The following is a 57,671-nucleotide window of genomic DNA, read 5'->3' on the forward strand; positions in this document are numbered from 1 at the left end:
TGTACACGGTAAGTACGCCACCCTGCGTGATGCAGTGCTGGCCCAAAACTGGCCGGCCATAAAAGCGGCGAGAGGAAAATTTATTTTCCTGCTGCTGCCATCCACAGCGGGTATGAACATGGTATCTGACTATGCAAAGAATAGACCTAACCTGGAAGGCAGAGTGATGTTTATGCAGTCGCTCCCGCAAGACAGCTATGCCGCTTTTTTCCTGTTAGACAATGCCATTATGCGCCGGCAGGAGATACAGCAGGCCGTGCAACAGGGCTTTCTGGTAAGAACACGGTCCGATATCGAAACCTATGAAGCGAAAGTAAATGATCACACCCGTGCGGATGCTGCCTTTAAAAGCGGCGCCCAGATCATCTCTACGGACTTCTTCCGGCCGGGCAACGGTTACGGCACGCCCTACTTTGTTACGCTGCCAGGTGGTGGAGAAGCGAGGCCCAATCCTGTGAATGCGGCTAAATAATCTGTGTATATGTCTAAGCGGCGGCATGACTTCGGGAGAAGCTATGCCGCCGCTTTCATGAGATAACCGGAAAACCTGCCGGAGAAATCTGAAGCAATCCATCCGGATAAAAAATATCCTCTGGCCATTCCTGCTGATGATAATAAAATTTTCCTGAAGCAGGTTGTTTCAGCAGCAGCCTGATCCCGCTGCCGATCGCTGTTACACCTCTTTCTCTCCCCTCCTGCCAGTCATCAGCAGTCGTGCAGCACGCGGTCATGTACAATTACAAACGTCATCCATAGCACCACCAGTATTAATAACAAATTGACAACCGTAAGTATTGCATAATAATTTCGCTGAAACCCCGCGGATCTGCCGACAATCTTTTTAGCATAATATTTCGAAGCAGTGGGAATCAGTATCACTGCCAGTAACACAAAAATCGCCGGATATAAACCTGTAATGCCAATACCCAAAATACTGAGTACTGCTATCGTAAGGGTAAATACCATTGATACAGAGGTAACTACACTAAACGTTTTCATGTTGATAATAATTCAGGGTGAACAATTATTCGTCTGATCAAAAATACGAATTTACTTTGAAATACAAAGTACTTTGATTAATTATTTTCTCTATCACCGAATATATACAGCCCTGAATAAACATTAAAAGCGGGGCTGTTTCTATTGCAGAAACAGCCCCGCACACTGGAAACCCTGCTTTTACCGCTGTAAAGAGAACGTACTTCTCCGCAAACGCAGCCATAGTAACGCCCCCATCATAAAAAATACACTTTCAATAATCAGCCATTGCGTCCCAAAAGCGCCCAGCGGCCCTTCTGCTACCCAGGTAATAATCCTGGACAGCGCGTAGAGCCCCCAGAGCCAGCATAAAAAAACAACACCCTGCGGTATGTCCTTTATCATCCAACGTATCAACATAATGGTTATCGTCAGCCCTACACCGCCATACACGCCTCTGACAGAACTAAACGCATCGGTATTGGGTAACTTCACCTGTACAAGATCCATCACTGCCTGCGGACTAAAAAAACCCATCAGACTTACCATACAAAAACTCACCGCTGATAGCAACAGATACCCACGGGATAACATTTTGATTGTTCGGGATTGATTCATATTTGCATTTTTATAACGCAAATTTGGTAGTACCGCACTAATAAAATCTTTGTGTGTATTAAGATTTTTGTGAGAATAACTATTCTCACCAATGCATGACAAAGCAGTCTGAATTTCAGACATAAAAAAAACTCCCCCCGGTGACAGATCCGGAGGGAGTTTGTTCCCGGTAGTATTACAAGGTCACATGGTGAAACGCTATCTTACGGCTGGCATCCCGGTGTGGCAGAGCAGTCCAGTGTGCAGCACATGGTACAGGCCTGATACTGTGTGGCGCAAGGATCCGGCAGCGGTACGTTGGTAGCACCGGTAGGGCCCGAAGGACCACTCGGGCCAGAGGTAAATGCTCCGCCTAATACTGCCCTTGCTCCGTCTGCGCTTAATCTGGCGACAGTAATTGTCTTCAGGCTCAATTTTTTTACTGATTTCTTCTTCATGTTAAACAATTAAACTGGTGAATGGTTAAACTACGGTAACGGCTATACGAATGCATGGTTGTACTTCCCATGGCACCACACCGATACCTGGAAACAAAAAACTGTTCGCAATAAAAAATTAGTTACATGGATAACCTGCACCTCCGCATGAGATGGTTGTATTACCACCGCAGCCGTCGCATATCCAGATGGAAGAAGTCAGCACTCCTCCTCCTTTAATAGCTTCAGGATTGGTTAATTGCAGTTTGGCCAGTGTTAATTTTTTAAGTGCCAGTTTTTTGGATACTTTCTTTTTCATAAAATGATTATTATTTGAGTAAAAGGAAAAACATGATGTGTCAGGATCAGGCAAAGCTGCACTGATGGCATAGCATGGAACCATATGTCGTTACCCATCCTGCGGGTACTACGTTACGTCTTGACTGGTGAGGAAATTTTACACGAAACAAGTCGGCATAAGCAAATAATTCTTTCTTACTTCATTAATAAAACTTTTCTGGATTTCCGGGTCTGAAATTTAAATATGTATTAAACAGGGCTTTTACAGGACAGTATATGATCCGTTATTATCAACATTATTTTAAGGTCACTTCAGCAGGTTTCATATCTGTTATTACAAAGATGATGATTTTAGCACGCACTTATTTGATATAAATTATCAGATTGTTTACAGATTTTAACTTGTTGTTTGAAAACAATTACGAATTACGAATTGCGAATTACGAATGAAGCACGAAGACCGAAGCGGATACTTTACAGTATGATTGCTTCGGTCTTCGTGTTTCATTCGTAATTCGTAATTCGCAATTCGTAATTCATTTATCACAATTACTTCCCATGCGCCAGTATCATCCTGCAATTCTCTGTTGCGCGCTGCCGCAGCTCTTTCAACGGCTGGTATGCAGGATCATTGTAGCATTGCAGGGCTGCCTCTTCCGATGGAAAACGGATGATGGCATGCATGTGGCATCGTGTGCCTTCCACAGCGATAGCGTTGAGATCGGAGGCTAATACTTCCGCTCCGTACTGCTGCAGCAGCTGAATAACCTGTGGACCGTAAACGGCATAAGCTGCAGGATCGGTGATGTCGTAAGAATTGATGTAGTAAACAGACATAATATAGTGAATAAATCAGTAAACATATTCCGGTGGCACAATTCCCTGGCGACGAAGATATATAGTCGCCTGACCGCGATGATGCGTGACATGGTCAATGGTGGCATAAAATCCGGCAATGACTTCCTCTGTCAGCTGCACACTTTCCAGGGTGGCTTTCAGCATGTCGAATGACAGCCCAAGATAGGCTATGACAGCGGCTTTGCCAACGGGGGCTGCCGGCGGGTTCCAGTCGGCCTGCTGCTGCAGGATATAATTCTCCTCCGACCAGCTGATACCATATCCAATATGGTGCAGGAGTTCTGCAAATGTCCGGATATCTGTTTCCGGGCTGACATGAAAATGCTTTTCAGGCATGGCTTCTGCTACCTGTAACGTATACTGTCTTGCGTTACTCAGGGTACTTAATAGTGATGCTTTCATTGTATAATGTTTGATAGCACAAAATTAACCGGTGGCATAAGCGTTCATTTAAGGAAAATTGCTGTTTTTCACAGACGTATGGAAGATGGAGATTTCCCGAACTGTTTTTTATAGGCGGCTGAAAAATGTTCCAGGCTGTTAAAACCGGCGGCAAAAGCAATACCTGTAACAGGCTGGCGGGTATGCTGCAATTGCAGCTGCGCCTCCTTCAGTCTTACCTGTAACAGATAATTATAGGGTGTGGCAGCAGTCACCTGCTTAAACAGGCGGTTAAAATGAAAGGGACTTAAATTACCAATAGACGCCAGTTGGGGCAGGGAGATATCATCTGTATAATTTTCGTGTATAAATAATTTGATCTCTTCTATTACCGGCAGGTAGTTCCGTTTCTGCCGGTCGCTTAATTCCGGCAGTTTCCGTTCCCTGCTGCCGGCTGATAATACCTGCAGAAAAAGTTCCGTCATCAGTTGCTCTGCCCATAACCGCGGATAATGTGGTTTCTGTATGACGCTGAAAATATGATGATGCAGGAGTTCCATCTCCGGTGTGGCTTTCACCAGTATCGCATCCTTATCCGGGTTATCGAAGAACCAGGTGTAGGCAGGAGCTGTAGCTGCCAGGCGTTGCGCGCTTTCAACGGGAAAGGAAAATATGGTACACTGATCAGGAATATCATGCACATGCGCTACCCGGTGTTCATAACCGGGCTTACACAGCAGAAAGAGGCCGCTGCAGGCATCCAGCTCATTCCTGAAAACCCGGAACCTGAAGTTACCCCGACGGATATACGCTATGGATAAATTCTGCTGATACTCTTTTTCAGAGACACCGCATTCCGTACACCGGCACAGGAAATTATGTACGGAACATACCTGTGAATCATAAATAGTGGAAATATCTGCCTGCATAAAGGATCAGCATTACTGCTATAAAATTACAGATTTCCCTGCAGAGAATCATCATGCAGGTCAGCGGCAATATGCCGGAAAATGTTCTCTCCCATTGCAGCGTGGCGGGCGTGGTTAATCAGTCCGCTGTCCAGCAGCATGGCGGCAAACAATATAGCCCATCCCCTGGCGCGCCGCCATGTCCGGGATGTAATGCCGGTATAGGCAGTCATGGCAAGGCGGCGTGCCTCCTGCTGCGGAAATAGTATCCAGATGGAAGCCAGATCTGTAGCGATATCGCCGGCAGCCATATCTCCCCAGTCGATGACACCTGCTATGCGGCCTTTCACCGTCAGTACATTGGCAGCGTGCAGGTCGCCGTGAATCCAGCACCGCGGGGTATCTATCATGGTGTTCACAGCCGCGGACCATGCATAATATATATCGCCGGTAATCAGGGCGGTTTTGTTCTTCAGCCGCAGCAACCTCTCTTCTACTACGGCAGCACGTTGCTGTAAAGGTACGCCACGTACGGGGCTGACCGGCGCTTCCGGCGGAGCGGGCTGGTGCAGCGCCTGCAGAAAGGCAATAAAGCCATGCACGGCAGCAGCATCGGGGGGATAAATATCTGCAGGCTCACCTGGCAGCCAGGGAATAATACTCCAGCTCCAGGGATAGTAGCAGGTAGCATGCCCGGTTCTCAGCGGCGCCGGTATCGGCAGCGTAAGTACTGACTGCAGGCGGGGCAGCCAGGTCTGTTCCTTTTCTACGAGTGCGGCGGCAGCTGCACGCCGGGGCAGGCGCACTGCCAGCGTTTCACCAAGGCGGAATACTACATTATCCCAGCCTTCATAAGGACTGTGCAGCGGCAGCAATGCTAAATCAGGATGCTGATCTGTCAATAAGCCTTGTACCAGATCAGTATCTATTATAACGTCCGCTGCCGGCATTCCTGCTGATGGTATGTCTTTCTTCCGCCGCATGTCTGCAAAATTAATGAATACCTGACATCAGTGCTGCCTGATACCGCTTACAACATAACAGCCGGTATTACGCTCCGAAAAAAAGCGTGACAACCTATGAATTTTACAGGCATGCGATGCTGCATTCCGTCAGACATCCATACTTTATCACTGCCATAAATCCGCACTGGCATTATTTCACAGGGAGAAGTTTTTTGGTTATTAAAAAAAATGTTCCTAATTTGAAGCACTGAAGATAGACGCACACACGATCACTAACGCTATCGATTAAACGAAGACCCATACTATCTTCTGGAGGATCTATCAACCGAAACAACAATAACCGTCGAGTAATCTGAACCTGTAACTGAACCCGAAGAGCGTCGAGTATTTTCCTTACTGAGCACCGCATGTCCGGCAGCACAATAACCCAGCAGCAAATTAATTGTCTGTAGCAATTGTGTGTATTCATAACCCTCAACTCAAAATCACAATTATGAAACTTGTAAAACCCGTAATCCTCATTGGCGTATTAGCATTATCTGTAATCATCTCCTGTAAGAAAGACGCTGTTCAGGATGCACCACAACAAAATTCTATCTCTGAAGAAGTACTGAGCAAAATCAGACAAAGTGGCTTCAGCTCCGACAACGTACAGAAAATCGGAGATGGCTATCTCGTAGAAAACGATATCCTGCTGCATGAGCACGATCTGGTAGGCAGCAAAAACAGAATCAATGTAGGTAAAGAAGAACAATACCGTACTACTGCTATTGTTACCGGTTTACCTAAAACAATCACTGTAAGTGTGAGCGGCTTCAGCAGCCCTATGTTTGCACAGGCAGCACAGCAGGCCGTTGCAGCGTATAACGCACTGGGTCTGAGACTCAGATTCCAGTATGTTACCGGTTCTGCCAGCATCAACATTACTGCACAGTGCTTAAGCGGTGGCGTGCTGGGTTATGGTGGCTTCCCTTCCGGCGGCAACCCTTATCCTTCCATCGTGCTGAACTCCTGCAGCTCCTATTTCAACACTGTTTGCAAAATCAAAAAAGTGATGGAGCATGAAATCGGTCACTGCATTGGCTTCCGTCATACTGACTGGATGAACCGCGCTTATAGCTGCGGTGGTACTCCTACCAACGAAGGAACTGCCGGTGTAGGTGCTGTTCAGATTCCTGGCACTCCGTCTTCTCCTGATGCAGGTTCCTGGATGTTAGCTTGCGCAAGCTCTGCCTGCACCAGCTTCAACTCCAATGACATCACTGCATTGCGTTATCTGTATCAATAATTTATTTACCAGCCGGACAGCTATTATCCGCAAAGCGAAGCATATGGGTATATGCTTCGCTTTGCCATACCCGTAAGTATGACATCATTGAAATCTATTGCAGTGATCTTGATTACAGTAATGCTCCGGCGTCTGTCAGCGTATAGCCATAACTGTTATCCGCTGTAGCCAGGTGGCAGGAATATCCTTCAAAGGCGGGAATACTTCTCAACAGCCAGGAACGCCCGTTGAGCAGCATACGGTTTTCTTCATCGAGCGCCAGCAGTTGCAGGTCTTCAATCAGTCCGCAGCCATCAGCTTTCAGCACCGCTTCCTTGGCGGTCCAATAGTCATAGAACAGGCTTCCGGGCATTGCAGCGGCATGTATCCGCACCCACTCTGCCGGCCCGAAGCACCGGTCAAAATCAGCAAAATTAATATCGGCATGTAACTCTATATCTATCCCCACTTCCGGCTCAGGGCTTATCACACATACCACCAGGTTTCCTGAATGGGAAATATTAAAAGCGGGCATACCCGGCAGCGAAGGACGGCCGTTATCACTGTAACGGATATACGACAGGTCCGGCGATGCCCCTGCCTGACGCAGCCCATACAGCAAAAGATGGCGACCCAGTACATACGCATGCGCATCCTGCCAGCGCATATATCTCCCCGCCTTCTCCTGCATCACCGCCGGCAACACCCGTAACAGCGCCTGATAGCGGTCCGGCGGCAGAGGCGTGGTATACCGGGCGAAATATATATGGTGCTCTTTCATTAATGCGGATTTTTGTTAAAATTACGAATTGCGAATTACGAATTACGAATGTAGCGCGAAGATTTGAGCGGAGGGTTATTTGAGATTTTTTTATTTGAGATTTTGTATCCAATCTTTGTTCCCTTTGTACCTATAGATACAAAAGAATCTCATGAGTGGATACAAAATCTCAAATAAAAAAATCTCAAATAACCCTCCGCTCAAATCTTCGCGCCACATTCGTAATTCATAATTCGCAATTCGTAATTATTAAAAACACTATCTTCTCCTCCCTTACTTAACGTCCCACCACACCCTCCCGGTCAGATCATCTTTGCCGTTAAAGCCGGGTTGTGCGCTCACGGCTGCGTCTACGTTGCGGGTGTTGATATTGTGTTCTGACAACGGATAGCCCTGACGGCGCGGAATAGGTACATTACCGTTATTGGGGGCAGGTGTGAGTTCCGGAAAGCCCGTACGTCTCCACTCTGCCCAGGACTCATATCCGTTCATATAGAGGTGTACCCATCGCTGGTAGCCGATCTGGCGCAATGCTTTGGCGGGATTGTAGGCTACTTCCGGTTGAGCGATGTAGGTGGCAGCGCCGGTATTGCTGCCAGTCCACTGCTGGATGGAGGCCTCTATGGCTTTGTTGTAATCTGCGGCGGCTGTTCCGTCGCCGCCGGGCAACCAACCCAGCTTTTCCGCTTCTGCCTTTGCCAGCAATGCCTGTGCATAGGTAATGATATAGGAGGTAGCATCGCGCTTGCGGATCTCTGTTCCCTGAAAGGATACATTACCGGCAGGGATGTTCTGTGCTTCATTGCCGACCAGCCCGTAGGGCATACCTACATAATCGCCGCCGGAAGTTTTGGCGGCATATATTTTCAGGCGAGGATCCACCAGTGGCTTCATAAATTTAACCAGCGGCTCACTCACACAATACCACCTGCGCCCCTGAACGGTGTACACATAGTACCAGTAGTTTTCATACGCTGTTTCTGACTTGTGCTGGAAGATGACATTATCATCATTACTGCTGAAGATGCCAATACTTATGGCAGCATTGAACTCCCGCTGTCCCCAGGCAGCGTCTGCCTTTGATAAACGCAGCGCCATCAGGGCGTGCAGCGTACCGGCAAAACGCTTCCACTTTTTCACATCGCCATAGTAGAGCATATCCCCTGCAGCAGCGCTGTCGCTATCATCTTTCAGCTGCGCAGCCGCTTCTTTCAGCTCTTTAAACAGATCGGTGTAAATATCTTTCTGTTTATCATAGGCAGGATCAATTTTTGCCTTGCCCTGTAATGCCTCCTTGTAGGGCACATCGCCCCAGCGATCGGTAATAAACCAGAAATAATACGCCCGCAGAATTCTGGCTACTGCCTGCTGATTCGCGGCAGCGCCTTCATCTGTATTAAAATACCGGGTGTTGATAATCAGGTTCAGATTCATCAGCACAGCATAATAATCTGCAAAATCAAATGAGATATTGATATAACGCGAGGCATCTGTATACACCTTTTCAGATAGCAGCTGCGTATACAGCAGCCCGTAAGGATTTGCCAGCCCCATATCCAGCTTCTGGATAGCATAGGTCAGCAGTTTGGGATTGGAGAAGGTATCAGGCAGATTCGGATTTCTGTTGATACTGTCGGAAAATTTTCTGCAGCCTGCAAAACACATCATCATACCGGCCGATAACAGAAAGAGATATAGTAACTTTTTCATGATAATCACTTTTACAGGGAAATGTTGAGGTTAAAACCAAAAGAGCGCGTAGATGCCAGCTGTCCCGTTTCCAGCCAGCTGATGGAAGCGCTGCCGGTAGATAATTCAGAAGGATCAAGTCCTTTCGGCGCCTTCTGGTAAATCATAAACGGGTTACGGGTGATGAAGGCCACATTGATGCTGTTAAACGGCAACCTGCCCAGCTGTTGCTTACTAAACGTATAGCCCAAACGAATTTCCCGCATCTTGACATACGACGCGTCATACAGCCACTCTTCATATACGGAGTTACCCAGCACGGTACGGAAATAGGATTTGGCGTCGACGTAAGCCGTTACCTCCTGCCCTGTTTTGGCGTTGATACCATTTACTTTCACGCCGCCGCCTTCACTCAGCGGATCGCGCACATTCTTCCCCTTATCATTGAGGGCAGCGGTTTCTACTGCCTGACCTGATTTCACGCTCAGCATACGTGTCCAGCTGAAAAATTGTCCGCCTGACTGAAAATCTATCATGGCAGAGAGATCAAAGTTTTTCCAGCGGAAGCTGTTCTGCCACCCGCCGGTGAACTTTGGCAACACACTGCCGAAATTATGGTTCTGCTCAAACAACGGCAGGTTGGCATCATCCAGCAGTATCTTGCCTGTGGCGGCATCACGCTGATAAGCATTACCCACCAGCGTACCGAAGGCTGCATTCACATCTGCATTCAAAAATACGCTTACACGTGAATAGGTATTCTGATCCAGCACCAGCGTATTGATACCGGGATACAATGATTTAATCAGGCTTGTATTCCTGCTGATGTTGAACGTGGAGTTCCATTCGAAACGTTTGGTCTGCAGCGGTACTCCGTTCAGCGTTACTTCCACTCCTTTGTTCTGGATATTACCGGCATTGATAACGGTATTGGTATATCCGATAGCGCCGGAGGTATTTACAGTCAGCACCTGGTCCTTGTTCTGCTGATTGTAGTAGGTAACGCCAAAGCCTAAACGACTATTCAGCATTTTCACATCCAGCCCTGCTTCAAAGGATGTTCCCAGTGAGGGCCTGATATCCGGGTTGTTCAGCGTAGAGGGCAGGGAGATAGGCAGATAGGTGGCTGCATCACGTCCCTGGTAAGGCACTCCCAGGCTGAAGTAATCTCCTGTCTGATAGGGCGCCAGGTCAGAACCGGCTTTTGCCAGCCCTATCCGCACTTTACCGTAATTCAGGAAATCCCATTTCAGCAGTTCGCTGAACACCATACTGAGGGATACAGACGGGTACCAGTAAGAGTTGTTTTGCGAAGGTAATGAGGAGGAAATATCATTACGGATGGTGGCATCCAGGTAGTAAATATTATCATAGCCCAGGCTCACGGCACTGAAGGCGCTGCGCACTTCCTTGCGGCGCAGGTAGTTGGAAAGCAGCGGCCGGTCTACCGTTGCGGAGAGATTAAAGAAATTCACTACGGACAGTCCGCCCTGCGTTCTGCCTGTAATATAGGAATAGCGCTGTGTCAGCAGGTTACCACCAGCTGTGGCATTCAGGTTAAATTTGCCGAAGGTTTTATTGTATTGCGCCAGCAGCTCATAGTTCATCTCTTTATTCTCAAATTTCCCTTCGTAATATTCGTTGATATCTCTGCCGCCATAACCTTTACGCTGATCGATGGACTGTGTGAAGATGTCTGCCCGCACCGCACCGCTGATTTTCAGGCCGGGCAGTACATCATATGCCAGTCCTACATTTCCGAAGAAACGGTCGCGCGCATCATGACTGGGGTTTTCATATACTTCGAAATACGGGTTATTCCAGTCGCTGCCTGGTTTCTTCAGGAACTGCGGGTCATCAATATCTTCATGATTCCAGTGATAAAAAGAGCCATCCGGATATTTGTACTGGCGCAGCCGCTTCATGTCCAGTGAACGCTGGAACCACTGGTAGAAGTTACGGGAGCCCTGGTAATATCCTTGTGCCGGGCGCTGGCCTTTGTTATTGGCGTAGTTGAAATTGGTGGAAACAGTTAGCCTGGAAGTAAGATTTAACGAACCGGTGAAACCTACGTTATTTCTCTTCAGCCAGGTGTTGGGTTCAATCCCGCGGATGTCGGTATGATTGAAAGAGAGGCGGAAAGATGTGTTTTCACCACCGCCGGACATGCTGATGTTGTTATTAAAAGTATGACCGGTTACAAAATAATCCTTCACATTGTCGGGATGCGCTTCAAAAGGCGTCAGCTTACCATAATCAGGATCGGCAGGATAGAAGCTGTACATCTGTCTTACCGGCGTACCGTCCATTTTTGGCCCCCAACTTTCATCCGTACCGGAAGCTACCAGCTGTTCCACGCCATTCCAGGTAATTTTTGAGAACTGCTGGCTGCTACCGCCGCCGTAGATGTTTTGCAGCGGCATGAAGTTGCCTGCTTTCTCCATGGAATAGGCGCTGCTCACATCCACATGCACCTTTTTGTTGCTTTTGCGGCCGCTCTTTGTTGTAATCAGTATCACGCCGTATTGTCCGCGTAAACCGTACAGGGCTGAGGCTGCAGGGCCTTTCAGTACATTGACGGAGGCAATATCCTCTGCGTTCACATCCTGCGCCAGGTTGCCCAGGTCAGGGCCGTTACGGTCTGCAAAGTTCATGTTGGAAATGGGCGTACCGTCTACTACTATCAACGGCTGATCCTGACCATTGAGGGAGTTGATACCACGCAGCTTGATCTTCTGCGTACCGCCCATACTGGCGCCGGAAGAACCTACTACCTGTACGCCGGCAATCTTTCCGGAGAGTGAGCCCAGTACGTTCTGATCTTTGGCTACCGTCAGGTTTTCACCTTTAACTTCCTGTATTGCATAGCCAACGGCGCGCTCCTTGCGCGATATGCCCAGCGCCGTTACCACGACCTGATCCAGGTTGCGCGTATCCGGTGCTAAAACAACATCAACGCTGTTTTTTCCGCCGGTGCCTGTTTCCTGAGTGAGATAACCTACAAAGCGGAATACCAGCACGGCATCTGCAGTGGATACTTCTATCCGGTAGTTACCGGAAGCATCCGTGGAACCGCCTTTGTTGGTGTTTTTAATCTGAATGCTTACGCCGGGTAAGACTTCTCCGTTTTGACCGGTTACTTTGCCGGTGATGGTACGGGATTGCGCTGACAACTGGAAATGAATACAGCACACCATCATGAGTACAGTGAGGAATCGCTTCATCAGAAGGGTGGATTTAGATTCTGGTTAAATCGGGTGTCTGTTATAAAAATAAAATAATAAAAAATGAATGTCAATAGCTATTTATACAGACACCGGTTCCTCACTGTACGGATGATTAATCGGCTTTAAGACTCTTAACCGGATTCGCAAGCGCACTTTTAATAGCCTGGGTGCTGACTGTCAGCAATGCAATCAGCAAAGCCAGCAATCCGGTGGCTACAAATACCCAGATACTGACTGTAATACGGTAATCATAGTTTTCAAGCCAGTGACGTATAAAGAAGAAGGTAAGCGGAGAAGCAATCAGGCAGGCGGTAAGCACCAGCCAGATAAATTCCTTTGATAACAGCAGCCAGAGATGCACTACCGGTGCTCCCAGTACTTTACGGATTCCTATTTCCCGCGTTCTTCGTTCAGCCATATACGTTGCCAGCCCGAAAAGTCCCAGGCAGGAGATAAAAATGGCCAGTCCTGCAAAGATGCCGGCCAGCTTGCCCACCTGTTTTTCGAGTGCAAATTTCTTATCAAACTCCTGATCCGTAAATGCATATTCAAACGGAGCAGACAGGTTGTTCCGGGAAAAAACCGGCTGCACGGCCGCCAGCGCTTTGGTAATATCAGCGTCCTTTTTCAGTCGCAGGAAGATGTTGTTGAAACTACCGGCAAACAAAATCGCCAGCGGATATACCGGTTTATAAGGATCTTTCAGTACTATATCTTCCACAATACCGATAATCGTCAGTTCCTTACCGCCATATCCCTTCATCTTCCTGCCGATAGGGTCTTTATATCCTATCAGCCGTAGCGCTGCCTGATTCAGGATAACTGCGCCTGAATCGGTCGGAAACTCCGCTGAAAACGGGCGTCCCTGCAGGAATTTAAGCCCTACCGTTTTTTCAAAATCGTAATCCGCCATGATGGCGTCAAGCGCCAGGTCTGCCTTGGGATCTTTGCCTTCCCAGGAAAAATCACTCCAGGAATTATAGACTTCCGTCATAGGCTGCGACGCTTTTGATACTGCTTCTACATAGCCCGTGCCCAGCAATTCCTGTTTCAGCGCGTCATAATTCTTCAGCAGGTTCGGCGCTGCCCGCACGGTGAGCAGGTTATCAGGATTATATCCTACAGAACGTTGCTGACCGTAGCGTATCTGCTGATATACGAAAATGGTGCTTACTATCAGCGCAATAGAGATCACAAACTGGGACACTACCAGCACCCGGCGGAAGTTACCGGCTCCTCTGCCGGAGGCAAATTTTCCTTTCAGTACCCGCACCGGTATGAAGGAAGAAAGATACAACGCCGGATAGCTGCCGGCGATCAGCCCGGTGATGATACAAACCGCAAACATAGCCGCCAGCAGGAAAACATTACTGAGACGGAAATGTATGTTTTCAAAACCGATATCCCGGATCAGCGGCAGACTCAAAAAGATGATGCCTAATGCCATAAAGAAAGCCAGGAAAGCAGTTAGCATGGATTCGCTGAGAAACTGTACTACCAGCTGAATACGGCGGGAACCTGCCGCCTTGCGGATACCTACTTCCCTGGCTCTTTTCTCGGAGCGGGCTGTAGCCAGGTTCATAAAGTTGATACACGCCACCAGCAACACAAACAATCCGATGATGGCAAACAATCTGACGTAGGTGATCTTCCCTCCTGTATTCTGCCAGTTTTTAAAATCCTGCTGCAGATGCCATTTTTCGAGGGGATGTAACGTCATATGCTGGTTCTGCAGCTCCTTGTTTTTTTCTTCCGGCAGGTTATAAATTTTCTGTGAGAAGGCCTCCATCGTCACGCCTTCCTTCAGCTGCACCACATTCATCAGGAAGTTATTCCCCCATTCCGTCTGACTCGCTTTCACAAAACTATTATGCTGTAACAGCCAGGCATAGGGAGCCAGGAAATCAAATTCCAGTGAGGAGTTAACCGGTATGTCCTTCAACACGCCACTGACCTGGAAGGTAAACCCTTCATAGAGTTGCACGGTTTTACCGATCGGATCGGCTTTTCCGAACAGGGCCTCAGCAAGGGAGGCAGATATGATGATATTATCAGGATTATTCAATGCCGTCCGGATGTCGCCTTTGATCAGCGGGAAGGAAAATATCTGCAGAAAGGCAGGATCTACATGATAGCCTGATTTGTTATACCTGCTATTACCGGCGATGATGGTAGAATTTACTGTCCATGAAATACGCGTATTCCTTTCTATATCTGCATAGTTATGTTTCAGTTCTTCATACAAGGGTAAGGGAGAAATATGCATGCTGCTTTTTTCACCATTGAAGAGCGTATGGCGAACAACGCGGGCAATGCGGTGGCGGTTGGCATGGAAAGTGTCAAAGCTGCGTTCATATTGTATCCACAGGCAGATCAGCAATGCGAAAGCCATACCGGAGGCCAGTCCGAAGATATTGATAAAACCAAGTATTTTATTGTTGGTAATATTACGCCAGGCTACTTTTAAATAGTTACGGATCATAAAGATGCAGAAAGTTATATTCCGGGTTTCTCCAAAAGAGTACCGGTTTCTTAAACGTTTGTCTGCCAGTAAATTATGCTTTCACTGACTACATACGTTGTCCGTTTTTAAAACGGTATTTGTCCGATTCCGGACAGGCTTATCAGTGCAGCTGTATGGCTGCCGGTCTTCTGGTGAAAGCGTACCCGCCGGCTATGCCGTTACGGGAAAGCACCATCTGCCACAGCTGGCTGCTGCGGGCACGGAAGGTAGCGGCGCAGGACAGCAGGTAATACTTCCACATCCGGAAAAAGGTTTCATCATATTTTGCACTGAGTTTGTCCCAGTTATGGGAGAAGTTATCATACCAGGCCAGCAGTGTCTTATCGTAATGTACACTGAAATTCTCCCAGTGTTCCATCACAAAGAGTCCTTCCACGGCCTGCCCTATCTGCCGGATGGAAGGCAGCATGGATCCGGGAAAGATGTACTTGTTCATCCACTGGTCGGTGAAAGTGGATGAGTTGTTGGAACCGATGGTATGCAGCAGGAAGATACCGTCGTCTTTCAGACAGGCATGCACCACTTTCATATAGGTACGGTAGTTTTTGTAGCCTACATGTTCAAACATACCGATAGAAACGATGGCATCATACTTTTCGTGCAGGGTACGGTAATCCATCAGTTGTATATCAACCGGCAGCCCCTTGCAGCGTTTGCGGGCCAGCTCGGCCTGTTCCGGGGAAATGGTGATACCGGTTACCTTCACGCCGTAGCGCTCTGCGGCGAACCGGGCGAAGCTCCCCCAGCCACAGCCAATGTCCAGCACATGCATACCGGGCTTCAGGTTGAGCTTGCGGCAGGTCAGGTCCAGTTTATTCTCCTGCGCGGCATCAAGCGTCAGCGCATCATCCCAGAAGGCGCAGGTATAGGTCATATGCTTATCCAGCATCTCTTCAAAGAGATCATTGCCGATATCGTAATGTTTTTGTCCGTTACGCCAGGCAGCAGCAGGCCGCTGGTAATTGAAAAGGCGGGACAGTAATATTTCCAGTTTAAATTTAGGCGTCAGCGTTATTCTGGCATCCAGTTTTTCCCGGAGCACGCGGGTAAAAAATTCATCCAGCTCATCGCAGTCCCACCATTGCTGCATATATGCTTCTCCCATGCCGAGCGAGCCGGATTCCAGTACGGCGCTGTAAAATTTATCGTTATGTACCTGAATATCCCATGGATTATTACCATTGATAGTGATACCGGCAGAGGCGAGGAGCCGGTCAAAAATACCTTTCAGACGTTCCGTTCTCATAGCAAAGAAATTATCAGATGAGTGAACATTTATTTGTTGAAAGTGTATAATGATATGGCGGTTAACGGACCCCGAATGAAGTTGCTTTCTTAGTAACAAATGTAAGAAAAAAAACGATCAGCATGTTCATACAATGCTGTATAGCTGCAGGATGCGGTCGGCAGACAGCCTCCTGGAAAAAGTATAGGCAGCGTTTCCGGCTATTCTGCTCCCGGCAGTTTCTTCAGCATTTCCGCAGCGGTTTTCAACGGTAGCCTGGCTGCCAGCACATCAAAATATCTATGCCGGCTCCACAGGTCTTTATTGCCGATGATATACACATATTTTCTGGCGCGCGTCAGCGCTACGTTCAGCATGTTAGGCGACTGTGCTACCCACTCACGGGCACGGGGGCGCGCAGGATCGCTGCCCAGGATGATAAATACAATATCTGCTTCCTTTCCCTGGAAGGTATGTATGGTACCGCACAGCAGCTTTTTATGCACTGCCTGGCAATGGTCGGCCACCGATTTAAACGGAGATATAATAAAGGCGGAACGTTTATCGCCGGCCAGCTTCAACGCATCGGCAAGCCGTCGCAGCACGTCGGTTTCCTCCGGGATGATGTGCCCGTCTGCCCGCTGTGTCTTCACATCTATCCAGCATGCCGGCCCCAGTATAACGGGAACGTATTTGTCGCGGGTTACTTTCACCATCTGGTTATCATAGGCTATCTCATTGGCAATGGTGAACATAGGTTCGTCGCAACGCCTGTGCGCCCGCAGTGGCAGGCCGGTCCATATGCTGCTGCCGTTGCTTCTGACGGCAGTGCCTACACGCGTAATGCGGTCGGCCAGATTTTGCGCGGAATAGTTCACCGGCGACCAGTCATTATTGCTGACGCTGAAATGATCCTGCAGCAGTTTGCCCAGCCCTTCCGGCATGGTGACTACCGGCGGAATCTGTAAGGTATCTCCGATGATGATGCTTCGCCGGGCCCTCCATATGGCCCCGATAGCCGATTGCGGCGTAGCCTGCCCTGCCTCGTCGAGCAGCAGCCAGCCCAGGCCGCCGGCGCCTGTTCGCCGGAACAGCCTTTCCACGGATGCCAGCGTAGTGGATACTACCGGTACACAGAAGAAAAAAGTCTGCCACAGCATGTTGGTTCCTGCATCGCTGAGCAATGGCCCCGCTTTACCGGACAACATACTGAAAAACATATCGAGGTTGGCCCTGAAATATTTGGCATGTACCTGCACTGCACAGGCATGCAGCTCCAGGCTTTTTAAAAATATATTGCTTCTGAGCTGATTGATAACCGGAGAGGCATAGGGAGTAAGACGGTGAATATCCGTCATGGGCAGCATGCTGAAACCTTTATCCGGTAAATTTTCCGGTGATATGCCCCAGGTGTGCGTCAGTTGTTTCCGCAGTTCTTCCATCCGTGCAGGCGCTATCTTTTCTTTAAACAATTCCGGATGTAGCTGCTGCATCACACCTTTATGATAGGCAGCGGCTGTCTTCTTAAAGTCTTCATACGCTGTAAGCAAAGATTTCAATGCAGCAGCAGTATCTTCATACTTCTGCATGACGGCATTGCTGTCACCGCTGATACTGATATTATCCAGTGTGCGGTTCAGGCCGGAACTGTACCAGTACTTATGTGTGAAGGCGCTGCAGTTGGATGCATTGCCCAGCACGGCGCTGAGCATGCCCCATGTTTCCCGGTCCTCCGCTACGGCGGCGGCAACTTCAGGAAAGTAGGCGGCTTCAGGAAAATGGTCTGTATCAATATTCCTCAGCAGTGGCAGCTCTTTGGAAATATTCTCTACTGCATTGTTATTATTACTGGCGATGAGTATACTATCGTTACCGCATATACGAAGATCAATATCATAGTAAGCAGATTTACCTACCGGTATTCTCCTGCGTTGAAAGAGACTTTTAATATCGCCATCGAGCAACCTTTTGGCGCGACGGAAAATAATATCCGCCAGCACCTCCCGCAACAGTGTGGTTTTGCCTGTTCCCGGCGGACCATTCACGCCTCTCAGCCCCCCGCTGTTACGCAGGTCATCCAGGGTAAGATGCACTGCTGCCTGCTGTGCGCTGTACAGTCCGAATGCCGGAGATGACGGCCAGCGGGCGGGCGACTGAAACGTAGGATTGATGCATTGTATCATCGTTACATGCTCCTGCAGATCGAGCCGTTTGTCAATAGCCGGATGCGCTTTCAGGTAGTCTGCCACGCCGGCAGGAATTGTGTTGCCTTCCCCCACCCACGATATCAGCTTATGCAGGTCATTAGCATAGAAGCTGTTCAGAAAAGGGGCTTCTGGTGTTGCAGATATGCCGACCTGTTCGGAAACACAACGGATACAGCTGCCAATGCTGAAAATATTTTCAGTCAGCTGTTTCAGATCATTCACCTCCTGCTGTAGTGCCTGACTGCTCACCGGCGCAATGTCCTGCAATGCTTCTCCTTCTTCTGCCGCATGTTCTTCCTCTTCCTGCTTCCAGCCTCCTTCGGGTGTCATCTGAAAGCGGATATCAAAATCAGTATACGCCTTCCGCAGTTCTTCATTGATCTCATCGAAAGGACGCTGCTGTTTCAACGATTTCATCGCATAAGGAAAAGCCGCGCGCACATACGATTTATCATACGGCGATCCATTCGCATCCAGCACCAGCGCAGATAGCCAGGTATTGCCATACAACGGCTCCGGCGCAACGGCATCCGCTTCCTTCACCAGTATACGGATGCTATCCAGCACCTCCTGTTTGGATATACCGCCAAAATATAAAGTATGCTTCCATTTTTTTCCTTCTTCCGCCACCGCAAAATTTTCCAGTTCCCATGGGAACGGATCTCCGGGCAACAAATCAGCGACCACCTTCCTGTCACTCCGGCGCGGCTCCGGCATATCAGGCAGGTTAAAAGCCTCTGCAGCCCTCCATAATTTCAATATGCTGAGGTAATGCGATATGGGGGTGGGTCTGGACATAACCATGAGGATGTGTGAACTACCTTAAGTTATGGATTTATTTTATTATTTGGTTATTTGAGATTTGTTTTAAGATTTTGGAATTTTGGAATTTTTTGATTTTGGAATTTTTAAATGCATCGGAGATTTTCGCATAGATCTTTGCTGCATTTGTAAATCCGAAAATTCCAAAATCCGAAAATTCCAAAATCTTGAAACAAACCTCAGATCTCAAATAACCAAATAATAAAATAAAACAGTTAAATTGTAGGTAGCAGGAAATATCCTGCGGATAACTTCAAAAGATATGAGCAAGCTAACGTTCTGCCTGGCGCTCGCCATTATGCTGGGGCTGTTCTTTTGCCGCAGCACTGCCCAGACACCCCGCCCCTCCTACAGGGTTATTGCTTTCTTCCGGGCGCAGAGTGATGCTGCTCACATCAGCTTTGTTCATGAAGCTAACCGGTGGTTTTCGGAAATGGCAGATGCCCATAATTTCTGCTATGACTCCACCAACAACTGGGACAACCTCAACCCGGCATTTCTGGCAGCATATCAGGTGGTACTGTTTTTGGACAGCCGCCCGGAAAAAGAAGCACAACGTAAAGCATTTCAGCAGTATATGGAAAATGGCGGTGCATGGATAGGCTTTCATTTCGCGGCCTTTGCGCTGACGCCTTCTGACTTCCCGCAGAACTGGAACTGGTATCATGATACATTCCTGGGATCGGGCGCGTATGCAAGCAATACCTGGCGGCCTACTGCAGCTATTTTGCGGGTAGAGGCCCGTCATCATCCCGTGACGAAGGACCTGCCGCCTACCTTCTCTTCTTCTCCCAATGAATGGTATCGCTGGAGTAATGATCTCCGGTATAATCCTGATATAGAGATCCTGCTGCGCATCGACGATGGCAGCTTTCCGCTGGGTACAGGTCCGAAGCCTCATGAAATATGGCATAGCGGCTATTATCCGGTAGTATGGACTAACAAGAAGTACAGGATGCTCTACGTCAACATGGGCCATAACGATATTGATTATGAACACCATACCAACAGGGAGCTATCCTTTACCTTCAACAATGAAATACAGAATAAAATGATTCTGGATGCTTTACAGTGGCTGAGCAGCAAATAATCAGTATTTGATACGTACAATGCGGTTGCTGGCCCTGAAGTCATACCTTGTAAAACTACCTACCGCTATCATCGCCCTTTCGCCCGGCTGCTGGATAATACGTGCCAGTGCACCTGTTACTGCATTCTCTCCCAGTGATATGCCGCCGCTGGTATTATAGGCCGGATGTACTTTCCCGTCAGGTTGCAGGACAATAAAATTATTCCGCCGTAATCCTTCAAATTCATCGAAGGTGCCGCTGAGAATAATTTCTCCGCCCGGCATTACTGCAGCATTGAAGATGTTACCATTAGCGCCCTTATCTACCCTGAAGGAGGGGTCGTAGCTGCCATCTTCCTGCAGGCGTGCCACACGCGGGCATTTCTGACCATTGTAGCTGTTGAAGGCGCCGGTAATCAGCAGTTTACCATCCGGCTGCCGCGTAAGACTGTAAATACCGTAATCGCCGCCGGAGCCGCTGTTAAAGGTGGCATCCAGCGAGCCATCGGACAGCAGGCGGGCAATGCGGGGCGCAGCCTGACCATTGTAACGCGTGAAATTACCCGCTATCAGCAGCTTGCCGTCGGGCAGCAGCAGGCTGGCGGTGATGAAACCATTAGCGCCTTCCCTGCCACGATGATTGGCCAGGTCATAATTGTAGGAACTGTCCAGAGAACCGTCAGGATGCAGCCGTACCAGGTTATTCACCTGAATGGAATCCAGGTGCATGGAATCCAGCCCGCCGGTAGTTACCAGGTTGAAATCGGGTTGTACATAATAACGGAAATTACCTGTGGCAATCATCTTCCCGTCAGCCTGTACAAACAGTTTTGATACCTGCCCGGAAACCCCGCCATTCAATACGGATACTACCTGCGACTTACCCGATGGCAGCGTGATGTTACGTGTTTCCAGCGCGCCGTTCTTATACAGACGGGCAATACTGTTTACATAAGCGGTGTTTTCATAGTTGCTGAAACCGCCGCCCACCACGTATTTACCATCAGGCAGCATGGCCGCCGTAGTAGCGTAGGAGTTAGTCCCCGTTTTCTTTCCGTAGGTAAATGACCGGTCAAGCGTACCATCATGATTGATACGCGCCACACGGTTCACTCCCCCATCAATATTGGCATTATCATAATTATCAAATGCACCGGTAATCAGGTATTTATTATCTTCTACCGGCACAATATCGAAAATAGCATTATTCGCTCCCCTGTTACCGGGAAATAAAGTATCCATTTCAAATACGCCGGTCACCCGGAAGAAAGGACCGAAGAAATACTGCTGTCCTACCTGCGCCGCCACATTCCCTGTAGCCGCAGCCGCAGGCACCCGCACACGTACAGTCGTATCCGTTACAGTCACTATATCCGCCTTCGCACCATTAAACAACACGGACAACCTGTCTTTATTCACCAGAAAACCCTTCCCCCGTATCGTTACCTCATCGTTCACATTTCCCTTTGCCGGACTGATTCCATCCTTCGCAATCAATATTGCCGGCAACACCGTTTCCTGATAAGGATCATTACCACTTGTATTCACCGACTCCTTTTTACATGCCAGCACCATGAACAACATCATTATAAAAAAAATACATCTTCCCATAAGATTTTCATTTTAATAATCAATAATCATCGCTCAAATCTTCTCACTCATCTTCACTCAACACTTCGCTTACATCTCCGCTCCTCATTCGCAATTCGTAATTCGTAATTCGCAATTCTCCCTACCTGTTCTGTAAATACTGTTCCGCCACCCGCACAAATTCTTCCAGCCGGAACCCCAGCGTATGCCGCATATTCAGCACATGCAGCACGCCGTTGTCCGGTTGTATGTCGGAGGTAGCTACAATGATGGATGGGTTGTTGGTGAAGTTCAGCGGATCGAAGGTGATATCCGTCAGCCGCAGGATCCTTGCGCCTACTGCTTCTACATTGTTATAGTCCTGGTATATCAGTCCTATATTCAGCACGTATCCGCTTTCCATCACATAGTTGATACCGGGGTAGGCATAAATATTTTTAGGATCTACGCGGGCAAACTGCCGCGCTTCATATCTTCCCCGGATGATATAGCGGGATAAAAACCTGCGCCATATCTCCGGTGAAATATCATCCATATGTACGCTGTCTTCCACGTTGATATAGCGGTATTCATTCAGCACATTCATCGCTTCTCCGATGACGTTATCTGTTGGTGAGAAAAAAGTGACCGTATCGCTTTCCAGCATTTTACGGAGTCCTGCCTTTTCCACTACATGGGCGATGGTATCAAACAGGTAGGGATTATTTTTCAGATAGCTGTATATAGATCCATGGTAGCGGGCTTCCGCCAGACCGCCATCTATATAATAATCTTTTTTACAGGAAGATGATAACAGCGATACCAATAGTAACCATGCTGCTGTCTGCAATAATATTTTCATGGGCTGTTTTTTTCCGTTATTGAATCCAGTATTCATTCTGTGTGATCAGCGGATTATTTTTGACGGCGCCGCTGTAGATGGGCCAGGTCCAGGCCCTGCGGGCCAGCTGCTCCGGTGTGAAGTAGTTCTCACACTGATTGCGGTCTGTAATGCGGCCGGTACGTACCAGGTCATACCAGAGGTGGCCTTCTCCCATCATCTCTTTTTCCCGTTCTGTGAAGATGGCATCCTGAAGAGGTTTTCCACCGCTGCCGGCATACAGTCGCGCACCTGCCCTTTCCCTTACCTTGTTCAGCAATGCAATGGCTTCATTGTTCTGCGTGCCCAGGTTGGCCATCGCTTCGGCTGTCAGCAGCAACAGGTCTGCATAGCGGAAGAAAATGAAATTGGCGTCATAATCTCTTGTGCTGGGATTGGTGACTGCAGAGAATTTCAGGAACATGGCCGACTGCGGATTGAGGGTGCAGTAGGGATCATCAAACCACAATTCAAATCGCTTGTCCTGCTCTCCCTGCGGATAAATACGGTCCAGGTGTTTTTTTATCGGTGTAATCTCGCTGCCATAGCCACCGTACAGGTTACCACTGCTATGGATGATAGGTTCGTGCAAGGTCCACTGGCAAATCAATGAGTGGAACTGTACGCCATAGTTGGCATCGAGGGAGAGTTCAAAAATGCCTTCTTCAGAGCGGCCTTTGAAAATGTTTTTGAAGGTTTCTTTGGTATATGGCAGCAGCTGGTATACCCCCAGCGCTATAACGGCCTTACCCAGCGAAGCGGCATCCTGCCAGTATTTGCGCTGATTGGCTTTATCGAAACCTGCCAGCCACATATTCATGTGCGCCATCAGGGTAAGCGCACCGCCTTTGGTGGCGCGCACTGCGCGGAAGGTAGGATCATCATAGGCCAGCGGCAGGTCATCTTTGCAGGCGTCCAGATCTGCGAGTAATGTCAGCAACACATTTTCCATCTTTTCTCTCGGCTTGATCTGCCGGTCATAGGGATCCAGCTGCAACGGCACATCTCCGTATAACCGTACCATATAGAAGTAGATAAAAGCGCGCAGGAAGCGGGCTTCGGCGGCAAGCGCCTTCTTCTGCTGCGAACCGAAGTCGGGATGTTCTATTTTAGGGATTCTGTCTGCACACAAATTAGCAGCAGCAATAGCACGGTAGAACTGAGACCAGTCAACCGTTCTGCCTGATCCGTCGCCACAATCCCAGCAGAGCGCACCGCCATTCAGCAGGTCATTTTTACCGATGGCAGCCAGGTTACGCTTGTTAAACCAGTTCCAGTTCCCTGGTCTGAAGTCACCTTCGTTATACAGCGTGCCATCCAGAAATTTATCCAGCAGCAGGCCGTAGGCGCCATTGATAGCTTTCTCCGCATCGTCTCTGGTGCGCCAGAAGTCTTTACCGGATAGGGTATCCAGCGGCTTAACCTCCAGAAATTTCTTACATGCAGCAGCGGCTGTTATCAGCAACAGCAACCAGCAGATATGTTTCCATCTTTTCATTGCTTTACATTTTTCAGGTGATCAAAACTGTGCGCCTATACCGAAAGTGAAGCTGCTGGCAGCAGGATAGCCGTTGATATCATCTCTGCCCAGCGAGGTAACCGTTTCCGGATTGGGACCGGAGTACGGAGAAAATATCCCCACATTATAGGCAGTCAGATAGGCCCGCAGCAGCCGGAGCTTCAGCTTCTTCATAAAGGCAAAATCACGGAACTGATACGCCAGTGTTACCTGGTTGATTTTGAAGTAGGAACCATCTTCCATGTACAGGCTCTGGTCCAGTCGATTGGGTTGTACCATGGCATCATGATAGAAAGAGCCTATAATGGCCGGATGTTTTGTAATATCTCCGTTACGCCGCCAGTAATCAATCAGGGAAAGGTCGTAGATATTCACAGGGCCGGGCGATGGCGAGCCATCCGGCGCCCGCAGCTTGTCGGCATACTGCAGCCGCACAATCCTGGCGGATAAGGCGTTGTTGATAATACTACGCTTGATGAGATAGGAACAGAAAACACTCAGCGAAAAATTACGGTAGCTGACGGTGTTATTAAATCCTCCGGTTACCAGCGGATCAGGGTTACCCATAATTACGTAGTCGGCCGCACCAAGATTATAATCCCCGTTGAGATCTTTCCAGATAGGATCGCCCCCCTGGAAGTACTGGATGCCACTCCCCAGGAAAGCCTTGTAACGCACGCCCCGCACAGGGTCTACCGGCACATCGTCTGTACTTCTGTACACGCCTTCTGTCAGGTACATAAAATTGCCGAGCGGATTACGTCCTACCTTCAAGGCGATGGATTCGTTGTAGTCGTCCAGCTGCAGGTAGAACTGCGCGCCGCCGGGCAGCTCCGTCAACACTCCCTTGTTCATGGCGCCGTTCACCGATACCGTCCATTGCAGCCCTTTAGGGTTTGTATGCACAATTGGACGTGCAGTTACAGATAACTCATGGCCGTAGTTCACTACTGCGCCGCCATTCACCTGCACCTTTCTGTAGCCGGTGGCATCCGGCAGAAACAGGTCACGCACCAGGTTGTAGTTACGCTTGAAATAGGTATCATAGATCACCTCCACCCTTCCTTTCAGTATACCCAGGTCTACCCCGAAATTAAACTGAGATGACTTCTCCGGCTCCATCGCGGGGTTGGCCATCACATCAAAATTCGGTGCGATGGAAGTGTTGTTGTTATAGTTTTTCCGGATACCGTACGCTCCCAGGGAATTCAGGATAGTAGCGGTAGGACGGCTGTTAACGCCATAGGTTACACGAATGGATCCATAGTCCAGCCACGATAATCGACGCATGACGTTTTCCTTTGAAAAATTCCAGCGGAAACCGGCAGAAGGATTTTTCGTATAGGGGTTATTGATGCCTGCGGCAGAATTTCCATCCAGCCGGTAAGCCAGGTCCACGCTGTATTTCGTGCGGAAGTTGTACGAGAGAAAACCCGCCCAGGAAGCGGCATGGTACACATAGGAAACAGGCGTACCATTTACGTTGACACCGTTTTTATCGTTCCAGGGATTGCCCGGATAAAAGCGGGGGGAATAACCGCGGGGCCCCCAGTAAAAGTCGTTGGGACCGTTGCGCACATCGCGTACATGCTGGTCGTCTGACTTAATATTGATTTCACTGAATACGCTGGCGTAGATGTTATGCCCTTTCTCTACATCCTTTCTGTTACTGCTGAAATTATAGTTCACTCCGTTCCTGGTATTCAGTTCATCATGTCTTCCCACAAAGCCATACAATCCGGTCTGGTTATTATTCGCAAAGGACTGGTTGAAGCGGTCGCGCGTATCTGTGTAATAATCATAGGAGGTGGTGGAGTTAATACGCAGGTTGTTGATGATTTCGTAATCCACATCCAGGAAGCCGCGCACATTGATAGTATTGTTATCGTCCATGTTATTGTTATAACCTTCCAGCTGTGGATTACCTACAAATTTAGACGGACCGGGCAACAGGGAAGAGGTGAAGGCATCGCCGGCGCCGTTACCGGTAAGCCCGCCGCCATTGCCGCGCTGCTTCTGTCCTAATGCGCTGAACAGCTGTGCACCGATGCGCAGCCGCTTTGATGGCTGCATGAACAACTGCAGGTTAAGGCTGTATTTATTGAATCCGGTATTTTTTAATACGCCCTGATTCATCTGGTAGGCGAAGTTCGCCTTGTAATTCATTTTCAGGTTACCTCCGCTGATCTGCAGGTTGTTATTGGTATTGGTGGTAGTCTGGTAAAACAATCCCTGCCAGTCGGTAGAGTTGTTGTAAAAGGCATTCAGGCTGTCCGTCAGGAACTGTGCCCCTTCATCCGACAATTTCATTCTGGCTACATAATCATCGATGCTGTTGGCCAGGATGGAGTTGATGCGGTAACGGCGTTCCAGGTTGCCTCCCCAGGTCGGGCGCAGCTTTGGCGGGAAGTTCACAAATACGCTGCTGTTGAGGTCAATGACAGGCGTAGGGGAATTACCTCTCCGGGTGGTCACTACGATCACCCCGTTAGCGCCGCGGGAGCCATACAACGCGGTAGCCTGGGCATCCTTCATAATTTCGATGGACTGTACATCTTCCGGTGGAATCAGCGCCAGCGGTCCGGTGGCAGCGCCCGGCTGCAGCATGGACTGTGAGATACCGCCATCAAAATCTACCGGCACATTATCTATTACCAGCAGGGGATTGTTGGTAGCCAGATACGCCTGATCCCCGCTGCCGCTTATGTTCAGCTGGGAAATACCACGCACGGAAATAGTGCCGCGGAAGCCGGGCGCACCGGTGTTATTCTGTATATTCAGCCCCGCCACTTTTCCCTGCAGCAGCTCCTGGATATTGGATACCGGCACATCCTGCAGATCTTTCCCGGAGATAACGGCTACAGAACCCGATACCGTTTCTTTGGTACGCTTCTGATAACCCACTACCACCGCTTCTTTCAGTGCTTTATTCTCTGCCGTAAGCGATACCTGCATCAGCGTACCGCTTACCTTTACCGTCTCAAATTTATACCCGATATAGCGGAACTGCAGTGTTCTGTCAGCTTCCGCCTTGATGGTGAAGTTACCCTGCGCATCGGTGACGCCCAGCCCTTTATTGCTTTTTATGTCAATGATGGTGACACCCGGCAAACCCTCCCGGGTAACGGCATCGGTTACACGTCCCCTGACGGTAACCGGCTGCTGGCCATACAGGGTAATGCTCGCCAGCAACAATGCGAATAATATATGTAGGTACCTTTTTTTCATGGCACTGGTTTTATCAGGTTAGTCATTCTTGAACCTCGGATTCACCTTGAATTTGAATATCATCTCCCAGCTGCCCGGTTCAAATATCCCGAATGTGAATGCCAGGCTGGCTTTGGTGCGTGAGCCGAATGCAATCCGCTCATAGGGGAAAGAGATGAAGGCGCGCTCGTCGGTGCTGCCTACATCTGCCAGCACGGGAAAGGGATTGGGAATATCGTAGGTCACCGCGCTGCTGTCTGCCGCCATCCTGCGATTGAATCCAAATCGTATAGGCCCGTCCGTTATTTTGCTGGTATAGGCGAGCGAATCCCATTTTATCAGGTTGAAGCGCGATAATTTCACCGGCAGGGAATCCTTATCGAAAAATTTAATGGTGAGCGTATTGCTCTCAGTACCTGTTTTTCTGAAGTAGACGTTGACATCAGTATTGTTCATGTTATTGTTAAGATCATCTTTCACACCGGATAACGACGGATGCAGGATGCCCCCGTCTTCATCCTTTTTGCGCTCGCCGGTATCATCATTGAATTCGTAGGGTTCGTAGGGGCGTGGCCGTTTCACATATAATTTCCGGCGTTGGAAAAGTTTTTGTCCGCCGTTATTTTTAACGAGAATATCGAAATAGTACAGACCAGGTTTGATACGGGAAGAATCGGTATTCCAAAAGATGACATCACCGGAATTAGGACGTATATCCAGCACGGGGCGCTTTTGCCGGATGCGCTTATCATAGATTTCCGCTATTGTTTTCTCCTGGCCGCTGTAAAACTTTTTCCATTGCCAGGTATCTACCTGTTCCAGCAGCTCCGGTGCAGGAGAGCCATCGCGGTGTACTACCTGTTGAATGATAAAGTCAAGCGGCTGTGTGGAATAGTTGGGGTTGAACTTGGCAATAAACACGTTGGTACGTCCGATGTTCACCATATATTCGTCTCCATTGAAGGCAGCGTCGTTGCTGAAATAATCCTTCTCTTTGGGCAGCAGTTCCTTGTAACATCCTGTCAGTACAAACATGACAGGTAACAGCCAGCGCAGCATATGTTTTTTCATGATTATTACTTTTCAGGTTATAGTCTGGTGAAGATCATCCGGTGGAAGTTGAAGCCGCTGTTGCGGATGGATACTTTCAGGAAATGCTGTCCTGCCGGTAGTTTCACGGTAACGGATACGCCTGTCCAGGTTTGCCAGCCGCCGGTGGAAGGCGTTAGTATTTCACCGCTGACATCCACGTCATCTATCAGCAGGTGAATTTTTCCGCCGCCACCGCCAGCCAGCCGCAGTTCGCATTTATAATCTCCTGCCGCCGCAATATCCACGGTATACCGCAGCCATTCGGAACCATTGGTCCAGCCTACATTATAGCGGCCGCCAGGGCTTCCGCTGGCATTATCTCCTTCTCCGCAGTTCTCTATATCTACATTTTCGTTGCGGTATTGTCCGCCGTTATTACCTACATCATTGTCATGATAGGCAATACCATCGCCGCCTTCATCATAGTCTGCCGCCTCCACGATTCCGGGTATAGGAATAGGATAGCCCAGGAACGGGCCTTGCAGCGGGAGCAGCGATTCCGGGAAAGCCTTGCTGACAAAAGAGGTAAAGCCAAAGACATGGGTACTTTCCAGGACGTGCAGCATACCGTTCTTTGTTTTCACATCGGCATTCTGTGTGGCAGCCACGGACCAGTCTTTGGAAAAGCGGGAGTTATTTTTATCACTGTAAAGCAATCGTTGCGTACCTCCGTTTACAGCGCCGGAAGCGTTGGTGGCGCTGGTTTTCCCGTTCATACCGTGCCCGTACAGGGAAACCAATTCAGCGCCGTCTGCATACCGCAGGGAGTCTGCATCTACAATACCCCGCAGCAGGTAGCGGCGCAGGAGGCTGTCCCACACAATAAGCGGCACGCTGTCCAGCGTCCAGTTACCATTACGTCCCAGGCGTTTACGGCTGAAGTTGAGGTTGTTGATAGCTGTTTGTATACTGATATCCTGGGGCACAAAAAAGGTCACCTGCTGCGATTTCAGGGTATCTGTCAGCTTCACACGGTCTATCAGTAATAAGAGGGTATCGTACAGCGCGCCCTGTTGCTGCAGAAATTCATAGGTACTCACCGTTACGGTAGATTTGGGCGCTGCATGGCGGTAATCATCCATGCCTTTGTTACAGGCAACTGTCATCACGGCGAACAACAGGAATAAATGTTTTCTCATGATGTCGGTTATTATTTCCAGAAATTATTTTGAACGAGTGATTTGTTGTTGATCAGCGCCTGCTGTGAGATGGGCCATAAAGCGGCGCCCCTGGCTACGTCTGCAGCTGTCAGGTTTGTATACGACGGAATCTTTCCGAAGTGTACGAGGTCGTACCAGTGCCAGCCTTCTCCTATCAGCTCGCGTCGTCGTTCCAGGAAAACTTCTTCCATCAGGGCATCTATAGTGAAGAGATCCGGGTTCAGGTTCTTCAGCGAGCGCCTGCTGCGTACACTGTTGAGGTCATCTGTACCGTCTTTCCTGCCCAGCCTCAGCCGGGCTTCGGCGCGAAGCAGGAACAGTTCTTCATACCGGAAGATGATGACACAGGAAGAATATAATTTGAGTACCGGGTTTTTCACTTCGTTATCTATCTGTTTCATCTTATAGAAAACAGGAAACGTTTCTTCCATTTTGGTGAAGAAGTAATCCGGGCGCTGATCGTGGCGGTCGTTGTAGATATTGAGTACGCTGTCTTTCGGCACATAGATTTCCGATTCCCGTTTCGGAATAAAGGGATCACGTAATGTCCAGTCTTCCAGCTGCCCGGTAGTGGATATTTCGGCATGATCGAAGTTCATGTCTACCTGGAAGATGTTGTTGAAGGTACGTCCGCGGAAGCTGCCGCCGGTGCGGGTCAGGTCATTCAGCGTAACGAAGTCGTAGCTGGTTTGTCCCTGACTGTTGATAATCAGGTCTGCATATTTCAGGGAGTTGACGTAATCCTTCTTCCAGTGGTAAATATGTGCTGCCAGCGTATAGGCCATTCCTTTGGTGGCGAAGATGGAGCGGTGATGATCTTCTCCCTGTCCGCGGTATTGTCCCTGCTGTTCGGGGGATTGTCCGTTATATTTCCAGGGCAGTCCTTCCACGGAGCGGAGCGCTTCCGCTGCGGCGAAGTCCAGCACCTGCTGCGAGTTTTCGCGGGGGAATGTTTTCACGGTACCATCGGCAGGAAGTGTTACCAGCGGTACATCTCCCCATATGCGCACGATATAGTAGTACAGGAAGGCGCGTACATATACAGCCTGGGCCAGGTCCAGCCGCATATCGTTGGCTGAATAGCGGTAGTCGCGTTTGGTTACTTCCGGCAGCCGCGCGATGGTCAGGTTGCATTGTGCTATTGCGGCGTAGAATCTGCGCCAGTCGCGCCATTCATCCATGGTGCTGAAACTGGCGTTCAGGTTGCTTTCCACTACTGCCTGCAGGTCGCCGCGGCGGGTTACCTGGAAATCGCCGGCACGCAGCTCTCCATATATCCAGTGTGCATTTTCATTGAGTATGGCGGAACGCATCAGGGCGTAGCAGGCATCCAGCCCGGCGCGTGCATCGTTCTTGTTCTGCCACATGTTTTCTTCTGTCAGCGCCCGCCGGGAAGGTATGTCCAGCATCTTCCGGCAGGATATCGTAGTCAGCAGCAACAGTAATAATATCTTTTTCATCTGCTTCATTTTTACATCAGAACTGAAAATTGAAACCCAGCGTGAAGGCACGCGGAACTGCCCAGTTGTAGTAGCCTTCGTCATATCCCATGAAGCTCACTGCTTCCGGATCGCCGCCTTTATAATTAGTGATGGTAAACAGGTTATTACCGGTGGCGTATATACGCAGCAGGGAAACACCGGCTTTTTCCAGCCTTGCCGAACGGAGTGTATACGCAAGCGTTAGTGCGCGCAGGCGGATATAGGAAGCGTCTTCCAGAAACAGTGTCTGCTCCGGCTGATAGGCGTATACAGCGCTCCAGGGGTTATAACGCGGCACCTTGCTGTAATCGCCTTCTACTTTCGACCACCAGGTGATTTCCTTGATGCTTTTCGGGTCGTCTATACCTTCGCGGTTGGCAAAATCAAAACGGTTGGCCAGCGCTTCGTTGATGACTTTTCTGCCGGCTGCGAAGTTGAATAACAGATTCAGTTCAAAGGGGCCATACTGAAAGGTATTGCTGAAACCGCCCATGGCAGCGGGCGATAGCCGTCCTCTCATCACCCGGTCGTTGTTGTTGATGTCATAGTTACCATCAAGATCCTGCCACCTGGGATCTCCTTTTTTCAGCGGTACGCCCTGGTACGACATACGCTTTCCGGTGGCGGGATTCACGGGTACGGCGGCATCGCTTTCATAGATACCGTCATTAATCAGCAGCCAGTAGCGGTCTGCCGGCTTGCCGACAAGAAAGCGCCTTTTACCAATAACCAGGTCGGTCAGGCCATCGGGTAAAGCCAGCAGCTTGTTCTGATTGGAATAGAGCGTGATGCCGGTGGTCCAGCGGAATTGCGTTCCCTGTATAATGTCTGCATCCAGCGCCAGCTCATAGCCATAGTTGCGGATGCTCATCCCGTTTTTGATCACGCCGGTATATCCTTCTTCTTCCGGTGTCGGTACACGCAGCATCAGGTTACGGTCCGTTTTGGCATATACGTCCAGGGATATACGAAGGCGGTCATGCAGGAAAGCGGCATCCAGACCGGCATTCAGCTGCTCTACATAAGGCCATTGTGTTCCGGGCATCACATAACCGGTTCCGTAGGCCGCGTTGATAACGGGGAAGCCATTGTAGGTTGACATATTGGGGATACCATTCCAGCCAGCATCTACATTATATACAGGCCCTCCTTTATACAGTTCGTCCATCAGCAGGCGGCCCACACGGCCCCAGCTGGCACGCAGCTGCAGGTTGCTGAGCCAGGAAGCGCCCGCCAGAAAATCTTCAGCGGACACTTTCCAGGAAGCCGCTACAGTGGGCGACAACAACCACCTGTTTTCACCGGAGAGATAAGACGTGCCGTCTCTTCTCAGGTACAGGTTAACAAAATATTTCTGTCCGTAATTGTAACCGGCATTGAAATAAAAGGAAGCAAGGTTGGACTGCGTATAGTCTTTAGCGTTAAACATCAGCCGCAGATTCGCAAAACGTCCTTCCTTGCTGTCATTGTTCCCTGGCTGATAAATTTTGATATAATCACTTTTTCCCTTGTAGGCGCGACCGTAATCATAACGCCACTTATCCCAGGTAGAGGATTGTCCGGCTACCAGGTCCAGCGTATGTTTATCGTTGAAGGTCCGGCGATATTGCAGGGAGTTGTCCAGCAACAGACGCTTGTTAAGTCCGTCGTAGTTGGATACATAACTGTTGCCTTCACCGAGGGAAGTAGGTACGAAGAAATCCCGGAAGTTCTGGGTATAATCAATACCGAAGCGGGTGTTCCAGGTAAAATATTTTCCGAAGGAATACTGTGCATTGGCGATAATACGGGCGGTATTATTACGGTTGCGGTTAATGGTGTTATCCAGGTCGGTATAATACTGCTGCAGAAATTGTTTGTTGGGAGACAGGGGAGCATCATAATTGAAGAGATAGTCTTCATCGCCGGCACGATCCCGGATGAACTCATTACGTTTGCGTTTCAGCGCTGCCACGCCGATATAGGCGGTGAATATGAGGTTGCGCACCGGCATGATGTTAATACCGAAATTCACATCATAGCGTTGCAGGCCGGTGCGGTCTGCGACGCCTTGCTGGGCAACCTGTCCTATGCTGAAGCGGAAGTTGGCGAAGGGCGTACCACCGCTGACAGCCGCCTGGATGCCGTCGCAGAAGGCATTTCTGTAGAAGAGGTCATCCCAGTTGGCGGGCCCGAAGTAACGCGGCTGTGAGGAGTCTGCCAGGTAGCGGGGGAAGTTACGCCACTGTGTTTCATTGGCGTATTCCCGGTAAAAGGGCATCCGGAAATCGCTTTCATACTTACCATTCACCACATCAGCCGGTGGGCGCAGCGCCAGCCCGGCATAGGCGTTGACGGCTACCTGCATTTTACCAACACGGGGGCCTCTGGTAGTGATGCTGACAACCCCGTTGGCCGCCAGCGGGCCGTATCTGGCAGTAGCGCCGAAATCTTTCAGTACGGAGATGCTTTCAATATCGTTGATGTCCAGTCCTGCCAGGGTATTGGTTTCTGTGCCCATCCTGTTAAAATCAAACCGTTGTATGTCATAGGCATAAGCGTGTTCCTGAATAAGCGGCATGCCATCTACTACATAAAGCGGTTGTGCATAAAACAGATCGCTGTTTTTCAGGAGCAGGGAGGAAGTACCGCGGATGAACATGCTGCTGCGCTTTCCCGGTTCAGCGGTAGGAATACGTATATCCACTCCCGTTACCCTGCCAATGAGCGCCTGTTCGATGGTGAGATAAGGTAATTTTCTGACTTCGCTGATGTGGAGGTCCGATGCGGCGCCCGCGGTGGCGGTGCGGAGAAAAAGGTCATTATTACGGATAATACCAGTGGAGTCGCTGGCTTTCATGATGCCTTTTACCCAGCTGACAGTGTCGGCGGCGGCCACCGCAGTATCTTTATTTTTATAGAGCACCTGCTGTGCAACACCTTGCCGGCAGAGGCCCAGGGTAGCTATAACGACAATGGCTATACGTTGTAACAGGTAAAAGAGATACTTCATACATGCAATGTTTAGGAATGAGATTCCCTGCGGCATAAGCGGGGCTTATACCGGCAAACGGAAACAGGTGGTATTTCTTCAGTCATCAGCGGGCATAGGTATCCCTGTTCCTTTGCAGGAAAAAGGAAAAAAGTGACCCGTGATGTATGCAGATCAGGACTACAGGCCGGATCAGGAAGATGTAAGGCCGCCGTACAGCGGGTAGTAACGGATACGTACAGGCAGGCGCACGCGCATGTCGTTCAGGAACGGTAAAGGTGTTGCCATGTGAAAGAAATTAATAAACGTGAAATTCTAGTCTTACTTCGGTTTTCCGGGTTTAATGCTATACTGCTTTGCCAACGCGGGTCTGTACTCTGGGGCGCTTCAGTGCTATGCAGTATATATCGTTTTAAATTTTGGTTGTTGTTTTCAGCTACTTATCAAATGTAAACAGCTAAACCGATTTTTCATAGTTTTCAGCAAGAAATTTTTAAAATAATTTTCAGGCAGGATAACTACCGGTGAATCGCTTTCTTTTCGTATATCCCTCTCAGTTATTTTTTACGTTTCAGCATCAGATTGCTCCTGTGCGGGGAAACCGCGGCCTGCCGGCATCCGGACTGAACCGGTATAACCGGAAACAGCCATTCAGAGCTGCTCCGCGCATATAATTCCACATACTGTTGCTCTTTCCGGACGTACAGCCAGCAGCCACATCCCTGTAAACAGCCCCTGCATGGCATTTATAACGGGCATTGCCTTTGATGGTAATCTGGATAAGATCAAACCATTGTTGACATTATATTTCATTTTTATGTACTCCGACGTACAAATTCTTATTGTAGATGATGACCCCGAAGACGTATTTATTATGCAGATGATGTGCAAAGAGTTATCCTTCCTGGAAAACGTACACTTTGTACCCGATGGACTGACGCTATTGCACTACCTGGATGGACTATACGAAAATCAGCTGCCGCTGCTGATTATCCTGGATCAGAACATGCCGCGCTTCAATGGCGTACAGACACTGGAAGCCATCCGCAGCAATACCCGGTATCATCTGTTGAGGGTTATCATCTATACTGACTTACCGGATGCATTGCAGTCAAACCGGCTGAAAGAACTGGGAGTGGAAGCCTTTGTTACCAAACCCAACACCTACGAACAAGGTCTTGAAATCATGCAGCAGTTCCATGACTGCAGTAAAGGTGGCTATACCTTTCCCATGGCTGCTACCGGCTGATCAGGCAACCGCTGCCTGCTTTCTGAATGCAGAAGGATTCATGCCCCGGTATTTTTTAAATAACCGGTTGAGATGACTTTCATCTGTAAAATTCAGCTCTGCCGCTATTTCATTAATACGCATGTCACTGTGCTGCAAACGGGTTTCCACCAGCTTCAGCTTATAATTGGTAATATAGTCCTGCATATTCTCCCCCGTATGCTTCCTGAAATACCTTCCCAGGTAACTCACCGAAATACCGAACTGCTTCGCTACTACCTCTGCACGCAGCTCCTGCGGTGAATAGATATGCTCCTGTATATAACGGATAAGGTTCAACGCCATTACTGCCGTGTTGTCTTTCACCTGCTCCGGCAGCTTCAGCGCTATATTTCGCGCTACTATGGTAATAAGTGTATTCACCAGCTGGGAAATTACCTCGCCGTGATACAGCTGCCGGCCTTCATCCTCTTTCAGCAAACCGTCTACCAGCGCCGGCACCAGCTGCTTGTCGGCCGCCGCATACAACAGACACCCCGGCTGATGACTGGCATTACCCAGGATAAATTCCATGCGCTGCCTCCAGTCCTGCGTATACATCAGGGCCGTCTGCTGCCGGTTCAGGTATACCTGGCTGAAACGTAAAAAGAAAAAACGGGTACGGACATCCAGCTCAAAATGATGCGTATCCTGCGGTGTCAGCAAAAAGAGATGCCCGGTTTCAAAACGGATGGAGTTACCATTTACATACTGGATGCCACTGCCTTCCACTATGTAAATCAACTCAAAAAAAGTGTGCTGATGCGGCACTACAGGACAGGAATCGACCTCCTTATATATTATCTCAAATGGCTGATATATGTTTTCCCTGGTCATATCGTTGTCAGAATCTTACTATAAAAACGAAAAATTGTACAAGTAAAATGCGCTTAAAATTGTACAATTTTACACCATCAAATATACACTATCCATCAGTAAAAATACCATAAACATGAAAGTATTAATAGTATACGCACATCCGGAACCCCTTTCCCTCAATGGTTCACTGAAAAATTCAGCTGTCAGGATATTACAGGAAAACGGCCACGAAGTAGTAGTGTCAGACCTTTACCAGATGCAATGGAAAGCCGCCGCCGATGAAAACGATTTCAGCTCCTATACTCCCGGCAACCGCCTGTTCTACAGCAGGGAAGCCAGGGAAGCACTGGCTAACGGCACCCTGTCTGCCGCCGTCATGACTGAACAGGAAAAAATCCGCTGGGCAGACACCATCCTTTTCGTATTCCCGTTATGGTGGTTCAGCATGCCCGCCATCATGAAAGGCTGGGTAGACCGCGTATTCTCCGCTGGCTTCGCATACGGCATCAAACAACGCTACGGCATAGGTAACCTCAGCGGCAAAAAGGTAATGCTGATGGTCACCACCGGCGGCATGGAAGAAAACTACCTGGAAAAAGGCGGCATCAACGGCAGCATGTCCGACCTCCTGTTTCATATCCACCACGGAATATGCTGGTTCACCGGCGCCGCTTCACTCCCGCCCTTTGTAGTATATAGCGCCGACCGCCTCACAGAAGATAAATATCCTGCGGTGGAAACTGCCCTGGAAGAACGGCTCCTTACTATGGACACCACGCCTGTGCTGCCTTTCCGTTACAGCAACAGCGGCGACTACGACGAAAAAGATGTACTCCTGCCACACCTGGCAGCAGGTAAACAGGGATTTGCACTGCACCTGAGAGAGGAACTACCGCTCCAGGAAATGATCGATACTGATACGGCCGCCGCCATAGACGAGCAACGTAAATAAGAACAGGATATAATAGAGCGGAATCTCAAAGCCATTATCGCCGGCCTCGAAGCCATTGGCAAGGTGTACTGTGATAATGGCTACCACCATACTGATCATCAGCGGAATGGTGATAAAGCGGACAAAAAGTCCCAACGTTAACAAAACAACGCCCAGCAGCTCCGTAACAGCTACCAGGTAAGCATTGAAATAAGGCAGCGGTATCTGCAGCTGCGCAAACCAGTCGCCGATACCATGAATATCTTTCCATTTCATCATCGCCGGGTGCCAGAAGCCATACGCCAGCACCAGCCGGATCAGCAGCAGCGGCCAGTCCCTGAGTACTGACAGCCGGCGGGCAAAGGAAGCATATAAACGCATATGTCAGGATTGAAAGCCCAGCACAAAATGTTGCCGTTGCATCTGTTGCAGAAAAGCCAGTGTATCCCTTTCCAGTGTATCCGTTAACGTTATTCCCAGCTGTGGTGCATATTCCAGTATATCCTTCAACGTTATACCCACCGCCAGCTGCTCCGTAACGAAAGCCAGCCACGGTGAAAGATCCGTAAACTGTACATTGCCCGTTTCAGGGTCCCGGTACAATAATACAAACCAGGCGCCCTTTCCCTGTACCAGCTCCGTTGCATCCCCATGCAGGTGCACCGGGTAACGGAATGCCAGCAACCTGTATTCCGGATTCAGCACCAGCGGCGTTTCCAGCCAGTTGCCACCCTGCTGAAAAGGCGCTGCCGGTATATCTTCCATATTATAGACTTCCGTTTCCGCCCATTCAAACGCCAGCAGGTCATTCAGATAAGGAATACCATACACCTCCTCCCAGTTCTGCTCCACCGCATAGGTGTAAAATTCCAGCGGCAGCTTCCATACCTGGTACGACTGACAGGCATGATGTGTAAAAAAGTCCTTCACCATTTTGTTCCACTTCCGCGCCGGAATATGATGAAAGGCAACCGGGAAGCCATCTTCCATAATATCGTTGATAACATTGAACACCAGGCGGCGGTAATGTTTCAGCCTGCCGGGCGTTACCCCCGGCAGCTTTACAGCATTTCCGCTGCGGCAATACGCGGAAAAACGCTGTTGAATGCGGTAAGTATCAGGCAACAAGTTCATTTTGCGATGTCCATTGTTTTTGACAGATAGTTTTCAGCCTGTTCAGCTCCTGCTGCAGTTCCTGCATTTCAGGAATGTTAAAATCCCTCTCCAGCAGCACCGGTACCGGCTTCAGGTACTGGATCGTCCATTCAAACAGGTCATACACCGGGTCAATAACAGGTTCGCCATGCGTATCAATAATTAAATCCTGCGATACCTGCGTATGCCCCGCCATATGTATATAGGCGACCTTGTCCAGCGGTAGCTGTTGTATAAATTCCCTGGCGTTGTATTGATGATTGAAGGCATTCACATAGATGTTGTTCACATCCAACAGCAGCTGGCAGCCGGACTGCCGCACCACTTCCCCGATAAAATCGGCCTCGCTCATTTCCGCAGCCACCGGCGTATAATAGGATACTATTTCCATCACCAGGGGACGCTGCAGGAAATCCTGTACCTGCCTGATACGCGCGGCAATATGCCTTACCGCATCCATCCGGAACGGAATGGGAAGCAGGTCATACATATGCGCATTATCGCATTTGGAATAGCTCAGGTGCTCTGAATAAATCTGCACCCGGTAATCTTCCAGGAATTGTTTAACATGCCGCAGAAAGTCTCTGTCAAGATCTTCGGGACTACCCACAGACAACGAAAGACCGTGGCATAATACCGGATACTTCTCTACCACCTGGTGCAATATCTTCTTCCAGTTTCCTCCGATATGCATCCAGTTCTCCGGTGCAAATTCAATGAAATCCGGCGTGATATGCTTTCCGCTGATTATATCTGCCGCAAAATCGCGACGAAAACCGACTCCGACCATGGTCTGCAGTTTAGGTGAAAGGAAAAAGGCCGGAAGGCTGTAACTGTTTGCTGTACCGTCTTTCCGGCCTTTGAAATTTTACGCACCTTTGGTGGTATCGGATTTAGGCTTGTGTCCTTTTCCACCCTTTTTCTCTCCCTTCTTTTTGTCAGTGCCACATTTGCCCTCTCCGCATTTTCCTTCTCCGCACTTACCTTCTTTCCCTTTCTTAACACCGGCAGAATCCTTTTTAGCACCGCAGGCCAGCTCCATAGCACTGGCAGCAGCGCCGTTACCGGTTAAGGCACTTCTTACCGCTTCGCCAGTACCCATATGATGGTAGCTGACAGGGTTGGCAGAAGCAGGTTGCGATGCAGCAAAACCAAGAATAGCAGCCGCAACGAGGGAACCGGACAGCAGCATTTTTTTGCTGATAGATTTGTTGTTTTCCATTTTGTTACATTTAAAAAGACTGAGAAATGAATGATATAATAAACTGATACTGATAAGAAGACGTGAATAATTACAGTTGATGATGCATATGCCGGAATAGAACTGCTTCCTGAAATCGCCTGACTTCGCCTGGCCGGGTCGGGTGTAAAATCCTCACCGCAATTACTGCACCATTTTACCAGCTTCGGAAAAGCCCCTTTTTGTAATATTTGCTGTAAGAATCTTACGCAATTTTAGCAGTTTTAGTTTTCCCCTGGTCACAAATAAATGTTATTTCTGTTTTTATCCTATTTTTGGACTGCACGCAAATGTGTGATAAGAAATAAAATCTGCCCATGAAAGATAAGATGCCCCCTGTAACATCCGTCTATTTCACTACATTGATGAAGGCATATTTGCGCGGAACTAAAACAAGAGAGGAAGTACTGCAGGACCTGTATGATGCGGCACACCTGCAACCTGCAGATACGGAGGACAATGAGGAAGATATTACCCGGCTTATACTGAGAACAGCTTCTGCTGTCAATGAGGACTATTACCAGGAAGTGATCGGGTCTATAACCCAGGCTCCTGATGCCATCCCTTCCCGCGCCGGTGTGATTCACCAGCTGGAAGCGCTGCTGCATGGGCGCATTACCCCGGAGCAGTTGCTGCAGTGGGCTACCTGGCACAACGATCCCGGAGAGGATGACGGCGTCAGCTATTTTGACGATATTGCTGTAGACTATTTCTGTACGCAGCTGTTGCCGAATCCGCCGGAACCGTTTACCCCTGCCCACTTCGAGCAGGCGTTAAAAATCTTTACCGGCAACCGCAACAATCCGCTCAAAGATAAAGTGGCGCTGGTATTGCTTTTCGACAAGGAACGGCAGCGTTTTCTCTTTTACGTGGGCGATTATATCCAGGGGCATACCGCTCCGGAACAACTGGATGTTTACCTGATGAACAAATTCGGTATGGATCATTACTCCTTCCCGTATATGGGTACGCTGTCCAACATCATGCACGACCCGGCAAAACTCCCGGCGCTGCTGCATATGGCAGCCTACACAGAATAATTATTCTATCACTGCCGCCACCCTGACCCGGCGGTTTTCATTTTTCACAATATCGGTGGTATAGGTATCTACCCGGTCGCCATTGCTGTATTCAAGGTGCATTTCCAGCGGCATGGCTACCGGAGGGTAACTACCGGCAACGAGCATACGCTCCATCTCGTCCTTGTACTCCTCAGGGATCAAGGCATATCCCGGAAACAGCGTATGGGGCTGCATTGGCGTCCAGACGGAAGCTGTTGCCAGCGCATGACTGGTACCCCCAATGGTACTGTCGCGGCGGATATTATCTGCTTTATATTCTTCACAGGCCACGCCTGCAATTACTTTTTTCTCTCCTGTTTTTATCAGCCGGTTGAGATATCCTGTTTCGCCGGGGTAGACAGGTTCCATGCTATGCAGGTCCAGCTTTTCTCTGGTACCGCTGCCAATGTTATGAATCGCTGTAATGCTCAGCTGCGCGCCCTGCCGGAAGTCCGCATAAAACTGGTACCGGGCGCCCGTACTTTTGCTGACCAGGTGTACGGCCAGCTGCGGCCTGGCGCTGCTGTAGAATACGATGATCTCCTCCCCGCCTTTTACTACCCGCTGATTACCTTGCCAGGCTTCGGTTTCCTGGTATACTGCGATGTCGAATTCAAAAACGGAATCCAGCTGCAGCTGCCCGCTGCCGCTGATAGTCAGGGAAGGCTGCCCGTTCACCGGGCCATTGGCAGGCGTTTCAAAAGGACCTTCTGTCAGGGAGGAATCGGTACGCACGGCAGTCAGGCTGCGTACCCGGTCTTTCATCTTTCTCAGGAATTGCGCCTGTACAGCAGAAATACAACATATACAAGCCAGGAACAGTAATGCCTGCTTTTTCATAGGAATGGTATATATTATGTAAATCTACTATAAATAAATTAACTCACCATCAGGCTGCAGCCCCGGAGTGCGGAATTATCCAGCCGGCCCAGTACTTCAAAACGGCCGTCGGCATGTATTTTACCTATATCTTCTGTGGCAATGAAAGCGCAGGAATAAATATTGGCGAGGTCTATCACATTCATTACACCAGCGCCTTTTCCGGCTGTCAGCTGAAAGGGATCATTTTCATCGCGCAGCAGGATTTTCATCCAGGCGGGTGTCTCAAAAAAGCCATGGCCTTTGGAATAGGCCTGGGACAGGAGTTCTGTCATACCGTATTCGGCATGTACTTCCTTTACGCCCAGCCGCTCTTTCAGAAAAGCGTGTACCTCTTCCCGTGTCCACTCTTCCCTTCTTCCTTTCATACCACCTGTTTCCATAACAATGGTATGTTGCAGCTGCATGGTATATTTTTCGGCAAAATCCAGCAGTCCGAAGGTAACGCCGATCAGCAGCACTTTCTGCTGCCGCGCTTCCAGCGCCTGTAGCTGATGGAATAACTTATCGTGTTCGTACAGGTAAAAACCGCTTTCTTCCCGGCCGCTGCGCACTGCCATTTCCTGCACCATCCGCACCAGGGAAGAATGCTGCCGTTCCAGGTACGAAGGCAGGAGGCCTACCACTACATAGTCTGTTACTGGACCGTAAAACTGCTCAAAGGCCGTCATAAAACTTTGTGTATATACGGCGGCATCTTTCACCAGGTGTTTACTGTTGACCGTCTGCGTAGTGCCGCTGCTCTCAAAGATCAGCTCCGGTTCAAAGTCACCGCAGGCGACCCGGTGTGTCTTGAAAAACTGGATGGGCAGGTAGGGAATCTCCAGGATACTCTTTACCCCTGCAGGATTAATATGCAGGGCATCGGTATAAGCCCGGTAAATGTCATTCTCCCGGTACTGATACCGGAAAAGCTCCAGGGCGGCAGCTTCCAGTCCGTCTGGCTGTAATGAAAATATATGTTCCGGAGAAACGACCTGCATATTCATCTATCTTTAAAATCGTACAAAGTTAGGCAGAAGAATAAATTTACCCGCAGGAAGTAACAATTAGCTTAAAAAAAACGTTTTGTCCTGAGTACGCAGAGATAGTCGATAATTTGTATATTTCCTAAATTAATGTAGGTTTGTTTTATGAAGAAAACTCTCTTTTTATTCCTGGCGGCTGGTCTGATCTATGCCTGTAAAAAAGATAATATCGGCTCCAAACCTATGGTATCTTTCAAAAGCTATTCCGCCGACAGCATCACTCCGGAAACCCAGCAGTTCAATGTAACGCTGCGGGTGGAAGATGGCGACGGCGATATAGAGGACAGCATCTGGCTCGCCATCCTGATAAAAAGCCAGCAGGAAGTAAGCAAGGATACATTATGGGGAAAATATAAAATGCCCGGCATCGGGCAAAACCGGGGTAACCGTATTAAAGCAGATGTTATCCTGGGCCTGCAGCAGGAACATTTTGCCTTTAACTATACCGCACGCCCCAATGACAGCGCACATTTTGTGACCTACCTCCGGGACAGCCGCGGAAATATCAGCGATACCATTGCCACGCCAATATTTCCCTTCCGCAGAAATCAATAAGTGTAAAAACATTACATTTACAACATAACAAGGATTCCTTCGTAAAGGAATCCTTTTATTTTTCAGATTTAACCTTCATTTTCAGCATATGAACAAAATAGAAGAATTACAGTCCAGGATCAAGGAAGCCATGTTAGGCGGTGGTGAAGTCCGTATTGCCTCCCAGCACAAAAAAGGAAAACTGACAGCCCGCGAAAGACTGCAGCTGCTCCTTGATGAAGGCTCCTTCGAAGAGCTGGATATGCTGGTCGCAAACCGCAACCGCGGCATCACCACCGAACAGGAACAGTTTCCCGGCGATGGCGTGGTTACCGGCTACGGCACCATCAACGGCAGAATCGTGTACGTTTTCTCACAGGACTTCACCGTGTATGGCGGTAGTCTTTCTGAACCGCATGCCCGCAAAATCTGCAAGGTAATGGACCTCGCCATGCAGAACGGCGCTCCCGTGATCGGGCTGAACGACAGCGGCGGCGCACGTATACAGGAAGGCGTGGTAAGCCTTGGAGGCTATGCGGATATCTTCTACCGTAATACCCGCGCCTCCGGCGTGATTCCACAGATCTCCGCCATCATGGGACCCTGCGCCGGCGGCGCCGTATACTCTCCCGCCATCACCGATTTTATCATGATGGTGGAACAAACATCCTACATGTTCGTTACCGGCCCTAACGTGGTGAAAACAGTGACCCACGAAGAAGTAACTTCCGAAGAACTGGGCGGCGCGCATACCCACGCCACCAAAAGCGGTGTCACCCACTTTGCCTGCGCCAACGAAGTAGAATGTATTCAGAACATCAAACAACTGCTCAGCTATATCCCGCAGAACTGCGAAGAAACTGCCCCCGTATATCCGTACGAGCCCGGCAATGAAAGCAGGGAAGCCCTCAACACGCTCATCCCCCTCAATGCCAATCAGCCTTACGATATGAAAGAGGTCATCAGCCACCTCACCGATGCAGACAGCTTCTTTGAAGTACACAAGGATTTCGCGGATAATATTATCGTTGGATTTGCACGCATCGGCGGCAGAAGCATCGGTATCGTTGCCAACCAGCCCGCTGTGCTGGCCGGCGTACTCGACATCCACGCCTCTGTTAAGGGAGCCCGCTTTACGCGGTTCTGCGACGCCTTCAACGTACCGCTGCTGGTACTTGTAGATGTTCCCGGATTCCTGCCAGGCACCGACCAGGAATGGAACGGTATCATCACCAACGGCGCCAAACTCCTGTACGCCCTCTGCGAAGCTACCGTACCCAAAATTACCCTCACCACCCGCAAAGCCTACGGCGGCGCTTACTGCGTGATGAACTCCAAACACATCGGCGCCGACCTCAACTACGCCTTCCCGCAAGCGGAAATAGCCGTAATGGGTGCAAAAGGAGCCGTGGAAATCATCTACAAAAAAGAAATCGATGCCGCCCCCGATCCGGAAGCACGCATGAACGAACTGGTGGCAGACTATACCGAAAGATTCGCCAACCCTTACCTCGCCGCCGAAAAAGGTTACATCGACGAAGTAATTGTTCCCGAACAGGCCCGCACCAAACTCATCAAAGGCTTTAAAATGCTGGAAAATAAAGTGGTGAATATGCCGAGAAAAAAACACGGCAATATACCTTTGTAGAAATTATGAATTACGAATTGCGAATTACGAATGCAACACGAAGACCTCAGCAAACAACAAAGCGGATTTAGCAATATTATCGCTTATTCTCCGCTTATCTCTCCGCGCTGCATTCGTAATTCGCAATTCGCAATTCGTAATTCATAATATATGCTGAAATCAATCTTCAACTTCTTCCTCTACACATCGGTATACATCTCCGTGTGCGCCCTGCTGATGATATGGCAGACCAACCAGATACTGGCTCTTCACTATCCGCAGCAGACGTTCTATCTGTTTGTTTTCTTTTCTACGATTTGCAGCTATAATTTTCACTGGTACCTTACTCCCGGCGCTTTCTCACAGTCGGACCGGCTACAATGGTGTGAAAGACACCGGAACCTGATGCTGGTACTGTGCGGAACAGGACTGGCCGGTGCGCTCTATTACTTCTGGCAGCTGCGGGAACACTGGCTGGTGCTTAGTGGAGGCGCCATACTTACCTTCCTCTATTCAGCGCCGAAAGTGCCGCACAAAACATTTACCTGGCTGCGGAAAATAGCGGTAGGCAAAACACTGTTCCTGACTTCCGTATGGACGTACGTCACCACCCTACTGCCGGCGCTGATGGCCAATCAGGTGTTCTCCTGGCCCCTGCTGTTCCTCGGACTCCACCGCTTTTTCCTGATATACGCCATCTGCATACTGTTTGACTACCGCGATGTGGAGTCCGACAGAAAAGAAGGTATCCGCAGCCTGATTACCTGGCTGGACCTGAGCAGCCTGAATAAGATCTATTACTTCTCCCTGCTGATCGCCGCCGTCACCGCCGGTCTGCTGGGGCCCTACTCCACCCTGCCCGTTATCTTCACCCTGATGGCGCCGGTCGTGTTTACAGCCGGGCTGACCGACATGGCGCAACGCCGCCCTTCCGATTACCTCTACTACTTCGGGCTGGACGGGCTCATGGCCTTCTCTGCCCTCCTACATATGGCAGTCAGCGTATTATTTAAAAGCTGATTATATTTGCCTGTCTCAAAATGCTATAATTATTATGTCCAAAAAACAGAAATCAATCATCAATAAGGAATCGCTGGCATTCCTGAAAGAATACCTGAACAACCCCTCTCCGACCGGGTTTGAGAAAGAAGGACAGAAACTGTGGTTAAAGTACCTCACACCATATATCGATGAGCATTTTGTAGATGCCTACGGTTCCGTGGTAGGGGTTATCAACCCCAAGGCGGAATTCAAAGTAGTGATTGAAGCGCATGCCGATGAAATTTCCTGGTTTGTCAACTATATCTCTCCGGAAGGACTGATCTATGTTATCCGCAATGGCGGCTCCGATTCACAGATTGCCCCTTCCAAGCGGGTACATATCCATACGGAAAAAGGTATCGTAAAAGCTGTATTCGGATGGCCTGCTATCCATACGCGCAACCGCAGCACCGAAGGCAAGGAACCGCAACCTAAGGTAGATAATATCTTCCTGGACTGCGGCGCACGCTCCCGTAAAGAGGTAGAAGACCTCGGCATTCATGTAGGCTGCGTTTGTACTTTTGAAGATGGCTTCGAGGAACTGAACTACGATTATTATATCTGCCGTGCGATTGATAACCGTATCGGCGGCTTTATGATCGCTGAAGTGGCCAGGATGCTGAAAGAAAAGAAACAACAGCTGCCTTTCGGCTTATATATTGTGAATGCGGTACAGGAAGAAGTAGGATTACGTGGTGCAGAGATGATTGCCAAACGCATTAAACCGGATGTAGCCATCATCACTGATGTAACCCACGATACCACTACCCCGATGATCAACAAAAACATCGAAGGGGAAATCAGATGCGGCTCCGGTCCCAGCATTACCTATGGTCCTGCGGTACATAACATCCTCCGCGACCTGATTATCAAAACAGCGAAGAAAAATGAGATACCGTACCAGCTGCATGCAGTAAGCCGCGTTACCGGTACGGATACAGATGCTTTCGCCTATTCCAATGACGGTACGCCTTCAGCGCTCATCAGCTTACCGCTGCGTTATATGCATACCACCGTGGAGATGGTGAAGAAAGACGATATTGAAAATACGATTCAGCTGATCTATCAGACCTTGCTGCAGATTACGCCGAAAACAAATTTCCGCTACCTGTAATACAGGCGGCCCCGCGCAGGGGGCCGGCTTCCGCTGTTAACGGAAGAAGTCGGCCGCCCTGCGCGTTCTTTCTACCCACAGACCGGACTTCGGACGGATCACAAATTCACTCAGCCCCATTTCGTTCGCACCAGGCGCCCAGTCGTAGGTGTAGCCCAGCCGCGTCCAGGGATAATGCATCCCGCTGCCGCTCAGCGGCCGGTAATACGCATAGATGATATAGTTATTGAACCAGGCATTATACGTGGAATCGCTGCCCTGTAAAATAGCGCCAGTAGTACGGGTGGTGATATTGTTGTTACCGGCCGGGCGATACAGGCTGCTGGCTTTCACCCATACTTCCGCAATATGTGTGTTGCTGCCGGCGCCGGCAGGCGGTAATCCCAGCAGCTGACAAATGCGGCCGATTGTATCGGAGCCGGGCTTAAATCCAGGTCCAATACGGCTCTTCATCTGTTTGGGCGTAAACACCCAGGATTCTCCCCATACGTTGGTGATGGAGTCGCCCTGCGGATAGCTGGCAGGAAACTTCATGAAAGTAGCCATCAGTACGTATTCCTGTCCGTTAATGGTTTTCCATTCCATATCGGGATTATCCCGGGTAACAGGCCATAGCGTCTGTGAAATCTCGCTGCTGTCTGCATACATGGCGTCGGTCACTGCATGTGCATACAGCTGTTCCTGTGTCAGAATAGGAGAAACAGGCGTAATAATGGTTTCATCATTTTTCTTACAGGCGGCAAATACAAGGGTAAAAGCAAGCAGGCCAGTCAGCAGCCTGCGGCGGGGCATGTTCTTCATAGCGACATTTTTTAGATATTGGTTATTACTGAGTGCCCGCAAGTAACTATTTTTCAATGATATCCCCAACTTTTTCACGGCAGCGGGGTGCTATATAAATTCAACGATCAAAAATCCCAAATTATCCATAGGTTTGCTGCTCAATAATATCTATACATATGCAAGATGTGCAGATTCGTCATGACTGGACGTTAGAAGAAATTAAGGCCATCTACAACACTCCGCTGATGGAGCTGGTGTACCGTGCTGCCACCCTCCATCGTGAGTACCAGGATACCGCTGAAGTACAGGTATGTACCCTGCTGTCCATTAAAACAGGCGGATGCACGGAAGATTGCGCTTATTGCCCACAGGCTGCCAGATACAATACGGATATAAATGTTCACGGCCTCATGAAAAAAGAGGATGTACTGAGCTATGCACAGCAGGCAAAAGATGCCGGTTCCACCCGTTTCTGTATGGGCGCCGCCTGGCGTGAGGTACGCGACAACCGCGACTTCGACAGGGTACTCGATATGGTAAAGGGTGTGAATCAACTGGGAATGGAAGTATGCTGTACCCTCGGCATGCTCACCGCCGAACAGGCCAGAAAACTGGCTGATGCGGGCCTGTATGCCTACAACCACAACCTGGACACTTCCCGCGAACATTATGGCGAAATCATCACCACCCGTACCTATGATGATCGTCTTGAAACACTGGACAACGTCAGAAAAGCCGGTGTAAGCGTTTGCTGCGGCGGAATTATCGGTCTGGGTGAAAACCATGAAGACCGTATCAACATGCTGCACACATTAAGCAGCCTGCCGGAACACCCGGATTCCGTTCCCATCAACGCACTGACCCGCGTAAAAGGTACGCCGCTCGAACATCTCCCTAAAGTGGAGTTCTGGGATATGGTACGCATGATCGCCACCACCCGCATCCTCATGCCCAAAGCTATGGTGCGCCTCAGCGCCGGCCGCGCGGAAATGAGCATGTCCGACCAGGCCCTCTGCTTCATGGCAGGCGCCAACTCCATCTTCACCGGCGAGAAATTACTCACTACCGGCAACCCGTCTTTCGAACAGGATCATATGATGTTTGAGATACTGGGACTGAAGGCGAGAGAAGCGTTTAAGGAAGAAGCGACGCAATGCTGCTAAAATAATTACGAATTACGAATTACGAATTACGAATGTAGCCCGAAGATAAAAGCGAAGACCGAAGCGATATACTTTTAAGTATTTGCTTCGGTCTTCGCTTTTATCTTCGGGCTACATTCGTAATTCGTAATTCGTAATTCGTAATTACTTCAAAAAGTATTTCACTCCCAACTCATACCCCTTCATCCCCAACCCACAAATACTACCTACGCATTTTGGCGCAATCAGGGAAGTATGTCTGAATTCTTCGCGGGCATATACGTTGCTGATATGTATTTCTATTACGGGCGTTTTGATAGCGGCGATGGCGTCACGGATGGCTACGGAAGTATGTGTATAGCCGCCGGCGTTAAGGAGGATGCCGTCAAATGAAAATCCTGTTTCATGCAGGAAGTTGATAATTTCCCCTTCCACATTACTCTGGAAATAACTGAACTGAATAGCAGGAAACAGCTGCTGCAGCTGTTTAAAATAATCTTCAAAGGATTCACTGCCATAGATACCAGGCTCCCGCTTGCCCAGCAGATTGAGATTAGGTCCGTTAATGATGGCTATCTGCATGATATGATACAATTAATGATGGCAACGAAGATAGAACCCCTATTTGAGATTTTATTATTTAGTTATTTGGTTATTTGAGATTTGTTTCAAAGAGAGGAGCCGTTCTGAAGATTTTGGGATTTTGGAATTTTTTGATTTTGGGATTTTTAAATGCAGCAAAGATCTATGCGAATATCTCCACTGCATTTAAAAATCAAAAAATTCCAAAATCCCAAAATCCCAAAATCTTCAGAACGGCTCCTCTCTTTGAAACAAATCTCAAATAACCAAATAATAAAATCTTAAATATTATTGGGGTCGCCCCAGCGGTACGTGTCCTGTTCTATGCCGGCTAGATCGATGATGCGGTCTACGACGGTGGCGGCCACTTCTTCTATGGTGGTGGGTACGCTGTAGAAAGAGGGGGTGGCGGGGCAGATGATGCCGCCGGCCAGGGTAACGGTTTCCATATTGCGGATGTGCATGAGGTTATAAGGTGTTTCACGCACTACGCAGATGAGTTTCCGCCGTTCCTTCAGCACTACGTCGGCAGCACGGGTAATGAGGTCGTTGGAGATGCCGGTGGCGATACGCCCCAGGGTGCCCATGGAACAGGGGCAGATAATCATGGTGTTGAATCTTCCGGAGCCGGAAGCAAAGGGAGCATGGAAATCCTGCTGTGTATAAAAGCGGAAAGGCAGCAGGTTATAATCTTCATTGTTCAGTTCTGTTTGCCAGACAGTCTTGGCGTTTTCTGTCATTACAACGGCAACTTCATCCAGCTGGTCTGCGGCGGCCCGGAGCTTGTGCAGCAATTGCCTCGCATACACAGACCCGCTGGCTCCTGTAACTGCTACTACTATACGATGTTTCATGGTGCTATGCTATATAATAGCACAAAGCTAGCCTATTATCCGTTAAGGTGGCCGGCAATCTCCTCCATGCTGATACCGTTATGGCTTTCGTCGTATACACAAACGCCCTTGTCTATCACCAATACCTGGGGAGATTCGTGCATTATCCCGAAATCATGCGCTATTTTACCGGAAATATCCCGGTGAGCGATCAGGTCAAGATAATAAAATGTTAATCCTTCCGGCGCTACAGCCCGTTCCAGGCGGGATTTAGCCATAGAGCTGATAGAACAACGCGTGCTGTGCTTAAAAATAACTACCGGCTGCATGGCAGACTCCTCTATGATCTGCTGCAGCTGCGCTTCACTGTCCAACGTTTTCCAGGTCATTACTAGCTTAATTTAGGATGCGCTGCCACCGGGGCTTTGGCCATCCCTCTCATCGGGCAACCCAATTTCTGGTGACTGGCGCAGGATGTTAATAAAGCTGCAAAGATACAAACCATACCTGCGTAGCCCAAAATTCTTACAGTTGATTTCATACTGGGAGTTTTAATAATAAGTAAACGAAAATTCATAGGAAATTATGATACGACAACTTTTTTAATCGTCTTTTGTAACGTTATTTTGCAAATATAAATAATACATTAAAAAAAACAATACTATTTGAGATTTGGTTATTTGAGATTTGGTTATTTAAAATGCAGCGGAGATATACGCGAATAGAATCTGCTGCGATCTCCGCTGCATTTTAAATAACCAAATCTCAAATAACCAGATCTCAAATAAATCCCGGTATGGCAAAAGTACATTTTATTGCAATAGGCGGCAGCGTGATGCACCAGCTGGCCATCGCACTCAGGCATAAAGGTTATGAAGTAACCGGCAGCGATGATGAGATATTTGAACCGGCCCTCTCCAACCTGCGCCAGGCAGGTATTCTGCCGGCAGCTACCGGATGGGATGCCACCCGTATCACACCGGATACAGATGCGGTAATACTGGGCATGCATGCCCGGGAAGACAATCCTGAGCTGATACGCGCCCGGGAGCTGCAGCTGAAAATATATTCCTTCCCGGAATACATCTACCAGGAAAGTAAAAATAAAACACGGGTAGCCATTGGCGGCAGTCATGGTAAAACCACCACCACTGCCATGGTCATGCATGTGCTCCGGAATACGGGCCAGTCCTTCGATTACCTGGTAGGCGCCCGGCTGGAAGGCTTTGACCAGTCCGTAAATATCACCGATGCCCCGCTCATCGTCTGCGAAGCAGATGAATACCCGGCTTCCGTGCTGGAGAAACGGCCCAAATTCCACTTTCTCCATCCGCAGATAGCCGTACTCACCGGCATTGCCTGGGACCATATCAACGTATTTCCTACCTACGATATTTATAAAGAACAGTTTGCCATTTTTATCCGGCAGATGGAACCCGGACAGGTATTGATCTACAACAGTTCGGATGCTGAACTCGGCAGCCTCGTGGCCGCCGAAGGCCGTCACCTCCGGCTGGTGCCCTATGGTATTCCGATCCACATGATAAATGATGGCGTTACCCGCGTATTCTTCGACGAAGGCTATGCCGACCTCGAAGTTTTCGGCGACCATAACCTGCTGAATATGCACGCCGCCAAACTGGTGTGCAATGAACTGGGCATCAGCGATGAAGATTTTCTGAAAGCCATTGCCAGCTTCAAAGGTGCTGCCAAACGCCTGGAAGTGATTGCCAAAAGCGATTCCAGCGTTATTTACCGCGACTTCGCACATGCGCCGTCTAAAGTGAAAGCTACCGTAGAAGCCACCCACCGGCAATTCCCTGACAGGAAACTCATCGCCGTACTGGAACTGCACACTTACAGCAGCCTCAATGCAGACTTCCTCTCGCAGTACGAAGGCGCACTCGATAATGCCGATGTAGCCGCCGTATTCTACAGCAAACATGCACTGGAAATAAAACGTATGCCGGATCTGCAACCGGAACTTATCGCTGAAAAATTTGGCCGGAAAGATATCCGGGTATTCCATGAAAAAGCACAGCTGGATGCATTCCTGGCACAACAGGAATATCATCACGCCAACCTGCTGCTCATGAGCTCCGGCACATACGATGGCATGGATTTTCCTTCATTGAAAAATCTCCTCGCCAAATAACCCTACATTTGCGCAACAACAAGACAGCTTATAATATCATCAATATAAAAAATAGAAATGCCTTCTTTGCTCCTCAAAAGGCCGCTGGCCGTAATTGATCTGGAAACCACAGGTACCAATGTGGCAGCGGACCGTATCATCGAAATTGCTATCATCAAAGTATTTCCTGATAAAACTACACAGTCGAAAGTAAAACGTATTAACCCCGGCATGCCCATCCCTGCAGGTTCTACAGCTATTCACGGTATCAGGGACGAAGATGTGAAAGAGGCGCCCACCTTTAAACAGGCAGCCAACGAATTAAAAGTTTTCCTGGAAAACTGCGACCTCGCCGGCTACAATTCCAACCGCTTCGATATTCCCCTCCTCGTGGAAGAATTCCTGCGGGCCGATATGGAATTTGATGTATCTAAAAGAAAATTTGTAGACGTACAGCGCATCTTCCACCTGATGGAAAAACGTACGCTGGCTGCCGCCTACAAATTCTACTGCGATAAACAACTGGAGAATGCCCACAGCGCGGAAGCCGATGCACTCGCCACCTACGAAATCCTGGAAGCCCAGCTGGGCCGGTACGACCACCTGCAGCAGGATATTGAAGGACTCGCCGAATTCACCAAGGAAGAAGACTACGTAGACTTCGCCCGCCGCATCGTTATGCAGGGCGGACAGGAAGTATTCAACTTCGGTAAATACAAAGGCAGACCCGTCAGAGAAGTATTGAAAGCAGAACCACAGTATTACGACTGGATGATGAAAGCAGATTTCCCGCTCAATACCAAGCAGAAACTGTCGGAGATCTACTATAATATGATGTTAAAAAAACTGTAATATTTTTCCGGAACGTCCTATCTTGCGCCGGAATTGAACTATTTTCACAGTCCAAAAAACACACGCTGCTGAAGTGGAAAAGCTTGTCATTATTCCTACGTACAATGAGAAGGATAATATCCGAAATATCATTGACGCTGTATTTTCCTTACAGCAGAATTTTCATATCCTGATCGTGGACGATGGCTCTCCCGATGGTACCGGCGCGATTGTAAAATCGCTGCAGGCAGCCCATCCGGACGCATTATTCCTGGAAGAAAGATCCGGCAAACAGGGATTGGGCACCGCCTATATCCATGGCTTCAAATGGGCGCTGGCCAGAAATTACCAGTACATATTTGAAATGGATGCCGACTTCTCCCACAATCCGAAAGATCTCATCCGCCTCTACGACGCCTGCGCCAAAGGAGGTGCAGATGTATCCGTAGGCTCCCGCTACGTTAAAGGCGGCAAAACAGAAAACTGGCCCTGGGACCGTGCCGTACTCTCCTACGGCGCCTCCATCTACGTTGGCATGATTACCTGGATGCCCGTTAAAGATCCTACCGCCGGCTTCGTTTGCTACCGTAACACCGTACTGGAAGCAATCAACCTGGACCAGATCCAGTTCGTTGGCTACGCCTTCCAGATTGAAATGAAATTTACCGCCTGGAAACTCGGCTTCAAAATTGCCGAAGTCCCCATCACTTTCAAAGACCGCCGCGAAGGCTACTCCAAAATGAGTAAAGGTATTGTGAAAGAAGGTGTATTGGGCGTATTGAAAATACAATGGCAAAGCCTTTTCAGGAATTATAAGAAAAGGGTTACCAGTTAAAATAATTACGAATTACGAATTGCGAATTACGAATGTAGAAGCGAAGATGAAAGCGTAGATATAAGAAGGTTAGCTATAGAAAATCCTCTTATATCTACGCTTTCATCTTCGCTTCTACATTCGTAATTCGCAATTCGTAATTCGCAATTGTTTATTTATTTCCGATCAAATGAAAAAATCCTTCCTCCACCTCCACCTCTCCGTATTCCTCGCCGGATTCACTGGTATTCTGGGTAAACTCATTACCCTAAACGAAGGACTACTGGTATGGTACAGGTTATTGATTACTGCAGTCACTTTATTTGTGCTGTTCCGGCTGCAGGGAACCTTAAAAAAACTGCCATGGAAGGATATACTGCCCATAGGCGCTACCGGCGTGGTGATTGCACTGCACTGGCTTTTCTTTTACGGCAGTATCAAATATTCAAACGTATCTATCGGGGTGATATGCTTCTCCCTGACCAGCCTCTTCACCGCTGTTTTTGATCCGCTGATTAACCGGAGACGGTTTGATGTGGCAGAAATGCTGTTGAGTATGCTGACGCTCTTCGGCATACTGCTCATCTTTCATTTCGATACACAGTACCGCACCGGTATTGTGCTGGGTATTATCTCTGCCATGTTTGCAGCGTTGTTTACCGTATTCAACAAAAGACTTATCAAGCGGTTTGATACCAATACCATCACTTTCTATGAGCTGTCTACCGGCTTTGTGGTGCTCACGCTGTTTATGCCGCTTTACCTGTATCTCTTCCCGGTGGCCAGTCTGCTGCCTACCAGTATGGATGTGGTATACCTGCTGATTCTTGCCTGGGCCTGCACTGTGTGCATGTACCTCCTGAGTATGAGCGCGCTGAAAAAAATATCTCCGTTTACGGTGAACCTCTGCTTCAATCTGGAACCGGTATACAGTATTATACTGGCTTTCCTCCTCTTTCATGAAAACAAAATGCTCAACAATGCCTTCTATGGCGGACTTGCCTGCATTATGCTGTCCGTTGCCCTGCAGATGATACGGGTAACCCGCCAGCACCGCGCAGCGGTAAAGGCAGCTTAATACAGTTCCATATCCAGGTGCTGGTAAGGCGTGAGAATATGATTCTCCGGTTGTAATTCTGTGATGAGATAATTGATGAGGTTGAGATCGCAGACTTTCATGCGCTGGGAAGAATTGAGTTTTTCCGCGATGCTGAGGATGGCAAGCCTTTTAGATGCCCGTATCATAGCCCTTTTCACCTGCACTACCTCCCAGTCCGAATCTGTCATACCATCCTGTACCGAAAATCCGTTGGCGCCCATCAGGCATAGATCCACTTTAATATCCGCCAGCTGGTTGATGACGCTGGCCCCCAGGTGTACCTGCGAACTCCGGGATAGTTGTCCGCCGATACTGATGACCGTCAGATGCGGATGATCTACCAGCTGCAGCGCTACCAGCGGGCTGATAGTGAAAAATGTGGCCCGCAGGTTCTCCGGGATTCTTTTGGCCAGCTCCAGGATAGTGGTGCCGCCTCCCGTAAGGATGACCATATCATTTTTCAGCAGCCGCAGGGTCTTCTCCGCAATCTGTTGCTTCGCCTCCTGTGCATATACCGTATTCGATGCATGAAAAGGATAATGAAAGGAATGACCGATAGCCCCTCCGTGTACTTTCAGCACCTTCCCTTCTTCCGCCAGCTCTTTGAGGTCCCGGCGTACAGTATCTTCTGAGATATTCAGCATAGCGCTGATGTCGGTAGATAAAACCTTGTTATGCAGATTAATCTGCCGCATAATAAACGCATGGCGTTCTTCTTTCAACATGCAGGGGAGCTTTTGTATGGTGCACAAATTTAAAAAAAACTCATCCAATCTGATTATGCGTGTTTTAGCAGGTTTGCACTGCGAATAAAACGCGTTTTCCCGCATATTTATATAAATTACGGAAATTTAAACATATTTTCATGCAAGAAAACGCATGAAGCAGCAAAGCTACCGTGTATGTGCCAACGACATAACGTGCGCCCTGGAAGTACCAACACTGGCTATCATCAACCAAATAACTGTAATTCACGAGATTAACTATTTCAGTAACCTATTGCAACCAAATTTCTAAATCCTCTATCATGAAAGAAAGGATACTCATCACTTTCGCCTTTTTGCTGTTTTATGCCAGCTCCTTTGCCCAGACAGGGATTTCAGGAACGGTGACAGACAAAAACAACCAGCAGCCCATCATCGGGGCTACCGTCATGGCCGGAAAAACAGGTACTGTCACCAATACCGCCGGGAAATTTACCCTGCAGGTTCCTGCCGGTACTACCACCCTCCACATTACCTTCATCGGCTACAAATCACTGAATGTGCCCGTCACCGGCAACAAGGATTACCAGATCGGCCTGGAACCGGATGAACGCTCGCTGGAACAGCTGGTAGTAGTAGGTTACGGCACACAGAAAAAAGCCAACCTCACCGGCGCAGTCACTACCGTAGACGTGGCTAAAACCATGCAGAGCCGCCCTATCACCGATCCGTCAAAAGCCCTGCAGGGCATTGTTCCGGGGCTGAACATCTCCTTCTCCAACGGCGGCCTTACCCAGGCGCCCGCCATCAACATACGCGGAACAGGCAGTATCAACGGTACCAGCCGCCCGCTGCTGCTGGTAGACAACGTGGAAACGCCCGACCTCACGCTGATTAATCCGGACGATATTGAAAGCATCTCTGTGCTGAAAGATGCGGCATCTACCTCCATATACGGCGCCAGAGCAGCTTTCGGCGTAGTGCTCATCAAAACAAAAAGCGGCGGCCGCAATACCCGCAGCACCGTACGCTATTCCAACAACTTTGGCTGGAGCACCCCTACCGCCCTGCCCGACTTCGCTGATCCGGTAAAAGAACTGTCCGGCCTCATCGATGCCGGCGTACGCGCTGGTACCACCACCCCCGAACTGTTCGGTATGCAGCTCGCCAAACTCAGAGACGGCATTAAAAAATGGCAGGAACAATATGCCGGTAACCGCAATGGCATTGAAATGGTTCCCGGCGAAGACTTTGAGCTGAACCCCAAAGGGCCTACCTACTTCTACCGGGTATGGGACGTAAAAGACATGATGCTCAAAAAATGGACGCCACAGCAGATACAGAATATCAGCATCTCCGGCGGCAGTGAAAAAATTGCCTACTACCTCTCCGGCGGATATACCAACAGCGGTGGTATCATGAAAATGAACCCGGACAACCTGAAGAAATATAACATCACCGCAGGCGTAAACGCTTCTGTCAACAAATGGCTGGATGTAGATGTAAAAATGCTCTACCGCAATTTCAAATACGACTATCCTTATCAATACCAGAGTTACTTCCAGTACCTGTGGCGCTGGGGCGCCTATTTCCCCTACGGCACCTACCAGGGGAAATATTTCCGCCATACACCCGGCTACCTTGCAGCGGCACAAACCAATACGGTGACAGATAACTATTCCCGTGTCAACCTCGGCGCTACGCTCAAACTCACCAAAGACCTGAACATCCGTGCCGACTATACCATCGGCCGCGATAATTCCACCCGGCACGTGATAGGCGGAAAGGTAACGGCATGGGACTTCTGGGCTGCCGGCGCACTCGCATTAAACAACATCGCTTCTCCATCCCAGGATGTAGTGTCTTACCAGGCTGGCAACTACAAGGTGAATACCTTTAACATGTACGCCACCTACGATAAAAAACTCAACAAGGACCA

49 protein-coding genes (2 of these 49 cut by a window edge) are annotated in these 57,671 nt (G+C 49.1%); 16 read left to right on the forward strand and 33 right to left on the reverse strand.

Annotation, left to right across the window (positions count from 1 at the left end; genetic code table 11):
• Window positions 1-472, forward strand: partial view of a Ca2+-dependent phosphoinositide-specific phospholipase C gene (locus tag GWG06_RS23810; RefSeq protein ID WP_160716493.1) — the end only. It extends 716 nt beyond the left edge of the window; 472 of the gene's 1,188 nt are visible here — the last part of the coding sequence; its start codon lies off the left edge, out of view; the stop codon is at window positions 470-472.
• Window positions 473-1,179: 707 nt separating this feature from the next.
• On the opposite strand, the gene GWG06_RS23815 is transcribed toward GWG06_RS23810, so the two are convergent.
• The 7 genes from GWG06_RS23815 to GWG06_RS23845 all read right to left on the reverse strand — a co-directional run bounded on the left by GWG06_RS23815 (window position 1,180) and on the right by GWG06_RS23845 (window position 5,442).
• Window positions 1,180-1,596, reverse strand: a complete 417-nt coding sequence (locus tag GWG06_RS23815) for a DUF4345 domain-containing protein (RefSeq protein WP_127044523.1) — start codon at window positions 1,594-1,596, stop codon at window positions 1,180-1,182.
• A 203-nt stretch (window positions 1,597-1,799) separates the two neighbouring features.
• Complete coding sequence (locus GWG06_RS23820) at window positions 1,800-2,033, reverse strand: class I lanthipeptide (RefSeq protein WP_127044524.1); 234 nt, start codon at window positions 2,031-2,033, stop codon at window positions 1,800-1,802.
• Window positions 2,034-2,151: 118 nt separating this feature from the next.
• Window positions 2,152-2,331, reverse strand: a complete 180-nt coding sequence (locus GWG06_RS23825) for a class I lanthipeptide (protein ID WP_127044525.1) — start codon at window positions 2,329-2,331, stop codon at window positions 2,152-2,154.
• Window positions 2,332-2,861: 530 nt separating this feature from the next.
• The gene (locus GWG06_RS23830; protein ID WP_127042860.1) at window positions 2,862-3,149 is read right to left on the reverse strand and encodes a DUF1330 domain-containing protein; all 288 of its coding nucleotides are present in this window, start codon (window positions 3,147-3,149) and stop codon (window positions 2,862-2,864) included.
• Between the two features lie 15 nt (window positions 3,150-3,164).
• Window positions 3,165-3,572: a DinB family protein gene (locus GWG06_RS23835; RefSeq protein WP_160716495.1), complete on the reverse strand. Its 408-nt coding sequence runs from the start codon at window positions 3,570-3,572 to the stop codon at window positions 3,165-3,167.
• Between the two features lie 68 nt (window positions 3,573-3,640).
• Entirely contained in the window at window positions 3,641-4,480 is an 840-nt protein-coding gene (locus GWG06_RS23840; protein WP_160716497.1) for an AraC family transcriptional regulator, read from the reverse strand.
• A gap of 26 nt (window positions 4,481-4,506) precedes the next feature.
• Entirely contained in the window at window positions 4,507-5,442 is a 936-nt protein-coding gene (locus tag GWG06_RS23845) for a phosphotransferase (protein ID WP_202183107.1), read from the reverse strand.
• A gap of 475 nt (window positions 5,443-5,917) precedes the next feature.
• On the opposite strand from GWG06_RS23845, the gene GWG06_RS23850 reads away from it, so the two are divergent.
• Entirely contained in the window at window positions 5,918-6,712 is a 795-nt protein-coding gene (locus GWG06_RS23850; RefSeq protein ID WP_127042854.1) for a M57 family metalloprotease, read from the forward strand.
• Between the two features lie 112 nt (window positions 6,713-6,824).
• Here the strand turns inward: GWG06_RS23850 and GWG06_RS23855 are convergent, their stop codons facing one another.
• The 6 genes from GWG06_RS23855 to GWG06_RS23880 form a co-directional block, all read right to left on the reverse strand.
• Complete coding sequence (locus GWG06_RS23855) at window positions 6,825-7,472, reverse strand: 4'-phosphopantetheinyl transferase family protein (protein ID WP_160716499.1); 648 nt, start codon at window positions 7,470-7,472, stop codon at window positions 6,825-6,827.
• A gap of 273 nt (window positions 7,473-7,745) precedes the next feature.
• Window positions 7,746-9,182 (reverse strand): SusD/RagB family nutrient-binding outer membrane lipoprotein, encoded by a 1,437-nt coding sequence (locus GWG06_RS23860; protein WP_160716501.1) that lies wholly within the window; start codon window positions 9,180-9,182, stop codon window positions 7,746-7,748.
• An 11-nt stretch (window positions 9,183-9,193) separates the two neighbouring features.
• The gene (locus tag GWG06_RS23865; protein ID WP_160716503.1) at window positions 9,194-12,385 is read right to left on the reverse strand and encodes a SusC/RagA family TonB-linked outer membrane protein; all 3,192 of its coding nucleotides are present in this window, start codon (window positions 12,383-12,385) and stop codon (window positions 9,194-9,196) included.
• Window positions 12,386-12,500: 115 nt separating this feature from the next.
• Window positions 12,501-14,870 carry an ABC transporter permease gene (locus tag GWG06_RS23870; protein ID WP_160716505.1) on the reverse strand — a complete coding sequence of 790 codons (2,370 nt, stop codon included), beginning with the start codon at window positions 14,868-14,870 and terminating at the stop codon, window positions 12,501-12,503.
• A gap of 142 nt (window positions 14,871-15,012) precedes the next feature.
• Window positions 15,013-16,158 carry a cyclopropane fatty acyl phospholipid synthase gene (gene cfa, locus GWG06_RS23875; protein ID WP_160716507.1) on the reverse strand — a complete coding sequence of 382 codons (1,146 nt, stop codon included), beginning with the start codon at window positions 16,156-16,158 and terminating at the stop codon, window positions 15,013-15,015.
• Between the two features lie 200 nt (window positions 16,159-16,358).
• Window positions 16,359-19,142, reverse strand: coding sequence for a DEAD/DEAH box helicase (locus tag GWG06_RS23880; protein WP_160716509.1), 2,784 nt, complete (start codon window positions 19,140-19,142; stop codon window positions 16,359-16,361).
• Window positions 19,143-19,428: 286 nt separating this feature from the next.
• Between GWG06_RS23880 and GWG06_RS23885 the strand changes: the two genes are divergently transcribed.
• Window positions 19,429-20,256: a ThuA domain-containing protein gene (locus tag GWG06_RS23885; RefSeq protein WP_127037986.1), complete on the forward strand. Its 828-nt coding sequence runs from the start codon at window positions 19,429-19,431 to the stop codon at window positions 20,254-20,256.
• Here the strand turns inward: GWG06_RS23885 and GWG06_RS23890 are convergent, their stop codons facing one another.
• The 8 genes from GWG06_RS23890 to GWG06_RS23925 form a co-directional block, all read right to left on the reverse strand.
• On the reverse strand, window positions 20,257-21,846 hold the full coding sequence (locus GWG06_RS23890) for an IPT/TIG domain-containing protein (protein ID WP_160716511.1): 1,590 nt from the start codon (window positions 21,844-21,846) through the stop codon (window positions 20,257-20,259).
• 121 nt (window positions 21,847-21,967) lie between these two features.
• Window positions 21,968-22,666 carry a fasciclin domain-containing protein gene (locus GWG06_RS23895; protein ID WP_158631448.1) on the reverse strand — a complete coding sequence of 233 codons (699 nt, stop codon included), beginning with the start codon at window positions 22,664-22,666 and terminating at the stop codon, window positions 21,968-21,970.
• Between the two features lie 16 nt (window positions 22,667-22,682).
• The gene (locus GWG06_RS23900; protein WP_127037992.1) at window positions 22,683-24,182 is read right to left on the reverse strand and encodes a RagB/SusD family nutrient uptake outer membrane protein; all 1,500 of its coding nucleotides are present in this window, start codon (window positions 24,180-24,182) and stop codon (window positions 22,683-22,685) included.
• 21 nt (window positions 24,183-24,203) lie between these two features.
• Entirely contained in the window at window positions 24,204-27,431 is a 3,228-nt protein-coding gene (locus GWG06_RS23905; RefSeq protein WP_160716513.1) for a SusC/RagA family TonB-linked outer membrane protein, read from the reverse strand.
• 18 nt (window positions 27,432-27,449) lie between these two features.
• The gene (locus GWG06_RS23910) at window positions 27,450-28,481 is read right to left on the reverse strand and encodes a DUF5007 domain-containing protein (protein ID WP_160716515.1); all 1,032 of its coding nucleotides are present in this window, start codon (window positions 28,479-28,481) and stop codon (window positions 27,450-27,452) included.
• Between the two features lie 17 nt (window positions 28,482-28,498).
• On the reverse strand, window positions 28,499-29,641 hold the full coding sequence (locus GWG06_RS23915) for a carbohydrate-binding protein (RefSeq protein WP_160716517.1): 1,143 nt from the start codon (window positions 29,639-29,641) through the stop codon (window positions 28,499-28,501).
• A gap of 11 nt (window positions 29,642-29,652) precedes the next feature.
• Complete coding sequence (locus GWG06_RS23920) at window positions 29,653-31,122, reverse strand: RagB/SusD family nutrient uptake outer membrane protein (protein ID WP_160716519.1); 1,470 nt, start codon at window positions 31,120-31,122, stop codon at window positions 29,653-29,655.
• 16 nt (window positions 31,123-31,138) lie between these two features.
• The gene (locus GWG06_RS23925; protein ID WP_160716521.1) at window positions 31,139-34,135 is read right to left on the reverse strand and encodes a SusC/RagA family TonB-linked outer membrane protein; all 2,997 of its coding nucleotides are present in this window, start codon (window positions 34,133-34,135) and stop codon (window positions 31,139-31,141) included.
• A gap of 718 nt (window positions 34,136-34,853) precedes the next feature.
• On the opposite strand from GWG06_RS23925, the gene GWG06_RS23930 reads away from it, so the two are divergent.
• A complete protein-coding gene (locus GWG06_RS23930) occupies window positions 34,854-35,363 on the forward strand; it encodes a response regulator (RefSeq protein ID WP_160716523.1) in 510 nt (169 codons plus the stop codon).
• On the opposite strand, the gene GWG06_RS23935 is transcribed toward GWG06_RS23930, so the two are convergent.
• The gene (locus tag GWG06_RS23935; RefSeq protein ID WP_160716525.1) at window positions 35,364-36,218 is read right to left on the reverse strand and encodes an AraC family transcriptional regulator; all 855 of its coding nucleotides are present in this window, start codon (window positions 36,216-36,218) and stop codon (window positions 35,364-35,366) included. It abuts the gene before it with no gap.
• Between the two features lie 115 nt (window positions 36,219-36,333).
• On the opposite strand from GWG06_RS23935, the gene GWG06_RS23940 reads away from it, so the two are divergent.
• Window positions 36,334-37,152, forward strand: coding sequence for an NAD(P)H-dependent oxidoreductase (locus tag GWG06_RS23940; protein ID WP_127038006.1), 819 nt, complete (start codon window positions 36,334-36,336; stop codon window positions 37,150-37,152).
• Here the strand turns inward: GWG06_RS23940 and GWG06_RS23945 are convergent.
• The 4 genes from GWG06_RS23945 to GWG06_RS23960 all read right to left on the reverse strand — a co-directional run bounded on the left by GWG06_RS23945 (window position 37,090) and on the right by GWG06_RS23960 (window position 39,508).
• Window positions 37,090-37,512 (reverse strand): HvfX family Cu-binding RiPP maturation protein, encoded by a 423-nt coding sequence (locus GWG06_RS23945; protein ID WP_127038008.1) that lies wholly within the window; start codon window positions 37,510-37,512, stop codon window positions 37,090-37,092. The two genes, GWG06_RS23940 and GWG06_RS23945, sit on opposite strands and share 63 nt — an antisense overlap.
• 3 nt (window positions 37,513-37,515) lie before the next feature.
• Complete coding sequence (locus tag GWG06_RS23950) at window positions 37,516-38,265, reverse strand: HvfC/BufC N-terminal domain-containing protein (protein WP_160716527.1); 750 nt, start codon at window positions 38,263-38,265, stop codon at window positions 37,516-37,518.
• Window positions 38,249-39,076 carry an HvfB family MNIO-type RiPP peptide maturase gene (locus GWG06_RS23955; protein WP_160716529.1) on the reverse strand — a complete coding sequence of 276 codons (828 nt, stop codon included), beginning with the start codon at window positions 39,074-39,076 and terminating at the stop codon, window positions 38,249-38,251. Before GWG06_RS23955 ends, GWG06_RS23950 begins: the two co-directional genes overlap by 17 nt.
• Window positions 39,077-39,154: 78 nt before the next feature.
• On the reverse strand, window positions 39,155-39,508 hold the full coding sequence (locus GWG06_RS23960; protein WP_127038014.1) for a hypothetical protein: 354 nt from the start codon (window positions 39,506-39,508) through the stop codon (window positions 39,155-39,157).
• A gap of 335 nt (window positions 39,509-39,843) precedes the next feature.
• Here GWG06_RS23960 and GWG06_RS23965 point away from each other — a divergent pair, with 335 nt between their 5' ends.
• The gene (locus tag GWG06_RS23965; protein ID WP_127038016.1) at window positions 39,844-40,566 is read left to right on the forward strand and encodes a hypothetical protein; all 723 of its coding nucleotides are present in this window, start codon (window positions 39,844-39,846) and stop codon (window positions 40,564-40,566) included.
• Here the strand turns inward: GWG06_RS23965 and GWG06_RS23970 are convergent, their stop codons facing one another.
• Window positions 40,567-41,427 (reverse strand): hypothetical protein, encoded by an 861-nt coding sequence (locus tag GWG06_RS23970; RefSeq protein ID WP_160716531.1) that lies wholly within the window; start codon window positions 41,425-41,427, stop codon window positions 40,567-40,569.
• 38 nt (window positions 41,428-41,465) lie between these two features.
• A complete protein-coding gene (locus tag GWG06_RS23975; RefSeq protein ID WP_160716533.1) occupies window positions 41,466-42,449 on the reverse strand; it encodes a LuxE/PaaK family acyltransferase in 984 nt (327 codons plus the stop codon).
• Between the two features lie 150 nt (window positions 42,450-42,599).
• Here GWG06_RS23975 and GWG06_RS23980 point away from each other — a divergent pair, with 150 nt between their 5' ends.
• The 4 genes from GWG06_RS23980 (at window position 42,600) to GWG06_RS23995 (ending at window position 46,810) form a co-directional block, all read left to right on the forward strand.
• Window positions 42,600-43,049 (forward strand): hypothetical protein, encoded by a 450-nt coding sequence (locus GWG06_RS23980; protein WP_127038022.1) that lies wholly within the window; start codon window positions 42,600-42,602, stop codon window positions 43,047-43,049.
• A gap of 88 nt (window positions 43,050-43,137) precedes the next feature.
• Complete coding sequence (locus GWG06_RS23985) at window positions 43,138-44,676, forward strand: acyl-CoA carboxylase subunit beta (protein WP_127038024.1); 1,539 nt, start codon at window positions 43,138-43,140, stop codon at window positions 44,674-44,676.
• A gap of 150 nt (window positions 44,677-44,826) precedes the next feature.
• Window positions 44,827-45,675 carry a UbiA family prenyltransferase gene (locus GWG06_RS23990; RefSeq protein ID WP_127038025.1) on the forward strand — a complete coding sequence of 283 codons (849 nt, stop codon included), beginning with the start codon at window positions 44,827-44,829 and terminating at the stop codon, window positions 45,673-45,675.
• 34 nt (window positions 45,676-45,709) lie between these two features.
• The gene (locus tag GWG06_RS23995) at window positions 45,710-46,810 is read left to right on the forward strand and encodes a M42 family metallopeptidase (protein WP_127038027.1); all 1,101 of its coding nucleotides are present in this window, start codon (window positions 45,710-45,712) and stop codon (window positions 46,808-46,810) included.
• A 36-nt stretch (window positions 46,811-46,846) separates the two neighbouring features.
• On the opposite strand, the gene GWG06_RS24000 is transcribed toward GWG06_RS23995, so the two are convergent.
• Window positions 46,847-47,611, reverse strand: a complete 765-nt coding sequence (locus tag GWG06_RS24000; RefSeq protein ID WP_160716535.1) for a hypothetical protein — start codon at window positions 47,609-47,611, stop codon at window positions 46,847-46,849.
• 158 nt (window positions 47,612-47,769) lie between these two features.
• Between GWG06_RS24000 and bioB the strand changes: the two genes are divergently transcribed.
• Window positions 47,770-48,756, forward strand: coding sequence for a biotin synthase BioB (gene bioB, locus GWG06_RS24005; protein ID WP_127038031.1), 987 nt, complete (start codon window positions 47,770-47,772; stop codon window positions 48,754-48,756).
• A gap of 144 nt (window positions 48,757-48,900) precedes the next feature.
• On the opposite strand, the gene aroQ is transcribed toward bioB, so the two are convergent.
• From aroQ to ytxJ, 3 genes are all read right to left on the reverse strand, one after another.
• Window positions 48,901-49,317, reverse strand: a complete 417-nt coding sequence (aroQ, locus tag GWG06_RS24010; RefSeq protein ID WP_160716537.1) for a type II 3-dehydroquinate dehydratase — start codon at window positions 49,315-49,317, stop codon at window positions 48,901-48,903.
• Window positions 49,318-49,598: 281 nt separating this feature from the next.
• A complete protein-coding gene (locus GWG06_RS24015) occupies window positions 49,599-50,171 on the reverse strand; it encodes a UbiX family flavin prenyltransferase (protein ID WP_160716539.1) in 573 nt (190 codons plus the stop codon).
• A gap of 35 nt (window positions 50,172-50,206) precedes the next feature.
• The gene (ytxJ, locus tag GWG06_RS24020) at window positions 50,207-50,539 is read right to left on the reverse strand and encodes a bacillithiol system redox-active protein YtxJ (RefSeq protein ID WP_127044660.1); all 333 of its coding nucleotides are present in this window, start codon (window positions 50,537-50,539) and stop codon (window positions 50,207-50,209) included.
• Between the two features lie 407 nt (window positions 50,540-50,946).
• On the opposite strand from ytxJ, the gene GWG06_RS24025 reads away from it, so the two are divergent.
• The 4 genes from GWG06_RS24025 (at window position 50,947) to GWG06_RS24040 (ending at window position 55,007) form a co-directional block, all read left to right on the forward strand.
• A complete protein-coding gene (locus tag GWG06_RS24025) occupies window positions 50,947-52,305 on the forward strand; it encodes a UDP-N-acetylmuramate--L-alanine ligase (protein WP_160716541.1) in 1,359 nt (452 codons plus the stop codon).
• Window positions 52,306-52,362: 57 nt separating this feature from the next.
• Entirely contained in the window at window positions 52,363-53,136 is a 774-nt protein-coding gene (locus tag GWG06_RS24030; protein ID WP_127043592.1) for a 3'-5' exonuclease, read from the forward strand.
• A 73-nt stretch (window positions 53,137-53,209) separates the two neighbouring features.
• Window positions 53,210-53,950, forward strand: coding sequence for a polyprenol monophosphomannose synthase (locus GWG06_RS24035; RefSeq protein WP_127043591.1), 741 nt, complete (start codon window positions 53,210-53,212; stop codon window positions 53,948-53,950).
• A 169-nt stretch (window positions 53,951-54,119) separates the two neighbouring features.
• The gene (locus GWG06_RS24040) at window positions 54,120-55,007 is read left to right on the forward strand and encodes a DMT family transporter (RefSeq protein ID WP_160716543.1); all 888 of its coding nucleotides are present in this window, start codon (window positions 54,120-54,122) and stop codon (window positions 55,005-55,007) included.
• Here the strand turns inward: GWG06_RS24040 and GWG06_RS24045 are convergent.
• Window positions 55,004-55,753 carry a DeoR/GlpR family DNA-binding transcription regulator gene (locus GWG06_RS24045; protein WP_127043589.1) on the reverse strand — a complete coding sequence of 250 codons (750 nt, stop codon included), beginning with the start codon at window positions 55,751-55,753 and terminating at the stop codon, window positions 55,004-55,006. The genes GWG06_RS24040 and GWG06_RS24045 overlap by 4 nt on opposite strands.
• Before the next feature lie 302 nt (window positions 55,754-56,055).
• Between GWG06_RS24045 and GWG06_RS24050 the strand changes: the two genes are divergently transcribed.
• Window positions 56,056-57,671, forward strand: partial view of a SusC/RagA family TonB-linked outer membrane protein gene (locus GWG06_RS24050; RefSeq protein WP_160716545.1) — the 5' portion only. The gene runs 1,552 nt beyond the window's last position; only the first 1,616 of its 3,168 coding nucleotides appear in the window; it begins with the start codon at window positions 56,056-56,058; its stop codon lies off the right edge, out of view.

Source organism: Chitinophaga solisilvae, from assembly GCF_009928525.1.
GTDB lineage: Bacteria > Bacteroidota > Bacteroidia > Chitinophagales > Chitinophagaceae > Chitinophaga > Chitinophaga solisilvae.

Coding starts and splice junctions, on each gene's coding strand:
- GWG06_RS23815 (WP_127044523.1), bottom strand. CDS start 1,596: ATGAATCAATCCCGAACAATCAAAATGTTATCCCGTGGGTATCTGTTG.
- GWG06_RS23820 (WP_127044524.1), bottom strand. CDS start 2,033: ATGAAGAAGAAATCAGTAAAAAAATTGAGCCTGAAGACAATTACTGTC.
- GWG06_RS23825 (WP_127044525.1), bottom strand. CDS start 2,331: ATGAAAAAGAAAGTATCCAAAAAACTGGCACTTAAAAAATTAACACTG.
- GWG06_RS23830 (WP_127042860.1), bottom strand. CDS start 3,149: ATGTCTGTTTACTACATCAATTCTTACGACATCACCGATCCTGCAGCT.
- GWG06_RS23835 (WP_160716495.1), bottom strand. CDS start 3,572: ATGAAAGCATCACTATTAAGTACCCTGAGTAACGCAAGACAGTATACG.
- GWG06_RS23840 (WP_160716497.1), bottom strand. CDS start 4,480: ATGCAGGCAGATATTTCCACTATTTATGATTCACAGGTATGTTCCGTA.
- GWG06_RS23845 (WP_202183107.1), bottom strand. CDS start 5,442: ATGCGGCGGAAGAAAGACATACCATCAGCAGGAATGCCGGCAGCGGAC.
- GWG06_RS23850 (WP_127042854.1), top strand. CDS start 5,918: ATGAAACTTGTAAAACCCGTAATCCTCATTGGCGTATTAGCATTATCT.
- GWG06_RS23855 (WP_160716499.1), bottom strand. CDS start 7,472: ATGAAAGAGCACCATATATATTTCGCCCGGTATACCACGCCTCTGCCG.
- GWG06_RS23860 (WP_160716501.1), bottom strand. CDS start 9,182: ATGAAAAAGTTACTATATCTCTTTCTGTTATCGGCCGGTATGATGATG.
- GWG06_RS23865 (WP_160716503.1), bottom strand. CDS start 12,385: ATGAAGCGATTCCTCACTGTACTCATGATGGTGTGCTGTATTCATTTC.
- GWG06_RS23870 (WP_160716505.1), bottom strand. CDS start 14,870: ATGATCCGTAACTATTTAAAAGTAGCCTGGCGTAATATTACCAACAAT.
- cfa (WP_160716507.1), bottom strand. CDS start 16,158: ATGAGAACGGAACGTCTGAAAGGTATTTTTGACCGGCTCCTCGCCTCT.
- GWG06_RS23880 (WP_160716509.1), bottom strand. CDS start 19,142: ATGTCCAGACCCACCCCCATATCGCATTACCTCAGCATATTGAAATTA.
- GWG06_RS23885 (WP_127037986.1), top strand. CDS start 19,429: ATGAGCAAGCTAACGTTCTGCCTGGCGCTCGCCATTATGCTGGGGCTG.
- GWG06_RS23890 (WP_160716511.1), bottom strand. CDS start 21,846: ATGGGAAGATGTATTTTTTTTATAATGATGTTGTTCATGGTGCTGGCA.
- GWG06_RS23895 (WP_158631448.1), bottom strand. CDS start 22,666: ATGAAAATATTATTGCAGACAGCAGCATGGTTACTATTGGTATCGCTG.
- GWG06_RS23900 (WP_127037992.1), bottom strand. CDS start 24,182: ATGAAAAGATGGAAACATATCTGCTGGTTGCTGTTGCTGATAACAGCC.
- GWG06_RS23905 (WP_160716513.1), bottom strand. CDS start 27,431: ATGAAAAAAAGGTACCTACATATATTATTCGCATTGTTGCTGGCGAGC.
- GWG06_RS23910 (WP_160716515.1), bottom strand. CDS start 28,481: ATGAAAAAACATATGCTGCGCTGGCTGTTACCTGTCATGTTTGTACTG.
- GWG06_RS23915 (WP_160716517.1), bottom strand. CDS start 29,641: ATGAGAAAACATTTATTCCTGTTGTTCGCCGTGATGACAGTTGCCTGT.
- GWG06_RS23920 (WP_160716519.1), bottom strand. CDS start 31,122: ATGAAAAAGATATTATTACTGTTGCTGCTGACTACGATATCCTGCCGG.
- GWG06_RS23925 (WP_160716521.1), bottom strand. CDS start 34,135: ATGAAGTATCTCTTTTACCTGTTACAACGTATAGCCATTGTCGTTATA.
- GWG06_RS23930 (WP_160716523.1), top strand. CDS start 34,854: ATGGCATTTATAACGGGCATTGCCTTTGATGGTAATCTGGATAAGATC.
- GWG06_RS23935 (WP_160716525.1), bottom strand. CDS start 36,218: ATGACCAGGGAAAACATATATCAGCCATTTGAGATAATATATAAGGAG.
- GWG06_RS23940 (WP_127038006.1), top strand. CDS start 36,334: ATGAAAGTATTAATAGTATACGCACATCCGGAACCCCTTTCCCTCAAT.
- GWG06_RS23945 (WP_127038008.1), bottom strand. CDS start 37,512: ATGCGTTTATATGCTTCCTTTGCCCGCCGGCTGTCAGTACTCAGGGAC.
- GWG06_RS23950 (WP_160716527.1), bottom strand. CDS start 38,265: ATGAACTTGTTGCCTGATACTTACCGCATTCAACAGCGTTTTTCCGCG.
- GWG06_RS23955 (WP_160716529.1), bottom strand. CDS start 39,076: ATGGTCGGAGTCGGTTTTCGTCGCGATTTTGCGGCAGATATAATCAGC.
- GWG06_RS23960 (WP_127038014.1), bottom strand. CDS start 39,508: ATGGAAAACAACAAATCTATCAGCAAAAAAATGCTGCTGTCCGGTTCC.
- GWG06_RS23965 (WP_127038016.1), top strand. CDS start 39,844: ATGAAAGATAAGATGCCCCCTGTAACATCCGTCTATTTCACTACATTG.
- GWG06_RS23970 (WP_160716531.1), bottom strand. CDS start 41,427: ATGAAAAAGCAGGCATTACTGTTCCTGGCTTGTATATGTTGTATTTCT.
- GWG06_RS23975 (WP_160716533.1), bottom strand. CDS start 42,449: ATGCAGGTCGTTTCTCCGGAACATATATTTTCATTACAGCCAGACGGA.
- GWG06_RS23980 (WP_127038022.1), top strand. CDS start 42,600: ATGAAGAAAACTCTCTTTTTATTCCTGGCGGCTGGTCTGATCTATGCC.
- GWG06_RS23985 (WP_127038024.1), top strand. CDS start 43,138: ATGAACAAAATAGAAGAATTACAGTCCAGGATCAAGGAAGCCATGTTA.
- GWG06_RS23990 (WP_127038025.1), top strand. CDS start 44,827: ATGCTGAAATCAATCTTCAACTTCTTCCTCTACACATCGGTATACATC.
- GWG06_RS23995 (WP_127038027.1), top strand. CDS start 45,710: ATGTCCAAAAAACAGAAATCAATCATCAATAAGGAATCGCTGGCATTC.
- GWG06_RS24000 (WP_160716535.1), bottom strand. CDS start 47,611: ATGAAGAACATGCCCCGCCGCAGGCTGCTGACTGGCCTGCTTGCTTTT.
- bioB (WP_127038031.1), top strand. CDS start 47,770: ATGCAAGATGTGCAGATTCGTCATGACTGGACGTTAGAAGAAATTAAG.
- aroQ (WP_160716537.1), bottom strand. CDS start 49,317: ATGCAGATAGCCATCATTAACGGACCTAATCTCAATCTGCTGGGCAAG.
- GWG06_RS24015 (WP_160716539.1), bottom strand. CDS start 50,171: ATGAAACATCGTATAGTAGTAGCAGTTACAGGAGCCAGCGGGTCTGTG.
- ytxJ (WP_127044660.1), bottom strand. CDS start 50,539: ATGACCTGGAAAACGTTGGACAGTGAAGCGCAGCTGCAGCAGATCATA.
- GWG06_RS24025 (WP_160716541.1), top strand. CDS start 50,947: ATGGCAAAAGTACATTTTATTGCAATAGGCGGCAGCGTGATGCACCAG.
- GWG06_RS24030 (WP_127043592.1), top strand. CDS start 52,363: ATGCCTTCTTTGCTCCTCAAAAGGCCGCTGGCCGTAATTGATCTGGAA.
- GWG06_RS24040 (WP_160716543.1), top strand. CDS start 54,120: ATGAAAAAATCCTTCCTCCACCTCCACCTCTCCGTATTCCTCGCCGGA.
- GWG06_RS24045 (WP_127043589.1), bottom strand. CDS start 55,753: ATGTTGAAAGAAGAACGCCATGCGTTTATTATGCGGCAGATTAATCTG.